Raw genomic sequence first — 57671 nt, 5'->3', positions numbered from 1 at the left:
GCGGCCGGGCCCTGCCCAGGGTGTGCTTCAGGACCACTGTCAGGACCACGGAGCCTGCGGCCGTCACCGCAATGAGCGCGCCGGGCCACAGGCTTCGGGTGCGCCAGGAGAACAGGCCAATGACGCATAACGCCACGATGGCCATGCCCAGGGTGTCGCCCACAATGGTGAAGAACCAGGCGAGGAAGGTCGCCGGCTCGCTCCGGTGCACCGTCGTCCAGTCAAGGACTGGGATGTCCCAGGCATTGGGTACCCCGCCGGCGCGCGCCGAAACCCAGATGCGGCGTGCCAGGGCAAAAAGACCCAGCAAGATGGCAAGGGCAAAGACCAGGATCGACCCGGAACGTTGGCGGTTCTTCCCTGGCCGGCGCGGTGAAGTCATGGATCTCAGCCTAACGTTCCCGCCATGGGCAAGCTTGATGCAGACTGTGCCTTTGCCGTGTGCCGGAGCGCGGCCCTCCGATGCGGGAAGATGGAGGCATGACAATTCGCGTGCTGGCCGTCGGCAAGAAACATGAATCCTGGGTGAGCGAGGGCATCGAACGCTACGAAAAGCGCATGAAGAAGCCCTTCGACATCAAGTGGCAGCTGCTCCCCCATTCGGCACGCGAGGGGGATTCGGCCCGCACCGAGGAATCCGAGCGGATCCTGGCCAAGGTCGATACCCGGGACTTCCTGGTGCTGCTCGACGAGCGCGGCAAGAACATCGATTCCCCCGCCCTGGCCAAGACGCTGCAGCGCCCCTTTGACACCTCGCGGAACATCACCGTGGTGATCGGCGGTGCCTACGGCGTCGATGCTTCGGTCCATGCGCGCGCCGACTTCACCTGGAGCCTGTCCAAGCTGGTCTTCCCGCACCAGCTGGTGCGGCTGATCCTCACCGAGCAGCTCTACCGCGCCCAGGAAATCGCCTCGGGCGGCAAGTACCACCATGTTTAGCCCGGCTCTTGGGCGGTACACCGGCGCCTAATTGACGCGTCGAGCGTTTAGGCTGGGGTCGATGGCTAAGAATGTTGAGGCGGCGCACGTCCTTGAGCGGTTCACCCCCGCGACGCGTGCCTGGTTCGAGGGAGCCTTTGCCGCGCCGACGCCCGCCCAGATAGGTGCGTGGGACGCAATTTCCACCGGACAGCACGCCCTGGTCGTTGCACCCACCGGCTCCGGCAAGACGTTGTCCGCGTTCCTGTGGGCACTGGATTCCTTTGCCCGCACGGCCACCGAGATCCTGTCCCCCGCACTCCCTGGCCTGGAAACCGGGGTCTCCCTCGGAACGCAGGCCACAAAGACCGCCACAAAAACCGCCGCCAAGTCCGGCGGCACCAAGGTGCTCTACATTTCCCCGCTGAAGGCCCTGGGCGTGGACGTGGAACGCAACCTGCGCGCCCCGCTCGTCGGTATCAAGGCCACCGCCGCGCACCTGGGACTCGCGGTGCCGCAGGTGTCCGTCGGCGTGCGCTCCGGCGACACCCCGGCCAACGAACGCCGCAAGCTGGTGACCAACCCTCCGGACATCCTCATCACCACCCCCGAGTCGCTCTACCTGATGCTCACCTCCAGGGCCCGCGAGTCACTGGCCGGCGTGCACACCGTGATCATCGATGAGGTGCATGCGGTGGCGGGCACCAAGCGCGGCGCCCACCTGGCGCTGTCCCTGGAACGCCTCGATGCCCTGCTGCCGTCCGCTGCCCAGCGCATCGGGCTCTCGGCGACCGTCGAGCCGCGCGACGAGGTCGCCCGCTTCCTCGGCGGCACCGCCCCGGTGAGCATCATCGCCCCGCCGATCACCAAGACCTGGGAACTCAGTGTGCGGGTGCCGGTCGAGGATATGACCGACCTGCCCGCCGCCGCGGCAGCCCACGACCTGGGTCCCGGGTCCGGGTTGGCCCCGCAGGCGAGCATCTGGCCGCACGTCGAGGAACAGATCGTCGATCTGATCGAGGCGAACCGCTCCACCATCGTCTTTGCCAATTCGCGCCGGCTGGCCGAGCGGTTGACCGGCCGGCTGAACGAAATCCACGAAGCCCGCACCACGGGAACCGACGCGGCTCCGGGCTTCGCCCCGAACGGGATCGGATCCACCGGCGCCGAGATGACGGCGGGCACCCCCGCGGTGCGGGTGCAGCCGGGCACCGGGATGCCCGCGGCCATGATGGCCCAGGCGGGCACCACCGCCACGAGCACACCGGCAACCGAGGCCGGGGCGGTGGCGCCGCTGGCCCGCGCGCACCACGGCTCGGTGTCCAAGGAGACCCGGGCAAACATCGAGGACGACCTGAAGACCGGGGTGCTGCGCGCCGTGGTCGCCACCAGCTCCCTGGAACTGGGCATCGACATGGGCCTGGTGGACCTGGTCATCCAGGTCGAGTCCCCGCCCTCGGTGGCCTCGGGCCTGCAGCGCGTGGGCCGCGCCGGACACCAGGTCGGCGAGACCTCCACCGGCACCTTCTTCCCCAAGCACCGCGCGGATTTGCTGGCCACCGCCCTGACCGTCTCGCGGATGCGCGAGGGGAAGATCGAGAAGCTGCACATCCCCGCGAACCCGCTGGACGTGCTCGCGCAACAGACCCTGGCTGCCTGCGCGTTGGAGGACCTGGGAGTGGAGGCGTGGTTCGAGACGGTCCGCCGCTCGGCCCCCTATGCCTCGCTGCCGCGCTCCGCGTTCACCGCGACCCTGGAAATGCTGGCGGGCAAGTACCCCTCGGACGAGTTCGCGCAGCTGCGCCCGCGCATCGTCTGGGACCGGGACGCCGGGGTGCTCACGGGCAGGCCCGGCGCCCAGCGCCTGGCGGTCATCAGCGGCGGCACCATCCCGGACCGCGGGCTCTTCGGCGTCTACCTCATCGGTTCCGAGGACAACTCGGGGGCCAAGGGCGGTCGCCGGGTGGGCGAGCTCGACGAGGAAATGGTCTATGAGTCCCGGGTCGGGGACGTCTTCGCCCTCGGGGCCACCAGTTGGAAGATCGAGGACATCACCCACGACCGGGTGCTGGTCTCCCCCGCGTTCGGGCAGCCCGGGAAGCTGCCGTTCTGGAAGGGCGACACCCAGGGCCGGCCGGTCGAACTCGGGGCGGCGCTGGGTGGGTTCACCGCGCGGCTGGCCAATTCCACCGAGGCTGCTGCCCGCGGCGAGTTGGACGCCATCGGCCTGGACGCCTTCGCCGCGGGCAACCTGCTGAACTACCTGGGTGCCCAGCAGCAGGCGACCTCCGTGGTGCCCAGCGACAAGACACTGGTGGTCGAACGCTTCGTGGACGAGCTCGGGGACTGGCGGGTCATCCTGCACTCGCCCTTCGGGCTTCCGGTCCACGCACCGTGGGCCCTGGCCGTGGGGGCGCGGCTGCACGAACGCTTCGGCCTGGACGGATCCGCCATGGCAGCGGACGACGGGATCGTGCTGCGCGTCCCGGCCATGGACGACGAACCTCCGGGGGCCGAGCTCTTTGCCTTTGAACCGGAGGAAATCGAGGATCTGGTCACGGCCCAGGTGGGCAATTCGGCGCTTTTCGCCTCCCGCTTCCGCGAGTGCGCGGCCCGGGCGCTGCTGTTGCCGCGGACCAACCCAGCCAAGCGCACCCCGCTGTGGCAGCAGCGCCAGCGCAGCGCGCAGCTGCTGGACGTGGCCCGCAAGTACCCCGACTTCCCGATCATCCTGGAAACCGTCCGCGAGTGCCTCAACGACGTCTATGACCTGCCCGCGCTGAAGAACCTGCTCGCGGCGGTGGGGTCGCGCGGCATCGCGGTGCGCGAGGTGCAGACCCGTTTGCCCTCCCCCTTCGCCCAGTCGCTGCTCTTTGGCTATGTGGCCCAATTCCTTTACGAGGGCGATTCGCCGCTGGCCGAGCGCCGTGCCGCGGCGCTGTCGCTGGACCCGGCGCTGCTGGGCGAGCTGCTGGGCCGCACCGAGCTGCGCGAGCTGCTCGACGCCAAGGTCATTGCGCGCACGCAGGACGAACTGCAACGTGTGTCCGGGAACCGCAAGCTGGCCGGGATCGAGGGCACAGCTGATTTGCTGCGGATGCTCGGCCCGCTGGACGCGGCGGCGGTGGCGGCCAGGCTGCGCCCCGAAGAGGAAGCGGCGAGCGACACCGATGGAGTGGAAGCCGCTGCCGGGCACCTGGCGGCGCTCGTGCGCTCCAACCGTGCCCTTGCGGTACGCCTGGGCGGCAGGGAATTGTTCGCGGCGATCGAGGATGCCCCGCGGCTGCGCGACGGGCTCGGCGTCCCGCTTCCGCACGGGGTGCCACTGGCCTTCATCGAACCGGTGGCCGACCCGGTGGGCGACCTGGTGTCCCGCTTTGCCCGCACCCACGGGCCCTTCACCGCATCGGACGTCGCCGCCGCACTGGGCCTGGGCGTCGCGGTGGTTCTTTCCGTCCTCGAGCGGCTGGTTGCCGATTCCCGGGTGATGGTCGGGGCGTTCCGGCCCGCCGAAATGCTCCTCGACGCCCCGGTGGCCGGCGGCAGCGCCACCGAGTATTGCGACGCCGGGGTGCTGCGGATGATCCGCACCCGCTCGCTGGCGGCGCTGCGCGCGGAGGTCGAGCCCGTGGACCAGGAGACCTTCGCCAGGTTCCTGCCGGGCTGGCAGGGAATCGGGGCCGGGCTGCGCGGGATCGACGGGGTGCTGGCTGTCATCGAGCAGCTTGCGGGCGTGCCGGTTCCCGCCTCCGCCCTGGAATCCCACGTGCTGCCTGCCCGCGTGCGGGACTACCAGCCATGGATGCTCGACGAGCTCATGAGCGCCGGGGAGGTGCTGGTCTCCGGCGCCGGGGCGCTGGCCGGAACCGACGGCTGGATCGCCCTGCACACGGCCGAGAACGCGCCGCTGAGCCTGCCCCTGCCCGACACCGCGACCCTGGGCCCGCTGGCTACCCGGCTGCTGGCGGTGCTGGGCTCCTCCGGCGCCTACTTCGTCCCGCAGCTGGCCCAATTGCTGGCCAACACTCCCGATCCAAGCGACGTGCCACACGCAGCACCCGGCATCGAGCCTCGGTCCGCCGAGGTGCTCGAGGCGCTGTGGGAGCTGTTTTGGGCCTCGGCGGTCTCACCCGACACCCTGGCCCCGATCCGCCAGCTGCTCTCCGGGGGCAAGGTCGCGCACCGGGTGCCGGCCCTGGCCCCGCGGGCGAGGACCGCCCGGCTGGGGCGCATGGCGATGCTGCGTGCCTCCCGCCAGGATGCCGCCATCGATCTCTCGGGCCGCCGCCAGCTCCCCGATTCGGCCTCCGGCCGCTGGGCGGCCCTGCCGGCGCCGGAGCAGGACACCACCATCCGCGCCCACGCCGCCGCCGAGTTCCTGCTGGAGCGCTACGGGGTGGTGACCCGCGGCTCGGTTGCGGCCGAATCGGTGCCCGGCGGCTTCGGGCAGCTCTACCGGGTGCTCGGCCGGCTCGAGGAGGCAGGGCACACCCGACGCGGCTACTTCGTGGAGCGGCTCGGGGCCGCCCAGTTCTCCACCTCCGCGACCATCGACCGGCTGCGTGCCCTGGTGCGCGAACCCGGGCACGGGGCCCCGCCGGTCGCGCTGGCCCTGGCTGCAACCGACCCGGCCAACCCCTACGGGGCGGCGCTGGGCTGGCCCGAGGCCTCCGGCGGGCACCGCCCCGGGCGCAAGGCGGGAGCTCTGGTGGTGCTGCTGGACGGCCGGCTTGCCCTGTATGTGGAGCGCGGCGGCAAGACCGTGCTGGGCTTCGGTGCCCTGTCCGCGGACGCGGAATCCCCCGACGTCGATCCCGCGGTGCTCGATGCCATCGCGACCGAGCTGGTGGCGGTGCTGCGCCGCGCCGCCATCGCCAAGCTGGGAATCGAGAAAATCAACGGCCGGCCCATCGCCGAAACGCCCGTGGGCGCGGCCCTGCGGCGCGCCGGGTTCTATTCGAGTCCTAGTGGACTGCGTTTTAGGGCCTAGGTATTTGCGCCGTTTCCACCCGTCGTTCACCGACACCGGCTAGGCTGGGTGATCAGGGTCACTTGATAACTTGAGGGCGAGTGCATCCTTCTAGCAGGATAGGTGGTTTTAGCGATGCCCGAAGGGGACACAGTTTTTCGCACGGCCCGTCGATTGGAGGCCGCGCTGGGGGGCAGGGCCTTGAGCCTGAGTGATTTCCGGGTGCCCGCCCACGCAACTTTGTCGTTGGTGGATTGGATGGTCGAGTCGGTGGTTTCGCGCGGGAAGCACCTGCTCATCCGCACCCGCCCGCCGACCAAGGTTTCCGCCCCGGCACTGAGCATCCACTCCCACCTGCTCATGGAGGGGCATTGGGACGTCTATGCGACCGGCGAGCGTTGGCGTTCCCCGGCATTCAAGGCACGCGCGGTGCTGGGCAACACCGCCTTCACGGCCGTGGGCTTCGAGCTCGGGTTCCTGCACGTGCTGCGGACCACCGACGAGGTGGAGGTCATTGGCCACCTGGGCCCCGACCCGCTGGGGCATTCCTGGGATCCGGAGGAGGCCGTGCGCCGCCTGCTTGGCGACCCGTCCAGACCCATTGGCCTGGCGTTGCTTGACCAGCGGCTGATTTGCGGGCTGGGCAACGTGTATCGCTCCGAGCTGCTCTTTGTCACCCGGGTGCATCCGCGCACCCCGGTGGGCGAGGTCGAGGACCTGGGCCACCTGGTGGATATTGCCCACCGCTTGCTGCATGCCAACAAGGACCGCGCCCGGCGGGTGACCACCGGCTCCGACGGGATGAACCCGTACTGGGTCTATGGCCGCGCCGGCCAGGCGTGCCTGCGTTGCGGGGGCACCCTGCAAAAGGAGTCGTTGGCCGAATCCACGCGCAGCGCGGAACGTGACGTGTATTTCTGCGCCTCGTGCCAGGGTTCGTATGTGCCCAGCGGGGAAGGCGCCCGCTAACGGAGCCATCCCTCCGCGCTCCCGCGGCGTCCGGGCCTTGCCGGGTGCTGCGCCTCGTCGCCGCGGAAGCCGTCCGTTGGGTGCGGGCGCACATGACAGACTGGTGTGCATGGCCATGCCCTCTCCCCTTCCCGTGCGCAACGGCGTCAATGCAACCCGTCTGCGCGTGCCCTCCGGGGGCCAATGGGCAACGGTGTGTCAGTACATGCTGCACCGCTTCGGGCACGTCGACGCGACGGGAATCACCCGCCGCTTCGCGCAAGGCGAGGTGGTGGGCATCGACGGGAATCCACTGGATGAGCACACGCCGCTGGGCGCCCACGAATTCATTTGGTACTACCGGAACCTGCCGGTCGAGGAACCGATCCCCTTCACCGAGGCGATCCTGCACCACGACGAAAACCTGTTGGTCATCGACAAGCCGCATTTCCTGCCGACCACCCCCGGTGGCCGCTTCATCCAGGAGTCCGCGCTGGTGCGGCTGCGCAACCGGGTGGGCAACCCGGAGCTGATCCCCATGCACCGACTGGACCGGGCCACGGCCGGGATCCTGCTCTTTTCCACCAACCCCGAGACCCGCGGCGCCTACCAGACCCTCTTTGAGCGCCGCGAGATCTCCAAGACCTATGAGGCCGTTTCTGCGCTCGATTCGGTGGCCGGGCGGCCTGCAGGTGAGGTCCTGGGGACCGGCGGGCTCGGCGGAAGCGCCGAGGAACGCAGCGGAAACGCGGTCGACGGCGCGGCCGGACCGGGAAACCACCTGCTCACGGACGCCGAACTGCGCGTTCGTCTCGATGCGCTGCACCGGGAGCCGCTGGTGTACCGAAACAGGATGAGCAAGATCAAGGGGCAGCTGCGCTCCTTGGTCGAGGAGGGGGAACCGAACGCGGAATCCCTCATTGAGCTGCTGGGCACCGGCCCCTCGGCCGGGCACTTTACCGGGGTGCCGGTGGCCAAATTCAGGCTGAGCCCGCACTCGGGCAAGACCCACCAGCTTCGCGTGCACCTGGCGGCCCTGGGCCTCGGGATCCTAAATGACCCGTTCTACCCAACGCTGCTGGATTTGGCGGCAGATGACTACGCGCGCCCGCTGCAGCTGCTGGCCCGCAGCATTTCCTTCATCGATCCGCTCTCCGGGAAACCGGTGAGCTATTCCTCGGGGCTGGAACTCTCCGAATCCCCCGCCTGAACAGCCCCGACAGGGGCAACCGCCGCGGCGCCGCCCGCTTCCATGGCGCAGCTCACCTGCCCGGGTCGGGCCTTCTGGCGTGGGAATCGGGCATCCCCTCCGGGTTGTTCGGTACGCTGGTAGCCATCCGATGAGCCGGTGCGCCAAGTGCATCGCGGCGATGAAGGAGCTGAATGTGAACAATTCCGATACCAAAACCTCCGCCGCGTCAAACGAATCGCAAAAACCGGCACCCGCACCGTCCACCGACAAGGCGCAGCCGACAAAGGCGCCCAAGGCTGCAGAAGCCATTCCGGATGTCGCAACCCAAACCCCCAAAACCCCCACCAAGGACAACGCCGCATCCTCTCCGCCCGGTCCCACGGACATGGTCCGGGCCGCCGGGGAAACCGGACCCGCTGCACCCCTCGAGGCCAAGGAACAGCTCTCGGAACGCATTGCCCATCCCGTGCCGCACCACTCCGTCCCCGAACCCGACAATGTGGAAGAAGTGCTCAAGAGCCCCACGGGCACGGCACCCGGCGATTCCCCGCTGCGCCACCTGACGGACAAGAAATTGTCCGCGGACCAGAATGCGACGGGCACAGGCTCCAAGGCGGTGTCCGGCGGTTTCACCGGACTCAACAACTGGCTCGATTCCCTGCCCGAGCCCAATTTGGAGCGTCTGGGCGACAGGATCTACGCCGCTCCCGCCACCTTTAAGAGGCGCTGGCACCGGTTGCGCATCGAGCGGGCCAAGGTCGCCGAACTCAAGGAACAAGAGCGCCTTCTCGAGGTCGCCCGGGCCGAGGCGAAGGCGGAAGCCGCCAAGCGCGATGCCGTGCGCCTTGCCCACCAGACCAAGCTGGATGCCGCAGCCCGGCAGGCCGACGAGGCGCGATTGGCCGCCCTGGCGCAGGCCGACGAGGCGCGATTGGCCGCCCTGGCGCAGGCCGAGCTCCGCGCGAGGGCCGCCGAAGAGGAGCGACTGCGCGCCTTGGCCCCGGACCCCGCTGAAATCCCGGCCCCGGACGAATCCCCCATGTACGACGAGCCCGAATTGCATGCCGGGAACCTGGTCTCAGGTCGCGCCGACGATTGGGATCCAGAGGAGCAAGACGCGCCCGGTGAAGCTGTTGTGGCTGCCGGCTCCGGGACCCCGGTCGCCTCCACCCCGGCTCCCCCGATGGATCCGGAGCAGCTGGCTGCCTTGGTCGCCAGCGCCAAGGCGGCAATAGACCACCAACAGGCAATGGCCGAACCGGTCTACGAGGCCCCCTATGTCCTGCCCGAGTCTGGCCCAAACCCGACGGAGGAACCTGCGGACCTGCGCCGCCGGATCCTCGGCAGCGGCGCCGCCCTGGCGGCGGCGGCCGTGTCGCTGGCCAGCCTGGAAACGTTGTCCTCCGGCAAGGTCGAGTCGCTGGGTTCCAACTACTCCCTGCTTTCCCTGGCCCCCTCGGCGCACCTGATCTGGCCGGTCATCTTCATCTGGGCGGTGCTGGGTGCCGCCTACTCGTGGGCGCCTTCGCAGCGCTCTGCTGTGCGCCAACGCGCGGTCGGCAATCGGTTTGCGATTGCCTGCGCGGGCAATGCGCTGTGGATGCTCAGCGCGCTTAACAACTGGCAGTTCCCCGCCTTCGCTTTTGCCGCGGCCAGCTGCTGGTTCATCTACACCGCCGTGCGCGAGCTGAACCTCCAAACGGCCCGCACCCGGCGCGAACGCATGCTCACCGATGCCCCCATCAGCCTGATGGCCGGTTTCAGCCTGGTCATGCTCGCGTCCACGTTGGCCAACATGCTGCAGTCCTGGGGCGCGGGTGGAGCGGGCCTCTGGTTCGCCACGGTCCTGGTGCCTGCCCTGGGCTACGGCGCCGCGACTCTCTCCATGACCGAACGCGGCCGCATCATCCTGGCAATCGGCTTTGGCTGGGGCATGTTCTGGCTGCTCGTGCCGCGGGTACTCGGAACCAACAACTCCATTTGGATTGCCATCCTCGCGGGCATGGCAGGCTTCGTGGTGCTGCTGGCAACCGAGAACCGGCGCTACCAGATCCACCACGCCGAGCACCGCGCCGCCCTCGGCAAGCCGACGGACTTTTCCTAGGCCGCCGTTTCCTGCCGTTGTCCTAACGCCGCAGCGTGATCCAGCGTCCGCGGGTGCGGCGCAGCACCACCAGCTTTTCGCTCAGCGCCACGTTTTCCACCGCCGCGCGCATTGCAGCGGCCGAGGCAATGGCGCGCACATCCGGGTTCCCGTCCTCCTCCACCGTGTAGCGCACGGTGATCCGCGGAACGCCTGCCACGACATCGAGCTGGTTCGCATCCACGTGGTGGCCGACGGCCAGCGAGGCCACGGCGGTGTCCATGACTGCTTCGGGGGCATGCCCGGGCCGAAGCCCTGTGATGTTCAGTTGGGCGCGATAGGAAGGCATGGAAACAAGCCTAGTGCGTGTGCATGCGCACGCTGTCGCAGCGCCCCGGCAAGCACCGGGCCGGCCGAGCGCAGAAGTGGCACACTGTATTCCATGAGTGCACCCACAGAATTCACCCAGTGGCGCCGTATGCGCGACGAAGGCCTGGCCGTCCCGTTCGGGTGGCTATCGCTGAGCAGCTACCAGTGGCTGCCGGAGGACCCCGGGCCGCTGAAGCTGGTTCCCGGCCGATGGAGCGCCAATGCCACGGCGGCGACCGCCACCTTCGACCCAGCGGATTCCGTCACGACCCCGGACGGCGACCCGGTTTACGGGACACTGGTGCAATCCATGCACGAGGACGAATCCATGCATTTCATCCGCCACGGCGACACTCTCGTCGAGTTGGGCGTGCGCGGCGGGCGGTACATGATCCGCACGCGCGAGCGCACACATCCACGACTCAAGGCCTTCACCGGCGTTCCTGTCTTCGACTACGACCCGACCTTGATCGTCCCCGGGCGCTACACCGCCTTCCATGCCCCGAAGGTGGTGCCGATCGACAGCTTCCGCCCCGACACCAGGCTCAAGACCGAGCTGGTAGGCGAGGTCGAATTCGAGCTGGCCGGGAAGCGCGCCGTGCTGGCCGCGTCCCAGAACGCGAATGGGTCACTGACCTTGGACTTCAGGGATGCCACCAACGGGGAGCAGACAGCGGCCTGGCGTTTTGTCACGGTCCCGGCACCCTCTGCGGACGGATCGGTGACCATCGATTTCAACCGCACGCTGAACTACCCCATGGCATTCTCGCCCCATGCGGTGTGCCCCGCCCCGGTGCCGGGCAACCGGCTCGAGGTAAAGGTGCGCGCCGGCGAGCTGCTGCCGCACTAGGGACGTACCCGCGAGGTACGCCTACTTCGGTCCCATGCGAATGGCCCCGTCAAGGCGGATGGTTTCCCCGTTGAGCATCTGGTTGGCCACGATGTGCTCCACCAGGGCCGCGTATTCGGCGGGCTTGCCCAGCCGTGCCGGGTGCGGAACCTGGGCGCCCAGGGAGGCCTGTGCCTCGGCCGAAAGCGAGGCCATCATCGGGGTCTCGAAGATGCCCGGGGCGATGGTCATGACCCGGATGTAGTGGCGGGCCAGTTCACGGGCCAGCGGCAGCGTCATGGCTGCCACCGCACCCTTGGACGCCGCGTAGGCCGGCTGGCCGATCTGCCCGTCGAATGCGGCGACCGAGGCGGTGTTGATGATGACCCCGCGCTCGGGCGTTCCGGTGGCCGGATCGATGGCGGGTTCGGCGGCCGCCATGGCCTCGGCCGCCAGGCGCACCACGTTGAAGGTGCCAGTGAGGTTGATGGCTATGACCTTCTCGAAATTGGCAAGCGGCAGCACGCCCTCGCGACCCAGTACCTTCCCCGGGGTGGCGACCCCGGCGCAGTTGACCACGATGCGCAGCTTCCCCAATTCCCCGGCCACGGCAATGGCGGCCTTGACCTGGGTCTCGTCTGTGACGTCGGCGGCCACGAACCTGGCCCGCTCCCCCAGCGCCGCCGCGGCCTCGTTGCCCTTCGCGGAGGGCAGGTCAACCAGCACCACGTGGGCGCCTGCGTCGTAAAGCACCCGTGCGGTGGCGGCCCCGAGGCCGGAGGCTCCCCCGGTGACAAGGGCGACTGAGTCGGTGATGAGCATGGTTGGATTCCCTTCGTTGGGTTAGTGGCCATTAACTCACTACAGACTAGACCGGGAAGCCCCAAGACAGAAGGGGGGGTACTGCACCTTGCCCGGGGGAACTCGGGACGTAGAATGCAGCCATGGGGCGCTTCATCTTGGTTTCCACGCGGCAACATGACCTGGCGGCATCCGACGAGGTGCGCGGGGTCCTGGACGCCGGCGGGCTGGCGTCCGATGCGCTGCGCGTCACCCGGCTCGACCGCGAACCGCTGGGTCCGATTGCCGCGCTGGGGCTGGAGGATTGCCCGGGCATCATCCTGGGCGGCAGCCCCTTCAACGCCTCGGACCATCCGTCAACCAAGTCCGAGACGCAGCAGCGCTGCGAGGCGGACCTGACCAGGCTGCTTGATGTGCTGGTGGACGAGGACTTCCCGTTCCTGGGCGCCTGCTACGGCGTTGGCACCCTCGGCACCCACCAAGGCGGGAGAATCGATACGCACTATGGCGAGCCGGTGGGCACCTCGCGCATCCGGCTCACCCGGGAAGGACGCGGCGATCCGCTGCTGGCAGGGTTGCCCCAGGAGTTTGACGCCTTCGTGGGACACAAGGAGGCCGTCTCCGTGCTTCCGGAAACGGCGGTTTTGCTGGCGGATTCGGCGGCCTGCCCCGTGCAGATGTTCCGGGTCAAGAGCAACCTCTATGCCACGCAGTTCCACCCCGAGCTCGACCCGATCGGGCTGGCCCAGCGCATCCTGATCTACCGCGATGCCGGCTACTTCCCGCCGCACCAGGCCCAGCGGCTGCACGACGAGGCCCTGGCTTCACTCGTGGAATGGCCCGCGCTGATCCTGCGCAACTTCGTGCAGCGCTACACTCCGAAAAGCTAGAAGATCCCTTGCCCGGCATCGAGCCGGGCAAGGTAGTCGGCGATCTTCTTCCGCCGGGTTTCGACTCCCTTGACTGCATGCAGCCGGTAATAGATTGCGTAGCGTTCCGTGGCACCGAGTGTTTCAAGTTTTTGAAGTGCCAGCGGGTGTCCGGCGAGCGCGTCGAGGAAATCCCCGGGCAGCGTCGCGGCGGCTTGCCCCTCGTAGGCGGCATCCCATCGCCCATCGGCCTTGGCCGCCTCCACCGCCGCGATCCCCGCCGGCTCCATCAACCCCAGTCCGGCGAGCCTTTCAACGTTGGCCACGTTCTTCGCCGACCACTTGCTGCGTGCGGCGCGCGGCGTGAACCGGTTGTAGTGGCTGTGCTCGTCGCGGCGATTGCGCTGGCCGTCGATCCAGCCAAAGCACAGGGCCACGTCCACGGCCTGGGCATAGGTGAGTTCCGTCGTGGTTCCGCCCTTCTTGTGCAGCACCAGGCGCACGCCGGGATGGCCGTCATGGTGTTCACGCAGCCAGGCACGCCACGCACCGGCATCGGGCAGCAACAGTTCGTCCAGGAGGATCGCCATGGACCCCATCATTCCATCACCCGTTCGCGGCAACCAGCAATGATCTTGTGGCAACGGAGGCTATATTGCTAGCATCCGTTGCATGGCACCGGACAGCGAAGAACACAGCGAGAAGATCCAATTCAACGTCTACCTTCCGGCAGCCTTGGTGCGCCGCGTGAAGCATGCCGCCGTCGATGACGGCAGCAGCCTCTCGGCCTTCGCCGAAAAGGCCCTGGCCGAGCACCTGGAGCGGCACTGATGTTGCGTGTCCGGCCCGTGCTGAACACCCCGCACGCCGGGGCCTGGGCCGAGATGCTCCTGTCCCTGGGGCTGGCGGAGTTGGATTACGCCACCGCCGGGGAACGGTGCTTTGCCGCTGACTCGGGACGGGTGGTGGTGCGCACGGCGCCGGCATTCGCCATCGAGCTGGGCTTTGAGGTGCGCGACCTGGACAAGTTCGCGCAATGGACCCGCAGCGACGGCACCGAGGTGCTGCTGCTCCCCGCGGCCGGCACTCCCGGCACCCCGGATGCAGGGTTGGTCGGGCAAATCACCGCCGATGACCAGTTGGTGTTCACTGCCACGCCGGTGGATGCCGGTGTCACGGCCGGATCCGGGCTGGAGGCCGCCCGGGCCCCGCTCGGCGTGCTGGCCGTGTGGAACACCCCGGATCTCCCGGGCGCGGCGCAGACGCTGCGGAACATCGGCGCGAGGGATTCCCCCATAAGCCAGGGAGGTTCCGGCACGCACTTCAGGGCCAAGAACGGCGGATACGTTGACCTGCGCGCCTCCGGCAGCGCCGGGGTCGAGCTGGAATTCGGCATCGACGGTGATCCCGGGGAGTTGGCGGCGCGGTTGGCCGCAGCCGGGCGGCAGCCGCGTTTCGCCGCGGGCGCACACAGCAGGATACTGCTGGTGCCGCACCCCGACGGCGGGGACCTGCCGATCGCCGAACGCCACCACCATGCGGACGGCCGGGCGGCGCGGGAATAGCCCGGTCTGCATCCCGGTTGCCACCGGGCATGAGCAAACTCTTCACACCGGTCCACCTGGCAGCACCCGAGGGACCTGGCCTGACGCTCCGGAACCGCACGGTGCTGGCACCCATGTGCCAGTACTCGGTCACCAAGCTCGACGGAGTGCCCCACGCCTGGCACATGGCCCACCTGGGGGCCCGCGCCGCAGGGGGCTTCGGGCTGGTCTTCACCGAGGCCGCCGCCGTCACACCCGCCGGACGCATCAGCGATGCGGACACAGGCATCTGGAACGACGCCCAGGCCCAGGCATGGGCACCCATTGTCGACTTCATCCGCTCCCAGGGAGCGGCGGCGGGCATCCAGCTGGCGCACGCCGGAGCCAAGGCCTCCACGCACCCGTGGCTGCCCGGTCCCCAGGCCGCCGGCGAAACCGGAAACCTATCGGTGCCGGGTCGCGGCTGGGAAACCACCGGCCCCTCGGAAACCGGGATCTTCGGGCTCGATTCCCCGATCGCCATGACCGGGGAGCAGATCGCCGCATCGATCCTGGACTGGGCCGAGGCCGCGCGGCGTGCCGACGCGGCGGGATTCGATGTCGTCCAGATCCATGCCGCCCACGGCTACCTGATCCACCAGTTCCTCTCCCCGCTGACCAATACCCGAACGGATCAATACGGCGGAAGCTTCGAGAACCGTACCCGGTACGCTCGCGAGGTGATCGCCGCGGTGCGTGCCGCCTGGCCAGCGCACAAGCCGCTGGCCATCCGCTTTTCCGGGGACGACTGGGTCGAGGGCGGGTGGAGGATCGAGGACACCGCACGATTCGCCGCCGAGGCCTTCGAGCTGGGCGTCACCGCCTTCGACCTGTCCAGCGCCGGGATCGGCAAGTACCACGGGCCCAGTGGCCCGGGCTTCCAGGTGCCGCTGGCCACCGCCGTGAAGCAGGCGGTCCCCCATGCCTTCGTGACCGCCGTGGGCATGATCAACGACCCCTCCCAGGCCGAGCAGGTGCTGGTCACCGGCGCCGCCGACGGGGTGTCGATCGGCCGTGCGGCGTTGAAGAACCCGAACTGGCCCGCGGTTGCCGCCGCTGAGCTGGGCGCTGGGCGCGAGCAGGTGCCCTTCGCCGCGCAATACTGGCGCGCCCACTGGTAGGCGCTTCGGCGCAGGCCCTTCAGCCAACTTCGCGATCCAGCGAGGCACACGGCCAAGACCTACGTTGTCCGCCCACGCAAAAGGTGCGGGCCATCGGAAGAGGAATTCCCCCGATGGCCCGCACCTTTTGCGTATATCCCGCCAGCGCCCTTGCGGGGCTCCTAGCCGCGCAGGTCCTTGCCCACGGACTCGGGCATCTTGTAGACGGTGAGCGCGCTGATGAGCAGCAGGACGATGGAGTAGACGGCGAAGACCATGCCGCCGGTGGGGATCCCGAACCAGGCGTTGAACCCGGCCTGCAGGAAGGCGGCGGTGCCGCCGAAGGCCGCCACGGCGATGGCGTAGGGGATGGCCACGCCGATGGTGCGGATGGCGGTGGGGAACAGCTCGGCGTAGACGGCCGGGACAATCGATGCGGAGGCCGCGATGAAGATAAGCATCACCGACATCGCAATGAACAGCTGCCAGGCCTCGCCGCGGACCAGGGAGGACATTGGGAACTGCAGCACCGCGGCACCCAGCGCCGAGATCAGCAGCACCGGCCGGCGGCCGATGCGGTCCGAAAGCTTGCCCCAGAACGGCAGCACGGCCATGAACACCAGGTTGGCGGCGACGCCCGTCCACAGTGCGGTGGCCGGATCCATCTTCAGCGTGGAGATGGCGTAGGCGGGGGTGGAGACGCTCCAGATGTAGTAGACCACGGTCAACCCGACGGTCAGGCCGATGACCTGCAGCGCCTGGCGCCAGTTGGCCATGATCTGCGAGAAGACCGAGGGTCCCTTGTTGCCCGCCGCGGCCTTGGCCGACTTCTGCTCCTCGAACTGCTCGGTTTCCTTCAAGCGCGAGCGCATGATCAGCGTGTACAGACCCATGAGCGCACCGACGGCGAAGGGGATGCGCCAGCCGAAGGCGCCCATCTGTTCCTTGGTCAGAGTGACGGTCAGGATCGCGCCGAGCAGCGTGCCGGCAACGATGCCGGCGGTCCCGGAAAAGTACATCAGCGTGGAGTAGAACCCGCGCTTCGGGGCCGGGGCCACCTCGGCGAGGTAGGTCTGCGCGCTGGGCATCTCTCCGCCGTGCGCCAGGCCCTGCAGCAGCCGGGCCACCAGCAGGATCAGCGAGGCGCCGGCTCCGATGCTGGCGAAGGTCGGGGTGATGGCGATGATCAGCGAACCAACCGAGGCCAGGCCCACGGCCATGGTCATGGCGGCCTTGCGGCCGACCTTGTCACCGATCAGGCCGAAGAAGGCACCGCCGAAGGGGCGGGCGACGAAGCCGACGGCGAAGATCGCCATGGTGGCAAGGAACGCAGAGGTCGGGTCGGCCTTGGAGAAGAGCTGGCCGGAAATGAAGGAGGCGAACGTGGCGTAGATGGCCCAGTCGAACCATTCCACGGCGTTGCCGGCGCCAATACCCAGCAGGGTCTTGAGGGTGGACTGGCCGGGGACGCCGTGCGGGGCCTGTCCGGTGCTCTGGGTGCTGCCGGCCGGGGCCAGCTGTTCCTTGATGCTCATGGGAGTTGGATCCTAGATCTGTGTGGGAGTGGGGCGGGAGTTAGTGTGAAGCCAGGGAAGCGAGCTTGGCGGTGGCCAGCTGCGTGTAGAGCGCGGTACCGCGACCCAACACCGAATCATCAAAACGTGCATACGGGGAGTGGTTGTAGGCGGCGGATGCACCATCCACGCCGGGAGTCAGCGCGGAGAGGAAGACGAAGGCGCCGGGAACCTCGTTCAGTACCCGGGAGAAGTCCTCCGACCCGGCCAGCGGACTGGCCATGGCTGCAAAGGAATCGGGTCCAAAGAGTTCGCGCACCGCATCTGCCGCAAAATGCGTTTCCGCCTCGGCATTGATGGTGGTGGGGTACTCGGTGCGGTATCCAACCTCAACCTCCAGCCCGTGGGCCCGGGCGATGCCTTGGAGCAGTGCGGGGACGGCGGCCTGAAGCTTGTCGTGGTTGGCGTTGCTGAAGGAACGGATGGTCGCCTCGAAGTAGGCGGTTTCCGGGATGATGTTGCGCACCGTTCCTGCGCGCAACACACCAACGGAAATGACCACCGGGTCAAAGATGTCGAATTGGCGGGTGACCATGACCTGTAGGGCTGTCACCATTTCCGCGGCGGCAGTGACCGGGTCCTTGGCGGCGAAGGGTGCCGAGCCGTGCCCGCCGGCGCCGCGCACCGTCACGAACAATCCGTCTGACGCGCTCATCACTGCACCTGGCTTGGCGGTGAAGACGCCGGTGGATCCCATCGAGCTCATCACATGCAGTCCGAAGGCGGCATCCACCTTCTTCCCGCTGGCCTCCAGCACGCCCTCTCGCACCATGTGGCTCGCCCCGTCCCAGCCCTCCTCGCCGGGCTGGAACATCAGCACCACATCCCCTGCAAGCGAGTCGCGGCGTTCGGCCAACAGGGTTGCGGCTCCGGCCAACATCGCGGTGTGCAGGTCGTGCCCGCAGGCATGCATGGTGTCTCCGGTCTGGGAGGCGAAATCGACACCAGACTTTTCCTGCAGCGGCAGTCCGTCCATGTCACCGCGCAGCAGCACCGTGGGGCGCTCGCCGGTAGGCGCATCGGTGGCTCCGCCGCGCAGCACCGCTGTCACGGAGGTGAGGTCGGTTCCCAGGGAAAGCTCGTATCCCAGGGGCTCGAGCCACTGCAGCACACGCTCCTGGGTGCGCGGCAGCTGCAGCCCGATTTCGGGCTCGCGGTGCAGCGCATGGCGCAGGCGGGCGATCTCCGGAAGGAGTTCGCTTGCGTCCTGCAGGATTGCGGTGGTGGCGGTGCTCATGCCGTGTGGTCTCTTCCCGGGGGTCCCGAGCCCACCAATTGGTGAGCTATATCACTATCGAGCGTGGGGCACGGCCGGGACAATGGAGGAAGATTCACGGATAATTGCACAAGGTGGCCTTCAAACCACGATTTTGTGCACACACTGAAAAAGGGGTCCCGATGGAGCTGCCGGTCGAGGACCTGCAATTGGTGCATGCACTGCAAATCGCGCCGCGGGCCAGCTGGGCCGAGCTCGGGTCGATCCTCGGGAGGCACCCCGCGACGCTCTCCGCCCGCTGGAGTCGGTTGCGCGAGGACCGCATGGCCTGGATCCTGGGGCACCTTGGCGGCCACCCCGAACAGCATTGCACCGCCTTCGTCGACGTCGTGGCGGATCCGGCACTGGTCGAGGAAGCGCGCGTTGACCTCTGCGCGATCTCGGAGGTGCTCACGGTGGACGATGCGACCAGCAGTGCCGACTTCCGGCTCACCTGTCTGGCCGCCGACTGGCTCACCATGGCCCGGGAGGTGCTGCCGCGCATCCGCGGGGCCCGCGGCGTCCAACGCACCAAGGTCTCGTTGTGCACCAAGCTCTATGCAACAGGAAACGTCTGGCGCCTGGACGTGCTCTCGCCCGTGCAGCAGGCCCAGCTGCAACGCCTCAACCAGCCACCCCTGGCGCAGCCGACCATCATCCCCGCCACGTTCTGGCCCATGCTGAGGGTGCTGATGCGCGACGGCCGTGCCACCGCCTCGGAGATCGCCCAGGCCACCGGCCAGCACCCCTCCACCACGGGCCGGGCGCTGAGGACCGCGCTGGAGACCGGCATGGTGACGATGCGTTGCGAGCTGGCAAGCCACTACACGGGCTACCCGCTGACGGTGCAATGGTTCGCGAAGGTTCCCGCGGGCACGGCGGACACCGTGGCGGCCTTCCTGATGGAGCATCGGACGCTGCGCCTTTGCGCCTCAACCACGGGGGCGGCGAACATGACGTTCATGATGCAGCTGCGCACCCCGGCGGACATCGCCGACATTGAGGCCAGGCTCGCCGCCCGGGTCCCCGGTGTCGACATCATCGAGGCCTGCGTGGGCGTGCATTCATTCAAGCGCATGGGCTGGATGCTGGATCCCGAAGGGCGTCCCACCGGGGAGGTCGTCACCTGATCGCGCCCGGGAAGGACACCTTAAACGACAATTCCCCTGCCATCCCCGAAAAGGGAAATGGCAGGGGAACCGGGTACGGAAACCGGGCGCCGCGGCGCCGTGATCTTAGTGTGCGTGTTCCTCGGCGGAGGCCGTGGCCGGCTCCTCGGCCTTGGTCAGGAAGAGGGCTATTGCCACCATGCCCACGGCGCAGATCGAGGCCACCAGGAAACCGGCGGAGAAGCCGTTGATCTGTGCCTGGATGGCGTCCGTTCCGGCCGCAGCGCCGGCACCGATCCGCGAGGCCAGCACACCGACGAGCAATGCGGTGCCGGCGGCGCCGCCCAGCTGCTGCAGGGTGGAAAGCACCGCGGAGCCGTGGGAGTGCAGGGAATGCGGCAGGGGGTTCAGTGCGGTGGTGAAGGCCGGGGTGAAGATCAGCGACAGGGCCAGCGACATGGCCAGGTGCAGCCCAATGATCACGCCGATGGCGGTCTCGGCACCCAGCAGGCGCGAGTAGCCAAAGAGCACCAGCACCAGGATCAGGGTTCCCGGGATCATCAGCGGACGCGGGCCCACCTTGTCAAAGATCCGGCCGACGAACGGCGCCAGCAAACCCATGAGCAGACCGCCGGGCAGCAGCATCAGGCCGGTGGCCAGCGTGTCCAGGCCGCGCACGTTCTGCAGGTACATCGGCAGCAGGATGATCACGCCGAAGAGCGCCACCATGGCAAGCACCATCAGGGACAGCGACAGCGTGAACGGGCGGTAGGTGAAGGTGCGCAGGTCAAGCAGCGCGTGGTCCTTCTTTTGCAGGCGCAGCTGCAGCAGCGTGAAGGCCACCAACGCCAGCACGGCAACCACGAGGATGCCCAGCGTCTGCCCGTCCAGCCCATTGGCCGACAGCCGGCTCAGACCGAAGACCAATCCGCCGAAGGCGGGGATGGACAGGATCACCGAGGGGATCGACAGCGGCATGGTGGACGCCTCGGCGACCTTGTTCAGCCGCGGTGCACCAATGAACAGTGCCGCCAAGGCGATGGGCGCGACGATCAGGAACATGAAACGCCAGTTCAGGAACTGCAGGATCAGCCCCGAAACGGTCGGGCCGATGGCCGGGGCCACGGAAATCACGATCGACACGTTGCCCATGATGACCCCGCGCCGATGGGCCGGCACCAGGTCGAGGACCGTGGTCATCAGCAGCGGCATCATGATCGCGGTGCCGGAGGCCTGGATGACCCGGGCAGCCAGGAGCAGGCCGAATCCCGGGGCCGCGGCGGCCAGCAGCGTGCCCATGCTGAACAGGCTCATCGCGAGGATGAACACTCCGCGGGTACTGAAGCGCTGGAGCAGGAAGCCGGTGGCAGGGATGACCACGGCCATGGTGAGCATGAAGATCGTCGCAAGCCACTGGATGGCTTCCTCGCTGACCTGGAACTCGTGCATGAGCACCGGCAGCGCCACGTTCATGATGGTTTCGTTAAGGATCACCACGAACGCGGAAACGATCAGCACCGTGATGGTGGCCAGATCCTTGGGATTGAGTTTGGTGCTGGTCTCGGTCACGGGTAGTGGCCTCTTCCATGAAAAGTGTGGATGGGTGATTCCGAACATTTCATTCTAGCGTCGGGGGCCTCTGGTTGATTCCCGAAAATGAAAAACATGCCGCGAATTACACAACACGGTCCGTGACGTGGCCAGCCGACCCGCAGATGGGCCAAGATGGATGCATGAACGTTCGCACTCCGGATCCCAATCCCGGCTGGCTGTCCGACGAAGACCTCTACGAGGCCCGTGCCCGGCTGCCCATGCTCTACATCGAAGCCATCCCGGTGCGCCTGGATCCGCTCGGCTATGTCATGGAGATCGGCCTGCTGCTGACCGCCGATCCCGAGGGGCGGATGCTGCGCACCTTCGTCTCGGGCCGGGTGATGTACCGGGAGACCATCCGTGCGGCGCTGACCCGCCACATCGAAAAGGACCTGGGGCACATGGCCATGCCGCAGCTGCCGCCGTGCCCCGCCCCCTTCACCGTGGCCGAGTACTTCCCGTCCCCCTCGGAGACCGGGTTGACCGATGAGCGGCAGCACGCGGTGGCGTTGGCCTACATCGTGCCGGTGCGAGGCGAATGCTCGCCGCGCCAGGACGCGCTGGAACTGACTTGGCTGACGCCCGAGGAGGCGCTGAGCCCGAACATCCAAGAGGAGTTCGCCGGAGGTCGGGAGAATCTGGTCCGCCAGGCCCTCGCCCACGTCGGCTACGTCCGCTAGCTGCGCCGGGGAACCCCGCCCGTTCGTGCGGGGTTCAGCGGGCGGTCCTGCCCCGCGGCAGGTCCATACCGTTCATGCCGACATTCTTGCACGGCCCGGCGGCGGCCCTATCCGGCCTCGGGCATCAGCCTGCGCCTGAGCCAGGAGCCGTAGAGCGCACCCAGCAGCACCACCAGCATTCCGACCAGGGCCCCGATGATGGTCTCGAGCATCCGGTCGTAGAGCAGCGTGGTGCTCAGCCCCGTCCCGATGGAGACGCCCACCAGGGCCAGCGGCGTGACGAAGATCTGGGCCAGGAAGTAATTCCGGGCGATGAACATCTCGGCCGCGAACTGCAACAACCCGATCATGGCCAGCAACACCCAGATCGGTGGCGCGAAGGCGATGACCGCGGCCATCAACACCAGACCGGTCAGGGTCCCGAGTATACGGTGGACGCCGCGGCGCACGCGGTGCCGGGTGGTGTGCCCCACCAGCGGGACCACCGCAGCCACCATGGCCCAGTAGCTGTGCCCGGTGGACAGCGCGGGGGCCAGCAGGTTTGCGATGGTGCCGGCCAGACCGGCGGCGAGCACATACATCAACGCCTCGATCCAGATGGCCAGGCGCACACGCTGCGAGAGCGGTGCCGGTTTGAGGTAGGGGCCCCACTTCGCGCCCTTGGCAAAGAGCATCCCGGAAAACCCGAGCGCGATCGCCAGCAGCACCGCTGCCAGCGCGGCGGCCATGGATTCGGCCGGCGGCGGCTGGTGCGGCATCGAGGCGATGGCCGCGAAGGCGAAGATGTGGAAGAGCGAACCGCCGGGACGCAATTGCAGGTAGCCGGTGACCACCGAGCAAATCCCCGAGACCACGGTGGTCAGCCCCACGATCATCCAGGCGCTCGCGGCCCGGTCGTCGTGGTTGACGAGGTAGTGCGAGGCCAGGGCCGCGGCAAGGATGACGACCAGAAACAGGCCCCCGGCCTTGGACTGGGCCACGAGCCTGTTCGCGTAGCCCGGCACCCGGCCGTAGACCCCGGTGAAGGCGCCGAAGATCACGAAGACCATCAGGTCCAGGCGGTCGATGGCCAGCAGGCCAAAGAGCGGGACGAAGATCCCCACGGCCGTGCGCAGCGCGATCCAGTGGTCGTTGGTCGACGGACCCAGGGTCAACAGGCTCCCAAACTTCTTGTCCATGTGTTCCGTGGCTCCTTGGGCGTGGTCGGTGTTTCCTCGCGGCTGCGTCGAGGGCGCGCGTCGCAGCACGTCCCCACGCATATACGCTACGCTCCCATCCCCCCTCGCAACCCGATCCTATGAGCCATCCCACGCGCCGGTTTTGCCGGCTTCAGTGGCGCATGCGGCACACTTGATAGGTGCCCAACGATTTTCTTGATGCCGCAGTTACCCATCCGCGCCAGTCCGCCTTTTCCTTTTCGGTCGGCACCCGCCTGAGCAATCCCGACGGTTCGGTGTCCAACGGCCGCACCGGAGTGATCACCACCCCGCACGGGCAAATCAAGACCCCGGCATTCATTGCCGTGGGCACCAAGGCCACTGTCAAGGCCGTCCTGCCCGAATCCGTGGCACAGCTCGGCGCCCAGGCGGTGCTGGCCAACGCCTACCACCTGTACCTCCAGCCGGGCTCCGACATCCTCGATGCCGCCGGCGGGCTGGGCAGGTTCATGAACTGGTCCGGACCCACCTTTACCGACTCCGGTGGATTCCAGGTGATGAGCCTGGGCTCGGGGTTCAAGAAGGTCATCGACATGAAGTCGGTGGACCAGTCCGGTCCGGACGACGCGGTGGCCCCGGGCAAGGAACGCCTGGCCAATGTGGACGACGACGGCGTCTGGTTCAAGAGCCACATCGACGGCACCCGGCACCGTTTCTCCCCGGAGATCTCCATGAAGGTCCAGCACGAGATCGGGGCGGACATCATGTTCGCCTTCGACGAGCTGACCACCCTGCAGAACTCCCGCGGCTACCAGGTCGAGTCGCTCGAGCGCACCCGGCTGTGGGCGCAGCGTTGCGTGGCCGAGCACTTCAACCTCACCGATTCGCGCGTGGGCAAGGACTACCAGGCCCTCTTCGGAGTGATCCAGGGCGCCCAGTACGAGGACCTGCGCCGTCAGGCCTGCCAGGACCTGGGGGCCATGGCCTTCGACGGCTTCGGCATCGGCGGGGCGCTGGAAAAGGAAAACCTGGGCACCATCGTGGGCTGGTGCGCGGAGGAACTTCCCGAGAACAAGCCGCGGCACCTGCTGGGCATCTCCGAACCCGATGACATCTTCACCGCCATCGAAAACGGGGCCGACACCTTCGATTGCGTCTCCCCCACCCGGGTGGCCCGCAACTCGGCGTTCTATACCCCGCACGGCCGCTTCAATCTCTCGGGCCAGCGCTACAAGAGGGACTTCACACCCTTGTCCGAGGAATGCGACTGCTACACCTGCGAGCACTACACCCGCGCCTACATCCACCACATGTTCAAGGCCAAGGAACTGATCAGCCACACGCTGATCTCCATCCACAACGAGCGCTTCGTGGTGAAGATGGTCGACGACGCCCGACTGGCCATCGAGGACGGCACCTTCCACGAGCTCAAGGAACGGGTCATGTCCCGCTACTACGCCGGGGCTCCCGATCCCCAGGGGTTGGTGACCGTCGCGGTCTGATCGTGGTGGCGGGCCCTAGGCCGCCGTTTCGGGGCGCCTTGGCCGCAGCCTGCGCACGCCGATGAACAGCAGCACGGCCAGGCCAATCGCGGCCACGACCACCAGCACCGGAAGGGCAATGGCCAGCAGGCTCAATCCCAGCGAGGCCCCGTCCTCCGCGGTGCTCACCACCGGGGCGGCAACCCCGGCGGTGCCCAGGTTCAGCAGCGGCCTCGAGCCGGACTTGAGCAGGTGGAAGACCAGCGCGATCGCCGCGCCAATGAGCAGCGGCACCCACTGCGCCGAGCCGAAGGTGTTACCCGGGTCGTCCACGGCAATCGTTTCGGCGCCGACTCCGGAGGCAAAGACGAGCCCACCGGAGGCAGGGCGCACCACCGTTTGCAGCGCGTCGTTGACCGAGTCGACGACCGGAATCTTGTCGGCGACGACCTCGATGAGCAGCAGCACCGCCAGGATGCCCAGGGCCCAGCCGTTGGAGAGCCAGCCCCAGCCATCGGGCAACGCCACCCACGAGGTGAAGCGGTTGAGCAACCCCAGCACCAGCAGGGGGATGTACGCGTTCAGGCCCGCGGCCGAGCTCAGCCCGGCGGCCGTGAGTAGTTCCATGTGCCCAGACTAGGCGCAGCCGTGGCGGGAACACGGCAACGTGCCGGTTCCGTTTTGGTCAGCGGCCAACACCGGGGAAGATCGACGTCGATCCGAACAGCGCATTGGCGATGAAGACGGGCAATGAAAAGGCGGTGTTCCTTCGCCGCGCGGGCGAAGGGCCACCGCCCCCGTATTCGTGTTGCTGTTTGTCTATGCGGCGGTTCCCGGCACCGGGGCCTGCAGCTCGTAGCTGGGCTCGCGGCGTTTGAACCAGCGGATGACCAGCGTGGTCACCGGCACGAAGAGGAACTCCACCGCCGTCTTGTAGACGAACCCGACCACCACGTAGTTGATGAACGTGGGCATGTCGGTGATGCCGATGACGGTGGCGGCGATCGAGCAGAAGATCAGGGTGTCGGCGAATTCGCCCACCCCGGTCGAGCTCATCAGGCGGCCCACCAGGCCGCGTTCGCCGAAGCGTTCCTTCATCTTCACCAGCACCCAGGAGTTCAGGGTCTGCCCGACCACGAAGCCGAGCAGCGAGGCCAGGACGATGAGCCAGACAGGGCCCAGCGTGCGTTCGAGGGCTTCCTGCCCGTCATACCATTCGGCCGCGGGCAGGTGGATCATGATCCAGAAGCACAGGGTCGAGAAGGCCGCCAACGCAAAGGTCGTGACGATGGCCCGGCGGGCGACCTTGAATCCGTAGACCTCGGAAATGACGTCACCGAGGATGTAGGCCAGCGGGAAGAGGAAGAATCCGCCGTCGGTGACGATGGGGCCAAAGGTGACGCCCTTGGCCGCACCGACGTTGGAAAGGATGACCACGACGGCCATCAGGGCAAGCACGGTTGAAAAGTAGGGGCTTCCCGCAGACGCAAAAATGGCGCGCGAAGCCTTCGGACGTTGTGTTGTTGAGGCGGCGTTTTCGCCCATGGTGATTCCCAATCGAAGAAGTGGTTCGCCAAGTCGATCCCGGGGCAACGATTTCCGTCGCGATCGACGTACTTGAGGGAAATCGGGGCCGTGGGGACCACTCGCTGTATTAGCACTTGAGGTTCAAGTATCCCACGCCTTTCTGGCCCCCGTTTTGGCACTTTCTCCCTTGCTGTGGCCCGATCGGGCGATCACGTCCGGCATTTCACCGCCCAGGGCCCGGGAATCATAGTTTTGAACGTGTTCAAAACTGGCTATAATGGACGCTAGCGCAGAGAGTGGAAAGGAGCGCCATGAGGAAGCCGACTGCCAAGAGCATGCAGACCCGCCAGCTGCTGCTGGACACCGCCATGGGGCTCTTCGCCACAAAGGGGTTCGCCGGGACCACAATGCGCTCCATTGCCATGGAATCCGGGCTTTCCCTGGGCAACGCCTACTACTACTTCGAGTCCAAGGACGCCATCGTCCACGAACTTTTCCGGGACCTGCTCGAGAAGCACCGGAGCGCCACGTGGCCGCTGTTGGTGCCGGGGAACAACCTGGAGACGAACCTGCGCCTTGCGCTGGACAAGGCCCTGGAAATCATGACGCCGTTCCGCGAGTTCGGACCTACGTTTATCCGCACGGCCTTTGCCGGTTCCAATGCCGAGCTCGGCAATCTCCAGCGCGCCCTCGAACTCGGATTATGGCGGCAGGTGGTGGCAGCCAGCAGGCCCCTGCCGCCGTTGGCCATCCGCACGGATCTGCCCCAGCTGCTGTGGTTGATCCAACGCGGCATCTTCCTCTTTTGGGCCTATGACGCCTCACCCGGGGCCGCGCGCAGCCACAGGCTCATCAAGAACGTGGCCCCGGTGATCGCCCGCCTGGTCGTGCTCTCGCGCATGCCCGTGGTCCGCAGCATTCTCGATGACGTGATTTCACTGGTGCGCACCGCGTCCTGACCCTCTCCGGACCTCGATTTGGTGCCCTGCCGAACCGGCAATCCCGGATTCGGCCGCTGCAGGCGTAGAGTCGATCGTGAACCTTGCGAGGGGCGCGAAGGCGCAACGGTCGCCACAGATCAGCGCTCATTTTGTGTCCTGAGTCGTTTGCCCGTTGCCCGTCCTTGGAACAGGAGCCACCAGATGCCATTCGAGTCCACAAGCCTTCCACCCTGGGTCCAGTCCTTCGCCCTGATTCGTGACCGTACGTTGGTCCGTGACGAATCGGGCCGGCTGCACAGCCTTGCCGATGACGGAAGCAACTACGAAATCACCTGCAACTGGCCCGCTGCCGACTCACTCCCCGCACTGTTGGCGGATCCCGGCCTTTCCGCGCACCAGGGACAGACCAGATTGACGTTCCTGGGCGCACCCAACGAGGCGGTCGGCCGTGAACTTGCCTCACAGGGCTGGAGCCTGAGCGATCGGCGGGTGCTTCTGGTCGCGCTCGCCAACGACGTGGAGCAGGTGGTTGCGCTGCCGGAAACGGCAACACTTTTCGAGGCCCCCATGAACGACTATGACGTGGTTGAAATCGCCGACTTCGACTCCCCGGCGGGCCGGGGCCGGATCCGCTTTGCCGAGGGCTTCGCGTTGCTGGGCGATCCGAGCATCACAGCCACCTGGAACGTCGAGCAGTTTCGCGCCGCGATCCTGGCAAACCTGGCTGCCGCGGCGGCGCGCCAAGGGCTGCCGTTGCTTTTCATGGTCACCAGCGCGGACACCGCCGCCGGAACACGCGCCGAACGCGCCGCAGGCTGGTCCAATGCGACACAGCTGACCACTTTCACCACTGCCTAGGCTCCGACCCTTTCGCCTCGCGCCTGCCGGTCGGTCCCGGGCGTGTGAGGGTGCGCTGGAAACCGCCCTAAAATGAATGCATGACTTCTGCCTCCACCGGGACCCGTCCCGCAGTTACCCTGACCATCGCCGGCTCCGAAGCAACCGGCGGCGCCGGCGCCCAGGCCGACCTGAAGACCTTCCAGGAACTGGGAACCTACGGGATCGTTGCCTTGACCTGCATCGTGTCCTTCAACCCGAAGGACAACTGGAACCACCGCTTCGTGCCGGTCGAGGCCCAGGTGATCGCCGACCAGCTCGAAGCGGTCCAGACCTGCTATGCAGGCGACCTGAAGACCGTCAAGCTTGGCATGATGGGCTCCCCCGCCACCATCGACACGGTGGCTGCCGCGCTGAAGAACCAGACGTGGGACAACGTCGTGCTGGACCCGGTGCTGATCTGCAAGGGCCAGGAACCGGGCCACGCCCTGGACACCGACGAGGCTCTGAAGGCGAACCTGCTGCCGCTGGCCACGTTCGTCACGCCCAACCACTTTGAGGCCGAGTCCCTGTCCGGGATGGTCATCAACAACGTCGAGGACCTGACCGAGGCCGCAAAGAAGATCCACGCGCTCTCCGGCGCGGCAGTACTGGCCAAGGGGGGAATCCGCCTGGCCGGCAGCGAGGCAGTGGACGTGTTCTACGACGGCGAGACCCTTGAGATCCTCTCCGCTCCGAAGGTAGGCGAGGTCGCAGTGTCGGGCGCCGGATGCTCGCTGGCTGCGGCCATCACCGCCGAGCTGGCCAAGGGCGAGACCCCACTGCAGGCCGCACGCAACGCCAAGGCCTTTGTCACCGAGGGCATCAAGAACCGCGTATCCTCCGCAGCACCCTTCGACGCCTTGTGGCAGGGTGGCACACGCTAGGGTTTCACACCCGGCCCACCCTGGTTCAAGCGCTGGTCCCGTGCACGCACGGGACCAGCGCTTCTTGCGTTTCCCCCCAGAAACGCTTTCGGAACACCGGCACCTTGCCCGCGGGTCGTTGCGTTGGCGTCCTTGCCCGATGCCAACAGCACGTTCCCGAGCGCAGTGCCGGCGCCGCGGGCGGTAAGCCTCCCCAAGAGGTTCACCGACTGACCATAGGCTATCGATCGCCTCCGACACCTTGCCGTCGTGGGCCCGGGGTCTCTTCCCCCGCCCCGCGCCCACGGGCAGGACTGACCGCCCGGCGGCCAGCCGACCTGCCCGATTTTAGGCATTCTCCGTGACATATTTGGAGAAATCTCAAACAACCCCTTGATATGTGCCTCGACTCACATAGGATGTGGCGTGGGACGGGCCCCGACAAGCGGTCATGGGATTCCTCCCGCATCACTCCCACCGGATTCAAGGAGAACCATGTCCAACCCGCGTCGTCAAAGACTTGCGCGGACGATCCTGGCTTCGGCCTCGGGGCTTGCCCTGGCCGTCACCATGTCCGTCCCCTCCCTTGCGGCACCCCCCACGATCGACCCGGCACCGGGTGCGGATTCACCTTCCCTCGGCGGCCTTGATCCCAAGGCACTGAAGAACCTGAAGGTCTCCGGCCCCCTGGCCTTGGCCAAGGGCGAGGTCTCGGTCTATGTGCAGTTCGAGGGTGAAGGTGCCTTCGAGGCCACCCAGCCCGACAGCGCCAAGGCGCCCCGCGGCAAATCGGTCAAGAACCCCGCCAAGGTCAAGGAAATCCGCGCCGGCATCACGGCCAAGGGCGAGGCTGCGGCCAAGGCCGCGAAGGCCGATGTCATCTACACGACCACCAACTCCCTTCCCGGCGTGGCCCTGCGCGGGGACGCCGAGGCCTTGCGCGCCCTGGCCTTGCGCGCCGACGTCAAGAAGATCACCGCGATCGTCCCCAAGACCCAGGAGAACAAGAACGCGGACATTGACACCCGCGCCCTTCAGGCGTGGAACACGCTGCAGGAGACCGGCGAGGGAATCCGCATCGCGGTGCTGGATACCGGCATCGACTACACGCACGCCGGCTTCGGCGGCCCGGGCACGCTCCAGGCCTACTCGGAGGCGCAGTCCTCCACCGACCTGCCCGCCAGTGACTCCGGGCTGTATGACCCGGCCAAGTTCATCGGCGGCTGGGACCTGGTGGGTGATGACTACAACGCCGACCCGAGCGCACCGGACTACCAACCGGTTCCCCACCCCGATTCAAACCCCTTGGACTGCGCCTCGGCCGGCCACGGCACCCACGTCTCCGGCTCGGCCGCCGGGTACGGGGTGAACGCGGACGGAACCACGTTCAGCGGGGACTACACCACGCTCTCGGCCGACGAGGTGTCGGGCATGCGCATCGGCCCTGGCAGCGCCCCGGAAGCCGCACTGGTCGGCATTCGCGTCTTCGGCTGCGGCGGATCCTCCTCTGTGGTCGGCCAGGCCCTGGACTTCGTCCTTGACCCCAACAACGACGGCAACTTCGATGACCGCGCCCAGGTCGTGAACATGTCCCTCGGCTCGGACCACGCACCCGCGGACGACCCGGAAAACGACATCGTCAACGCACTGACGGACCTGGGCATCCTCTCGGTCGTGGCCTCCGGCAACGCCGGGGACGTCACCGACGTCGGCGGCTCGCCGGGCAACGCCCGTTCCTCGCTGACGGTGGCCAACTCCGTGGCCTCCCGGGTCACCCTGGACGGCATCACTGTCAACGCCCCCGCCGAAGCCGCGGGAACGGCTGCCGGCCAGTACTCGGCCAACTTCAACTACACCGCCGCGGACCCGGCAACGCTGACCGGCGACGTCGCCATGGCCCCGGCGGCCAACGCCTTCGGCTGTTCCCCCTTTGAGGCCGGCTCCCTGACCGGCAAGTGGGTTTGGCTGCAGTGGAGCGAAAACCTCGAGTTCCCCTGCGGCTCGGGCACCCGCTTCAACAACGCACAGGCCGCCGGTGCCACCGGCGTCATCCTGGACTCCGAGGTCTCGGTCTTCGAGGCCGGCATCGCCGGCAACGCCACGATCCCCGGGGCGCAGTTCACCAAGGCCTACTCCGACCAGCTGCGTCCCTTCGCCGAGGCCGGCACGCTGAACGTCACCCTGGATCCGGCCCTGGTCGGCACCGCCTCTGCCGAGTCGGGACTCGGGGACACCCTGAATTCCTCCTCCTCGCGCGGCGTGCACGGCTCGGAGGGAATCGTGAAGCCAGACGTCGCAGCCCCCGGCACGCTCATCGGCTCGGTAGGCGTCGGAACGGGCACCGGCCCGGCAGTCATGTCCGGCACTTCGATGGCGACCCCGCACACCGCGGGAATAGCCGCCCTGGTCGCAGGCAGCGGCAACTACACCGCCCTCCAGGTCAAGTCGATCGTGATGAACACCGCGGCCGTGGACATCCTGGCCGCCAACGGCAAGGCCTACGGGCCCAACCGCGTGGGTTCCGGGCGGGTCGTCGCCGATGCCGCGATCAGCACCCCCGCCTACGCCTACGCCACGGCCGATCCGGACCTGACCACCGTGGTCTTCGGCGTCGTCGAGGTGGACCAGACCAAGTACAAGGCCGCCAAGTACATCACCGTGGTCAACAAGTCCGATGCGACCCAGACCTACAACGTGAAGTACGTGCCGGCCACCGAGATCCCGGGCGCGAGCTACAGCCTGGACCGCAGCAAGGTCACGCTCAAGGCCGGGGCCAGCACCCAGGTCAAGGTCACCCTGAACGTCGACGCACGCAAGTACGCCAAGACCATCGATCCGACGATGGACCGTGTGCAGCTTGGCCTGCCGCGCGCCTGGGTCGCCGATGTCTCGGGCCGCGTGGAACTGAGCAGCTCCACCGCCCCGACGCTGCGCGTCCCGGTCCATGCTGCACCGAAGCTGGTCTCCGACATGGAGGCGAAGAGCATCAAGCTCGCCGCCGGCGCCACCTCCGGCACCATCGCGCTGGCCGGCGATGACATCCTGGCCGGATCCGGCGACACCCAGGTGGTCTCGCTGGTGTCCGCCTTCGAGCACGGAGCCTCCTCGGTCCGCCTGCCCGACAGCGCCGACGAGGTTCCCGGGGCGCGGGAGATGGACCTGCAGCACGTCGGTGCCGCATCCACCGCCCCCACCGCAGGCGCGGCCGACGGCCTGCTCAACTTCGGTGTCAGCACCTGGGGCAACTGGGCCCACCTGGCCGGCGCCACCGAGGTCGACATCGAGATCGACACCACGGGCGACGGGGTGCCGGACTTCGTCACCTTCAACACCTACGTCGACGAGCTGGATGCCGACCTGGTGGCCACCTACAGCCTGCAGTCCTTCGAACAGGTCGACCTGCAACTGCTCAACGGCCTGACCGGCGACGTGGACTCCAACACCTTCGACACCAACGTGGCAAGCTTCCCGGTGTCACTGGCGGCCCTGGGCCTGGAGGGGTCCAGCGCCCCGATCTCCTACCGCGTGAGCACGTACTCCTTCTACAACTCCGACGAATCCGGGGCCCTGGCTCCGGTGGATGAGACCGATTGGATCGACTTCAATGCGATCGCCCCGGAATTGTCCTTCGCCGGTGCCGGAACCGTGTTTGCCGACCTGGACAAGAACAAGCTGACCGCCACCGTCGCCTCGGCGACCACGGAGGCCAAGGCACTGTTCCTGCACCTGCACAACGCCTCGGGCAACCGCGCCCAGGTGGTGGATGTGGAGGTGCGCAACTAGCAGGTAAGAACGGGGCCGAGTGAACAATCGGCACCAAAGGCGCGGCCCGGGGTTTGGTCGGTGGAATTCTTTTCACCGTCCACCCCGGGCCGCGCCTTTTCCGGGTGCCGGCGGCCCGCGGGTCTAGGCTCGGACCCATGGATGACGCGTTGGCCTTTGCGGCCCTTCTCCGGCAGCTTCCTGCGGGTTCGGTGGCCGCCTACCGCGGACCCGGGGCCGGGGCGCGGATGCACGTTTCCGGTCCGGCGGAACCGTTGCCGGTCTTCAGCGTGACCAAGATGTTCGTCGCCGCCGGCATCCTGCGTGCCGTCGATGCCGGGCTGCTCACGCTCGCGGACCCCCTGGCTTCGCGCCTGCCCGGCGCCCCCACGGGCTGCACGATTGCCCAGGTGCTCACGCACACCGCGGGACTGGGCAACTACACCGCACACCCTCAATACCTGCAGGCCGTCATGGAGGACCCCGGTGAGCCCTGGGACCTGGAGGCGATTGCCGCCGCCAGCAACCCTGGCATGCCGGGCACCTTTGCCTACAGCAACACCGGATATTGGTACCTTGGCGCCATGCTGGAAGAAGTCACAGCAATGTCCCTGGGCCAGTACCTGCATCGGGAGATCTTCGAGCCCGCCGACATGGCATCGACCCGCTATCCGGAACCCGAAACCTCGATAACGCCCTCCGGATACTCGACCCTGTGGGCCGGGCCCGCCGGGGCGGCGTTCTCCACTCCTGCGGACTTGTTGTGCTTCGGGGACCTCTTCTCGGATTCCAACCCGTTGTTCCCCTCGACGCTCTCGGCCGCCACCCGCGCGGCGTTCATGGACTCGGTTCCCGTGGAGGCGCAGGCACCCTGGCGCGAACCGCGTTACGGCGCCGGGGTCATGATCGACCCCGGGCTGCGCCTCTGGGGCCACGGAGGGGCGGGTCCCGGCTACCGCGGTGCCGTCTTCACGTCGCTGGCCACCGGTGCCGGTGCCGCTGTCATTTGCCCCGGCCAGACGGATTTCAGTCCGGAGTCCGTACTTCTGTCATTGCTGGGCTCCCCCCCGCTGAGGACCCCTGTCCCGGGTCCGGCTTGCCGCTTGCCGCGTCTCTAGCGCCGGTCCTTGACCCGGAGCACGTGCAGTGCAGCGGAGTCGATGATGCTGGCAAAGGCAGGGTCCTTGCTCGCCTTGGCATGCAACGCACTGGCGATGGCCGGCATCTTTCCGGCGTCGACGCATAGCATCATGGTTCCCCCGGCCTCAAAGAAGCGCAGGGCCCGGGTGTCATGGCCCCAGGGTGCAAGCTGCGCGGCGTCGCACAAGTCGTCCGAGACGATGATTCCGTTGAATCCGAGGTCTTCGCGCAGCATTCCGCGCATGATGGTCGAGGAAAACGGGGCAATGTTCTTGGCGTCGATCTTGGAGTAATAGGCGTTCGAGACCATCACCCAGTCGTTGCCCGCGGCGATGCCGTCGCTGAAGGGCTTGAGGTAGGCGTCCTTCCGGGTGGTCTTGGCGTCGGTGACGTTCTTTGCGGTGTCGGTGTTCTTGGTGACGCGTCCGAGTCCCGGGAAATGCTTGATGACCGGGTCAACACCCGCCGTCAGCATTCCGGCGGAAAAGGCCCGGGAAGCCGCCGAGACGGTTTGGGGGTCGTACCCGTATTCCCGTTTCCAGTGGCCGATGGGCCCGTTGGAGGGAGCGAAGGAGGCCGAGGGGACGGTGTCGGCCACCGGGGCCAGGTTGACGTTGATCCCTGCCCTGGCCAGTTCCTTGCCCCAGTCGGCGGCCCTTTCGCGCAGCGTCCCGGCGGCCCAACCGCCCTGGGTCAGGGCTGCCGGCAGGGATGAGAAACCGCTGCCCTTCAGGACCTGGACGGAACCGCCTTCCTGGTCGGTGGCCACGAATGGGTCAACGTCCACGGACAGTGACTTGGAGATGGTTGATTCGACCCGCTCGACCGCTGCCGCCGTGGCCTCGGTCCCGGCGCTGCTTCTGCCCTTGAGGAAAAAGTTCCCCAGCTCGTGGTCAGCCATGACCGACCGGTCGGCCGAGCTGCTGCCGGTGGCCGGGATGCCCACCATGAGGACCTGTCCGATTCTTTCCTTCAGGCTCATGGCAGCCAGCGTCTTTTCGGCGGCGCCTTGAGCCGGTGCGGGAGTGTGTGGGGTTCCAGGCGCCGGCGATGTTGCCTGACTCGTGCTTGAGCTTGGGACCGCCGCTTGTGCCGGGCCGGAAGGGGACGAGGTGCTCCCGGTAGTCGAATTGCCGGGGGTGCTTGTCGGTGTGGGGGCAGGGGTCGGGGCGCAACCAGCCAAAACCAAGGCGGGCAGGAACACCAACGGGAGTATCCTGCGGCGCAGGGAAATTGTTGCTCGTGAATTGCTCATGGTGCGCAGCCTCTTTTCTCCAACATCTTCAGCGTGCCAGAAAAAAGGCAGGACGGGGCATTTGAACTCACAAATCGTGAAGAGACACTCGTCGCCCTCGATGCCGGCGCGCTGAGAGGTCGCAATGCAGATCCGGGCCGGAACTTTTTCATGAAAAGTTCTTTCCATTGTTTGGCGCAGTTTCCTCTGTCCAACGCGAAGGTATCGACGGGCAAGCCTATGCTGGGCACAGGACACTTCGAGGAGGAACCGATGGCACCGAGCACACTCCTAAGAACCACCCACGCCGAGGGCACGCCGCCGGCGGGCGAAGCCCGCCGGCGGTCCCCGCAAGAACCCTTTGATACCGAGCTGGTGCCCGATGTCTGGCAGATGCCTTCCCGCGGCATTGAATGGTGTGATTGCGGGCAGCATCATGACATGGACCGGAAAATTGTGCTCGACTTTGCTGAGGCCGTGGTTGAAGACCGGGAATGGATGACGCACGACGAAGTCGTCGACGCGGCCATGGACCTGTGGAACTACGAGTCTGTTTGCGAGTTCTTCCTCATGGCCATCCGTCGGTCGGCGAGCGCCGTGAACGGTGGGCCCGCACAGAAGTATCGCTTTGAGCGCGGGCTCGAAATCGTGGCGTTCTTTTCCAAGACCTGGCAAGGTTGCCCGGAGGAAGTTTGCTCCTTCGTGCATGACCACCAGGATTAGGCCTTCACCACCGGGATTTCTGCCCAGTCCGTGGTGAATTTGGGCGACGAGTATTCCCTTTTCATTGACCATCCCGGTTCAACCGCCAGTCCCCCGGAGCCAAGTCCAATGGATTTGTTCCCGAATTTTGCCTTGACGGCGCCCAGCACGTCACCGACATGCTTGACGGCGATGTCTTCCTCGAAGATTCCGAAAGCGGCTTGCCCGGGTTCCGGCTGCAACCCGGAGAGCACGACCCCGCCGCGTACGTACGAAGCGCCGGGTCGCATGATTTCACGCATGGCGCCGACGGCCAGTCGGGTGAGCAGGATCGGGTCCTGGGTCGGCGAGGGCAGTTTGAGCGTCACCGAGGGGAACGAGGCTTCCCCTCCGGCGAAGCGACTCGTGCCTGCGGTGACAGTGAGCAGCGTGGCCCAGAGCCCGTCGGACATCAGCCTGGCCGCACCACGCTGGGCGTAGATCGACATGACCTCGACCATGTCCTCAATGGTGGTCACGGGGCTGGAAAAGGACCGCGAATACATGATTTGTTGCTTGTCGGCGCGTTCCTCGTTGTGGGGAATACACGGCGTTCCGTTGAGTTCCAACACGGTGCGTTGAAGGACGACGGAGAACTTCTTGCGGATCTCGGTGACGTCAGCTGCCTTGAGGTCCGCAATGCTGGCGATACCCATCCCGGCCAGTTTCGTACCGGTGCGGGCACCGACTCCCCACAGGTCGGTGACCGGGACGCGTGATTGGATTTGCTCAACCAGGCTCGGGTCCATGGAGTCCATGGAACACACGCCACCCAGGTGCGCATTGTGCTTGGCCACGTGGTTCGCGAACTTCGCCAGGGTCTTGGTCGGTGCCACACCCACGCAGACCGGCACTCCGACACCTCGCCCAACGGCCGTGCGGATGCGTGTGGCAAGCTCTCCGAGCTGGTCCGGATTGCCTTGGACACCGAGGAAGGACTCGTCAATGGAGTAGACCTCTTGCCAGGTGCCGAACCGCGAGAGCACCTCCATGACCCGGGCGCTCATGTCCCCATACAGTTCGTAGTTGCTCGAGCGTACGGCCATGCCATGGCTTTGGATGAACTGCTTGACCTGGAAGAAGGGGGCTCCGGTCGTGATCCCCAGGTCCTTGGCCTCCTGCGAGCGCGCGACAACGCAACCGTCGTTGTTGGAAAGGACGACAACGGGCCTGCCAACGAGTTTCGGGTCGAAGGCACGCTCGCAGGAAACGTAGAAGTTGTTCACGTCCACCAAGGCAATACGGTCACTCACGATGCCCTCCATCGTTGCGTCGGGACGCAGCGCCCGAGCACCGCGGTGCTTGTCGGGTTCTTCATGGGCGTTCCTTCACTCTATGGATGCGGTTGCGCCGGTCCACCATCACCACTGTGCCGACACAGATCGGTTACTGCACTCCTGGCCAAGGTGTCCTCGATTGAGCCCTTCGGGGACCCCGGGTCAGAGCGGGCGCCCATAGGGATAGTCCACCCACGGCCCGATTCCTTCCTCCGGGCATTCCTTCTCGGCGCCGTCGCGCACGCACCACGGGTCGGCGGGGTAGCGCCATCCTTGAAGCACCGCGTCGATCCTGACGCCCTGCTCTTCCCGACCATCGGCGAAACGTGCATCGTGCTGGACGCTCCGGTAGCGGGTCTTGGGCCAGTGGCGCCGCCGCTTCCAGGATGCGCTGGCTCGAACGGCGATGGGCAGTTCGGCGCTATCGTCCCGTTCTTGTTTTGGCTCCATGTGGCGCTCCCCCTGATGTCGATGACCGGAGTCATCCAGTGCGGCATTTTTCGTTCCAGGGTTGGCCGCAGCACTGCAAAATCCTGCATCAGGTGCACTTCCGCGTACTAGACATGGTGCAGGCATCGCGTGACGACACCCCAGATGGAGGTTTCCTCGGCCACGGCTTCGGCCTCCTCGACCGGTTGCTCGTCACTGGCCAGGACCATGGAGCCCCGGTGCTCCACCAGCCGGCGGATGACCAGCTCCCCCTCCTGGATGGCAATGACCACCGACCCGTCACGCGGAGCCAGGGCCCGGTCCACAATGACCTCGTCCCCGTGGCCGATCCCGGACGATGCCATCGAGTTGCCGGAAACACGCATGAGAAAAGTGGAGGTCCGATCGCGAATCAGCAGCCGGTTCAAGTCAATTCCGCCGTTGTAGTAGTCCCTGGCGGGGGACGGGAACCCCATGGCTTCAACAGCACCAACGGGCCCTTGGGAATCAGGAGACGGTGGCTGCGGCAAATCCATTCCGAACACGACCGCCACCTTTCCTAGAACATAGATTCGATGCCAAGCCTACCAGCGGCCGCCGTCGCTGACGGCCCAGCCCCCGAAGTTCCGCGGTTGCCGCCATCACGGCGAGGGCCGTTCCAGCCCACCGGGCGCCCATGGTTCAGCAGGCAGGACCAGAAAGAAACCACCAATGATGTGCGGGGCCCGGCAACCGTCATTTTCGCCGGTTCGCCGGTTCCTCGACCCAGGGAAGCACTTGCCATATTTCATGCGGTGGTCCCACCCTGCTGGAACCGGCCTCCTCGACCCAGCCTGACACTTGGTCGCCCGTCGCCGGGATCGAGGGGAAGGCGGTCGCAGCTACGACGATCCCTGCGTTGGCACAGCTTCCCCCGCCAGTCGGCTGCTGCGCTTGTGCCGCGGAGCCTTGGGCGAGAGCGTGGTCGCCTCGGCGAAGGCGCCGATGCCCAGCAGCTTTTCGTGGTTCATGAAGCCAGGCTTTTCCTTGCCCCAGGGTCAAGGCCAAGGTCAACCATCATGCGCCAAACTATTTGTTTGCCCGGGAGGCAGAGATCTCCGCGTGGATGTGGTCCATGTGCATCGTGGTCGCGTTCCATCCGCGAGAGGATTCCAGGTGCTTGCCCCAGCCGCCGGTTGAATACGGTCCCCACTGGCCGTCCTCGGCCAGCCACAGCTCATCCCGCCAGATCAGGTAGCTGATCCCCAGCCGTTCGTGGTTTTCCACCAGGTACTGGGCAATCCGGTCACCGGCCTCGATGCCGGCGGCCGAGGAATAGTCCTTGATCATGAAGTCCGCGGCCAGCCCCGAGCTGTGCCCGATGGAGCCGGCGCGCGAGCCTCCTACGCTGCTGATGCTTGATCCGAAACGGTCTCGCACGTCCCTGATCATTAACCGGGTCATGGGCCGCAGCTCCTGCGGCGCCCGGTACTCGACGCTGGTGAGCAGCGTGTTCTTGATCCAGCCCGTTCCCTTCGAGGTCTTGACCTGCGACCATCCCTCGGAGGTCTTCAGGAAGGACATTTTTTGGTTCGCGGGGACGACCCCCAGGGTGCTGAAGGAGGTTGAGGGGCCGGTACGGACGTTGGCGGCGTAGGCGGTCCACCGATATGAGGTGGAATTGCTGCTCGGCTCGGTGGTGGCCAGCGACGAAGTGGGGATCCAGCCCTGTCCTGTCGGCGTGTCAATGTAGGACCAGTTTCCGGCGCCCTTGATCAGCCTGACCTTGGTTCCGCCGGTTTGCACCGCAAGGCGGTTGGAGGACAACGAGGCCTTGGCGTAAATCGCCTGGGTGCCGTCCACCCAGCGGTTGGCGCCGGCGACCGGATTGGATTCGGGTGCCTGGCTGGCGGCCTTCGTCAAATAGTTGGAACTCACCCACCCGGTCCGCGAACCGGCCTTCACCTCCCACCAGACACCACTGGCCTTGCCCGTCCTGGCGACAGCTGTGCCTTTCTGGAGAACGGCCAGCGACTTGAAATGGGTGCCGGCGTTCTGCCGCAGGTTCAAGTTCGCATTTGTTCGATGGGTAGCAACCGAGGTGGGCGCGGGCGCGGTGCCACTGGACTTCGTCAAGTAGTTGGAGCTCACCCACCCTGTCCGCGAACCGGCCTTCACCTCCCACCAAACACCGCTGGCCTTGCCTGTCCTACTGACCGCGGTTCCCTTCGCGAGAAGAACCAGCGATTTGTGATGGGTGCCGGGACTCTGCCGCAGGTTCAGATTCACACTCGTTCGATGGGTCGCAACCGTCCGGGGCGCCGGCGCCTTGCCGGCGGCCTTCGCCAGATAGACGGAACTCACCCACCCGGTCCGCGAACCGGCCTTCACCTCCCACCAAACACCGCAGGCCTTGCCGGTCCTGGTGACCGCGGTTCCCTTCGCGAGTACGGCCAGCGACGTGAAATGGGTGCCGGGACTCTGCCGCAGGTTCAAGTTCGCGGTCGTTCGAATGGTCGTGGCGGTTTGCGTTCGCGGGGCAACCTGCTTCTTCGCGACGACAAGATGCACTGGAGGCACAACGGTGGGCATCGGCGCCGCGGTCACCGCGGGGGCAAGTGCCCCCACTGCCATCGAGGCGCCGAACGTCGCCGCCGCGATCCGCAGGGAAAGTAGTGGTTGTGAACTCATGGCGCTTACTCCTTCAACAAAGGAATTGACCCGTGAGACATCAACCCCTTGGATAAGTACTCGTGTGGGTACACCATATGTGGCCAGAGTTGCAGATGTCACGGGTGTGACAGCCGGGATTAAAAGTAATCGGCCGTCCCGGTGACTATTTTCCGGGACGGCCGACCACTGAAAGTCAGTATTCGCGCCGCGGCGCTACGCGTTTTGCCGCAGCACGTTCTTTTGCACCTTGCCCGTGGAGGTCCGCGGCAGATCCTGCGGGAAGTGGATGGTCTTGGGAACCTTGAAACCCGCCAATTGCGTGCGGGCATGGGCCTGCAGCGTTGCCGCGTCGACCTGCGAGCCGCTGGCCCGGATCACGTAGGCCACCGGGGTCTCGCCCCACTTTTCGTGCGGAACGCCGATCACCGCCACGTCAAGGACCTCCGGGTGGCTGGCGAATGCCTGCTCGACCTCGATGGTCGAGATGTTCTCGCCTCCGGAAATGATGATGTCCTTGGCACGGTCCTTGAGCTGGATGTATCCGTCGGGATGCATAACCCCCAGGTCCCCGGTGTGGAACCAGCCGCCGGCGAACGCCGCGGCGGTGGCCTCTTCGTCCCGGTAGTAGCCGATCATCACGTTGTTGCCGCGCAGCACGATCTCGCCCATGGTTTCCCCGTCGGCGGGCACGTCGTCCATCTTCGCATCCACGATGCGTGCCGATTCGGCCTGGACCATGCCCACACCCTGCCGGGAGACCTTCTGCGCCTTGGACTCCTCGTCCAAATCGTCCCAAGCTTCCTGGTACTCGCAGATCGTGTACGGCCCGTAGACCTCGGTGAGGCCGTAGACGTGGACGACCTCGATGCCCAGTTTTTGCAGCTTGCGGATGATCGCCGGCGAGGGCGGGGCCCCGGCGGTGGTGATCTTGATGCCGCGCTCCAGCGCGTGGGCCCGGGTCGAGTCGGCGATGATCGAGCAGACCGTCGGGGCACCGCACAGGTGGGTGACTCCGAGGTCATCAATCGCGTCCCACACCGGTTCGTCGCGCACGCCGCGCAGGCACAGGTGTGTGCCGCCGGCCGCGGTGACCGCCCAGGGGGTGCACCACCCGTTGCAATGGAACATCGGCAGGGTCCACAGGTACCGGGTGTGCGCGTCAAAGCCCTGGTGGAAGGCCTCCCCCATCGAGTTCAGGTAGCTGCCGCGATGCGAATACAGCACGCCCTTGGGCTTGCCCGTGGTCCCCGAGGTGTAGTTCAGCGTGATCGGCGCCCGTTCATCGGCAATCGCGAAGTCAATATCCGCCCCGCTGCCTGCGGCAATGAACCCCGCATAGGTGCCATCCACCTGGACCCCGGGCCTGGTGCCGGTGAATTCGGCGTCCTGGATCTCGATGAGCGCCTCGAGGGTCGGGACCTCGGCGCGCAGCGCCGCCGCGGCGCCGAGGAGCTCCGAGTCGGCAAAGAGCAGCTTCGTGGCCGAGTGCTCCATGATGTAGCCGAGCTCGCGGGCCGAGAGCCGGGTGTTCAGGGCCACGAGCACGCCCCCTGCCAGCGGGACGGCGTAGTGGGCGACCAGCATTTCGGGAATGTTCGGTGCCAATACCGCGACGCGGTCACCGGGCACGATGCGTGCGGCCAGCGCCTTGGCGAATTGTTGCACCTCCGCCCCGAATTGCGCATAGCTGTAGGACCGCGCCCCGTGCACTATGGCTTCCTTTGACGGGTATACCTCCACCGAGCGCTGCAGGAATCGCAGCGGTGTCAGTTCCGAGTGGTTGGCCAGTGGTTGCACGCCCATGTGGTCCTCATTCCGGTCGTCATCGTTTTTCCGGTCGCGGTCACCATGGAAGAGTGTGACGCCGGCTACATTTGCCATACACCAGACTATGGTTACGGAACCAAGTTTCACAATCCGGCACCGAGTGCCACCTTATGTTTCGTCCCTCAGACGCCTTCAATGGGGGCGGGCCGACGCCGTGATTCCTGGAAGGCCTGGAAGTGCAGGTAGCGGATCCGCGGCACCAGCTCGTCGGCAGGACCGTCCACCTGGATGCCCGGCACCACCAGGTTGACGGGCAGCGCGGCCACCGAGCCGGGCGCCACACCCCATTCCCGGTGCCAGGAATCAAGCATGGCCGCCGAGGCGGCATAGACGATGCGTCCCAGCCCGGCCCAGCCGTGGGCGCCGGCGCACATCGGGCAGTGTTCCCCGGAGGTGTACACAGTGGCCGCGGCCCGGCGCTCCGGTTGCAGGTTTCCCAGCGCCCACTGCGCAATGGCCAGCTCGGGATGCGCCGTGGAATCCCCGCCGGCCACGTGGTTCCGGCCCTCGTAAAGCACGACCCCGTCGGCATCGACAAGGATCGAGCCGAAGGGCTCGTCGCCTGCCTCCAGCCCCTCTTCGGCCAGTTCAACACAGCGGGTCAGGCGGTCAATGTCGGAGCGAGTCAGTCCCATGCGCCCATCATGCGACATGTTCGCCGAATTGCCCACCCTGGCATGCCACCGAGGGGTGGAATGCGCGCGACCGGTAATCGGCGTAGGCTCAGTGGGAGGGCGAAAGGTGAATAATGAGCCAATCTGAGTACTTTGAAGAACAGCTGAGCAAGGTGGAGGACGATTCCGTCGCCGAACTCACGGCATTATGTCGCAAGCTGCAGGACCAACAGCCCGGTTCCCGGGTTCCGCTCATCGACCCGGTGCACGACGTAGATGAGGCTCGGGTTATTTCCCTGCAAATCGCGCCGGGCCCCGGAACGTCTTCGGGTTTCCTGTCTTTGCGCAACGACGATCCCACCGCGGCACGGCTTGCTGCAGTCTATGAGGCTGCCGGGCTGGAGCCGCGTTTTGGTATCCCGTGGAATGTCTTCCCGTGGGAATTGCCTGACGGCGGCACCAAGCTGACCCCTGACCAGGTGAAGGCAGGGATCCGCCCGCTCAAGGAGCTCATGCGCATCGCGTACCGCACCTCGGCGATCGTGGCGCACGGGACCGAGGCAAAGCGACTGGTCCAGGCCTGGATCAAGGCCGGCGGCCAGCAGGTCATCAACCAGCGCGGCATCAAGATCTATGAAGTGCGGTCCACCGCGGACCGCGCCTTCCTGGGTTCGGCAGAAAAGCAGCAGGCGTGGTTCGACGAAATGGTTGCGGCCTACGCCGACGCCATGGCTCGAGCCGGATTGCGTCCAGCCGCCAAGTGAAGGTCCTCGTTGTCGGTGCCGGGGATCTCGGCACCGAGGCGGGCCTGCGCTTCCGGGCCGCCGGGCACCACGTCACCGCGTGGCGCCGACGGCCCGAAGTGCTGCCCACGGAATTTGCCACTCACCGGGTAGACCTGTCCGATCCCGCCACAGCACTGCCGGCGATTGATCCCGACACCGATACCGTGGTTTTCACCCCCGCCGCGCCCGAGCGCAGCGAAGAGGCCTACCGCCGCACCTACCTGGATGCCGCACGGCGCGTGTTCGACGCCCTGGCGCGTGACGGCGTTTCTCCCCGGCGCTTCCTGTTGGTCTCCTCGACCGCCGTCTTTGGCGATGCGGCCGGGGGCTGGGTCGACGAGGACACCGAGGTTTCCCCGCGCACCGCAACCGCCAGGATCCTGGCCGAAACCGAGGAGCTGGTGCGCCGCAGTGCCGCAGCACCGGTCATCCTGCGCCTGGCCGGAATCTACGGGCCCGGCCGCAACCACTTGATCAGCCAGGTGCGCGACGGCAACGCCCGCACCCCGGACAAGACAGTGTGGACCAACCGGATCCACCGCGACGATGCGGCTGCCGCGATCGTGCACCTGTGCACCCTGGAACCCGCGCCGGCGCAGCTCTATCTGGGTGTTGACCATGAGCCTGCGGGCCTGGCCGAGGTCCAGGAATTCCTGGCCCAAAGCCTTGGCGTTCCCTTGCCCGTGGCTGGCGAGGCCCCGGTGAACCGCGGCGGCGACAGGCGCCTGTCCAACGCGCTCCTGCTCTCCACCGGCTTCAAGTTCACGTTCCCGACCTACCGCGAAGGCTACGCGAGCGTGCTTGCGGGCCAAGGCGTGCGCCACCCCTGACCGCACCCGCCTCCGCGCGTCGGTGGTTCAGGATGCGTTACCTGGACCAGATGTCGTCCCCGCGCAGGGTGGCGTCGGCACCACCGTCAATGTAAATCGTTTGGCCGGTGACGTGCGTGTTTTCCTCGCTCGCCAGCCAGGCCAGCATGCGGGCAATCACCACGGCCTCCGAATGGTAGTTCAGCGGCATCGGCACGTTGTCATCGGCCAGCTTGCGGCCCTCGTCGGTGGCAAGCATCTCGCGCGTCATGTTGGTGATAACGGTTCCGGGGGCCACCGCATTCAACGGGATGCCGGCACCGGCCCAAGGTCCGGTGATGCATTCGCGGCGCACCCAGCGGGAGATCGCACGCTTGGAGGAAGGGTAGTTCAGGTAGCCGGCCCGCGGGCCCTGGGCTTCCAGCTCGGCACCAATGCGCAGTGCCTCGGTCTCGTCGCCGGCCATCAAGGCCTCGACCAGCGCTTCGGAATTCGCCTGCAGGGAAGCCATGGAGGAAACCACCGCCACGCGCGGTGCGGCGGAAGACGTCAGTGCGGGCAGCAGGCCCTCAAGGAACGCCGTCACACCAAAGAAGTTCACCGAGACCGTGAAGGCCTTGGGTGCGGAGACTCCCTCGGCGGTGATGACAGCGTCGATCCCTCCCTCCCCGGCAGCAAGGGTTTCGGCGACCGCGGCCGCGCGTCCCGCCCCGGTGGAGAGGTCCGCGTTCACCTCGGCGTTGCGCAGCTCAACGCCAATCACCTTGTGGCCGCGCACGCGCAGCAATTCGGCGGTTGCGGCACCAAGGCCGGATGCGGATCCCGTGACGACATACGTTCTCATGGATGCTGGCCTTTCCCGGGAATTCCGTGGCCGGCCGGAGCCGCTTGCCCCGCGCCCGTCCCTGGTGGACCTTCCCTTTCGATCCCCACGTTACGCCCGGATCCAGTGCCCCCGCGGACCCTTTCACCGCTAGCTGGCACCACGGAAAAAACAAAAAACCAGTGCTACGTACGGTATTCAATCGTCCCTTTTACAAGTTGCAACCGGCGCTTGCCCTCCCCACGCACAAGGGACCCCGGTGACCGGTGCGGGTATTTGATCCGCACCGATCACCGGGGTCCCAGTGGTTTTGGCAACGAGGGGCCTAGAAGCCCTTGCGCAACGGGTTGAAGTGGCGTGCCACGGCAGGCTTGTCCTTGCCGAGGATTCCGGCGGCGAGCAGCTTGCCGGTCAGCGGGCCCAGGGCAACGCCCCACATGCCGTGTCCGCCGCCAACGTGCACGCGCGGGGAGCGGGTGGCGCCGACCAGCGGCAGTCCGTCTGCGGTGCAGGGACGCCCGCCAACCCACTCTTCCTTGCGGTCTTCCCAGTTGATGCCCTTGTAGACCGGGGCGGCCGCGGCCACGATGGCCTCGATGCGCTTGGGCTCCAACGGGTGGTTGACGTCGCGGAACTCCATGGTTCCGGCGATGCGGAAGCGGTCCCCGAGCGGGGTGCAGGCCACACGCTGGGACGGGAAGTAGATCGGGTGCGTCGGCATGACCTCGGGCTGGACAGTGAAGGAGTAGCCGCGGCCCGCCTGGACGACGACATTCACGCCGAACTTCTTGGTCAGGTCGTTCATCCAGGCACCGGTCGCCATCACCACGTGGTCGGCGGTGATCGAGCGGCCCTCGGAACCAATGACGGTGACCGAGCTGCCGTTGTCGCGGACGTCGGTGACGTTGTAGGAACCAATGATGTCCCCGCCACGGGCGATCACGGATTCGGCCAGCGATTCCATGTACTTCGGCGGGTTCAGGAAGCGCTGGTTCTTGATGGCCACGCCCGCTGCCACCTCGTCGGACAGGGTCGGCTCGATGGCGCGCAGCTCGTCGCCGGTGAGCAGGTCGAACTCGACATTGCCACCGGTCTTGCGGATCATGTCGAATTCGTGAAGAAGTCCGTCGCGGTCCTTGAGGGACTTGAACCCGGTCAGGAACGGGGTGGCGGGCTTGGTCTTCTCGAGAACGCCCGGACCGGCGTTGGTGCCTTCGGCAATCTCATCGAAGGCGTCCAGGCCCGTGGTGCCGATCTCGGAATAGATCCGCATGGCTTGCTGCCACTTTTTCGGGGTGCTGTGCCAGGCAAAGCCCACCAGGAAGCGAAGCAGCTTGGCATCGGCCTTGAGCGGAACGTACAGCGGGGAAGCCGGATCCATCATCATCTTCAGGCCGTTGGTGAAGATGGAAGGCTCGGCGATCGGCAGCGTCAGTGCCGGGGTCAGCCAGCCGGCGTTGCCCCACGAGGCACCCGAGGCCACCCCGCCCCGATCCACGACTGTGACCTTGACGCCTTCCTCCTGCAGGTACCAGGCCGCGGACAGGCCGACGAACCCTGCACCGACGATTACAACATGCTCAGGCGTCGCTTCGCTGGCCATGGTTCACACTCCGTTCAAGAAATTCCAACACTTGATCTCAACTTTGGCGGTGAAAGCCACGCGAAGCAACGGGACTTCACTTTTCATCGGTGACGCAGGCCACTGCATCGCGTACCCTGCATTAAATGTGGCTGATTAGCAAATATTCTATTTTTTCTGCGTTGCCCCGTAAAGAGTTCGGGTTTCTGACCCGTCATCCGGGGTTTGTCCTGCTCTCATACTCGATCGAATCAATCATTCGGGCAAGCACCAGGGCAGACACGGGAGCGAAATCGTGGACATCCACTCCGACATTGAGGCCCCGGCCCGTCGCCAGGAAGGCGCCGTGGACGTGCCCGTGGAGCAGCCATTGCCCCTCGTCGCGCAGGCGAAATTGCGAGTAACGGTCTCCGCCGCGGGAACCCCCCAGATAGGGAAAATGACTCAACAGCACCTTGCGCCCCGGCACGTTCTTGATGGTGGCCGGAAGCTTCACCCGGGCGAATGCGCCCACGCTCGCAAAGCCCGCGTCAAGGAAGCCTTTCAGGTGCTTTTCCGCCCCGATCCTCCCTGGCCAGCAGGCGTCGTGGTTCCCGGCCACGAGGTGTTTGGTGCCGTGGAGCTCCGAAACGATTTCAAGTCCGCGGACCTTGTCGCCCAACGCCCAATCCCCCAGCACCCAGACGGTGTCCGCCGAGGCCACCGCGAGGTTCCACCGCCGGATGATTTCGGCATCCATCTCGGCGCTGTCGGCAAAGGGCCTGCTGCAGGTCTCGATGATGCGGCCATGCCCGAAGTGGGTGTCCGCCGTAAACCAGGTGTTTCCCACTTTTCTCCCTGTCCTCCTCGCCTGCCCAATGCATGGCATGGAACGTCCCGCACAGGCACCGATCTCCGTTTTCAGCCGACGGTTGCACTGCGGCTGTTTTGGCTCCGACGCATGGGCGATCCCCTTTAGACTATTTCCATGCCTCCCATTGCTCCAGTGCTTTCATCGACCACCCTGATTCGGGAGCTCGTCGGCGCACTCAGCCTTGACCGCGGTGCGGCCTATGCAAGCCAGGGCAGGGTGCTGGACGTCAATTGGGTGGCACCCATGAGCATCGTGCGCGCCAGCGTCCTGGGATCGGGCGGAATGGTCTACCGCACCGCGGTCCACTCCCAGGTCCAGCATGGTTTTCTCGTGCCCCAGCACGGGATTTGCACCTGCCCCGTGGGTGCGAATTGCAAGCATGCCGCCGCGGCGCTGTTGGCCTACATGTGGGACGAAACGAACTACGAGGAACCCGATCCCCGGGCCCCGTGGGAGCGGATGCTGGATTCCCTGATCGGCGATGGCCGTCCCGAGAACGCGGAAACCGAGGAACGCACCCTGGGTGTCCAGTTCGAGCTCCGGCCACGGACCCTCCAGCGCTACCAGGCCGCGGCAATGCAGAAGATCAAGAGCGGGGACATTCCGCACACCTCCAAGCTCGAACTGGTGCTGCGCCCGGTCCAGCTCAACGAGAAGGGCCGCTGGGTCTCCGGCAATCTCGCCTGGCAGCACTTTCGCTATACCCGCACCGGCGGCGTGCCCGTGCTGCCCTTCGACTTCATCTACGATCCGGACCAGGTGGAGTGGTTCTGCACCCTGCTGCAGCTGAACTCCTTTGCCGCATGGAACGGGACCCATCTGTCGGCCGGGGACTTCCTCAGCTCCATGGTGTGGAACCACCTGGCCCAGGCCCCGGGACTGGGGATCGAGTTGCGCGGCCCGTCCGCAAAATCCGCGGTGAAAGTTCACGACGCCGTCAGCATCCGCACCGATGTCGCCTCCGAGGGCAGGAAATTGCGGATCCGGCCCTCCCTCGACGTCCTGCCCGCGGATTTCAACACCGACTTCGTCGGCGCCGTCTCCGACCACGGCGTGTTCTGGTGGGACGCCAGCGAAGGAATGAAGCACCTCAACCTGCACCTGGCACCGACGCGCGCGAAGATCCCCGCGCTGATCACCGGCCTGCTCGGCACCGACAAAAAGGTCGTCATCCCGGCCAACGGACGGGAAAGCTTCGAACAGGAATACCTGCCCAAGCTCGCCAAGGCCACGGAGCTCTCCTCCCTCGACCACTCCATCGAGGTGCCGACCTCGCTGGCACCGAAGATGCTCCTGCGCATCAAGCACATCGTGCGGAAGCCGGACCCCGCACGCAAGCGCAAGGACGAGACGGCCGGCGCCCCCGGCTTCGAGTTGCATTGGGGATTCTCCTACGGCGGCACCAAGGTTCCTCTGGGGGCAACACCTGGCATCGGCGTCGAGCGCGATTCCAAGGCAGAGCTTGCCCTGCAGCGCGAGGCCAGTGCGGCCATGGCCGATTTCCCCGGAGCCTTCACCGCGGTGTTCAGCAACATTCAGCACCAGGTACGGGCCAACGACAGCTCCATCGTCATCACCGGAGTCCATGCCGCCCGCTTCACCGCCTCGGCGCTGCCGGCACTGCAGGCGATGGAAAACCTGGAGGTGAGCATCGAGGGCGAGGCACTGGACTACGAGGAGCTCACCGCCGACCCGCTGATCACCATCTCGGCCGAAAACACCGAAACCAACGACTGGTTCGACCTGGGAGTGGAGGTGCGGATCGATGGCAAGAACGTCCCGTTCACCGAACTCTTCCAGGCCCTGGCCCACGGCGATGAGTACCTCATGCTCCCCGACGGCAAATACTTCGCGCTCGACCGCCCGGAATACGAGCAACTGCGCCGGCTCATCGAGGAAGCCCGCTCCCTCTCGGACTCCACCACGGATGGCACCATCCGGATTTCCAAGCACCAGGCCTCGCTCTGGGAAGACCTCAAGGACATTGCCACCAATGTCGAGGCCTCTGAGGCGTGGAAAGCCTCCTCGGAGGGGCTGAGCAACATCCTCACGGTTGCCCACGCCCCGCTGCCCGACGGCATCGATGCAACCCTGCGCCCCTATCAGCGCGAGGGCTTCGAATGGCTCTCCTTCCTTTACGACAACGGACTGGGCGGCGTGCTCGCCGACGACATGGGACTGGGCAAGACGCTGCAGACCCTGGCCCTGATCCAGCACGCCAAGGACAACCACGATCCGGCCGCGGGCAAGATGCCGCCGTTCCTGGTGGTGGCCCCGACCTCCGTGGTTTCCAACTGGGAGGCCGAAGCCAAACGCTTCGCCCCGAACCTGCACAGCGTCTACATCACCGAGACGGTGCGACGCGGCGGGGTCCCTGCCCACGAGATCGCCGCCGAGGTAGACATCGTCATCACCTCCTACGGCCTGTTCCGCATCGACCAGGACGAGTACGCGGCCACCAAATTCTCGGGGCTGATCCTGGACGAGGCGCAGTTCGTGAAGAACCCTGCAACGCAGGCGTCCAAACAGGCCCGCGACTTCCCGACGCCCTTCAAGCTGGCCATCACCGGCACGCCCATGGAGAACAACCTCTCCGAGCTCTGGTCGATGTTCGCCATTGCCGCACCCGGGCTCTTCCCCTCGCTCAAGCGCTTCGACGAGGCCTACCGCAAGCCCATCGAGAAGGACGGCGACAACGAGGCGCTGAAGCGCCTGAGGCGCCGGATCCGTCCGCTGATGCTGCGCCGCACCAAGGAACTTGTGGCCACCGACCTGCCTGAGAAGCAGGAACAGATCCTCGAGCTGGAACTGAACCCCAAGCACCGGGTCATCTACCAGCGCCACCTGCAGCGCGAGCGCCAGAAGGTGCTGGGCATGCTCGAGGACATGGACAAGAACCGCTTTGCGGTGTTCTCCTCCCTCACCAAGCTGCGCCAACTGTCCCTGGATGCCTCGCTCATCGACGACGAGTACGCCTCGGTGCCCAGCAGCAAGCTCGATGCCTTGCTCGAACAGCTCGAGGACCTCACCGCCGAGGGCCACAACGCGCTGGTCTTCAGCCAGTTCACCTCGTTCCTGTCCAAGGCCAGCGAACGGCTCACCGAGGCGGGGATCGAGCACGCCTACCTGGATGGCTCGACGACCAAGCGCGCCAAGGTCATCGAATCCTTCACCTCCGGCAAGGTCCAGGTGTTCCTGATTTCGCTGAAGGCCGGCGGGTTCGGACTGAATCTCACCCAGGCCGACTACTGCTTCCTGATGGACCCGTGGTGGAACCCCGCCTCGGAGAACCAGGCCGTCGACCGCGCGCACCGCATCGGCCAAAAGCGCAACGTCATGGTCTACCGGATGGTTTCCAAGAACACCATCGAGGAAAAGGTCATGGCGCTGAAGGACAAGAAGGCCAAGCTCTTCACCGCAGTGCTCGACGACGATGCGGCGTTCGCCTCGGCCATCAGCGCCGACGATGTTCGCTCGCTCTTCGCCGACTGAGCATCCAAAGCAGCACCATTCCAGGGTTTCCAAGCACCAGAGGGAGACGACAGAGACATGTCGAAATCAAAGTCCGCCAAGAACAAGCCGCGCACCGGGCATCCCGCGCGCAACCCCGGCGCCGGGGCATCGAAATTTGAGGACCAGGTCCGCGGGGCCATGCTGCCCTACATGGCCCAGCTGCGCGCCTACTTCAACCAGCGCCATGCCCCTGCCGATACGGAGGCCGGCCTCGAGGGCCTGGTTACCTTGTTGACGGTTCACGCACGGCTGCGCGAGAAGGTTGCGGTGTCCGAGCTCGACCACGACGCTCTGGCCATCCAGTTCAAGGACCTGCGCTCGATCGGCGACGAGGTCGCCGTCACCTGTGCGAGCATGCTGCGTGAATTCGTGCTCTTCCTTGCCGAGAGTGGCCATTGGAGTGGCTCCGTGGAGGAGTTCAAGGCGGTCTTCGACCTGATCGCCGCCCAGGGCGGCGAGTCCCCCGTGCTGGTTCCCGAGCTTGACGAAGCCAGCGCCGACGCCCGCTGGGCAAAGTTGCCGATGGTGGACACCGCGCGGGCATTGCTGGGCTGGGTCGGCGAGGGCCGTGAGGTCCAGCAGGATGGATCGCTCCTTGAGGCGGACGTGGCAGCCGCAGCGGCGGCCATTGGCCTGGATGTCCGCCAGGATGCTGCGGCCGGTGACACTCCGGCGGCTTGGGTGCCGGAGGCAGGGACCGCCGTGGCAACCATCGCGCAGCTTCCCAAGCTGGGCGCCTATTGGGATGCGTTGCTGCGTGCGGGCCTGCTGACCAAGCAGTCCGACAAGGCAGTGCCCACCCCGGTGGTCTCCGACGCGCTGAACTCCGACTCGGGATTCAGCGCCCGCGGCGTCAAGGATCTTCTGGCGGAGGGTCTCTACGCACACATGCTGCTCAGCGGCGTGGGCCACGAACACGGACACATGGTCACGCAGATGTCAGCCGCCCTGCTGGGAAAGGCAGGGTCGGCCAATCCCCCACGGACCGAAGCAGCATTCTCGGTTCCCGCGCCCGGAGAATTGGAGCCAGAGCAGGAACACCTGCAGCCGCTTTTTGAGCAAACCGTGCCGGCCGCGGAAACATTGCTGCGCGCCGCCGAGTCCGAGGGCCTGGTCCGCATCGGCAAGCACATCCGTGTACCGCGTGTACTGCGGGCGCCCCTGGAACGCGCTCTGACTCGCGTGGCCGAGGAGATCCTGGGCTAGATTTTCCTTCTTAACGCCGTGGGGCGGTGGATGCGCGAAAACGCGTCCACCGCCCCACGGTCTTTTGGTCCGGGTCGGAAAACCTAGATGCTGTTGGTTGCCATATCGATGTCGAGGCGCGGCAGGCGGTCGAACCAGGGGTTCTCGCCAGGGGTGCCCACGTTGACGATCAGGAAGGCGCGGTTGGCGCTATCCGCATTGATGACGGTGTCCACGCCGGCGGCGTTGAAACCGCCCATGGGCCCGGCATGCAGCCCGGCGGCGCGGACGGCCATGATGAAGTAGCCGGCCTGCATCCAGGCGTTGTTCTTGGCGACTTCGGCGCGCATGGCGACATCCTCGTCAAACATGGCCTTGCGCTCGGCTGCGTGGGGGGAAGAAGACGGGGAACTGCTCGTGCCAGTCGGCGTCGTAGCTCAACACGGCCAGCGCGGGTGCGGACAGGGACTTGGGCCGGTTCATTTCCATCATCTGGGCAACAACTGCCTCGCGGGCTTCGGTACTCTTGACCCAGGTGATGCGCAACGGCTGGTTGTTCATCATCGTCGGACCCATTTTGGTGAGCTCGTAGATGGCTTCCAGGGTCTGGTCGGAAACGGCCTCGTCGGAGAAGGTGTTGGCAGTTCGCGCTTCAAGGAAAAGCTTGTCAGCGGTATCTGCATCGATCGACAGCTGCTCGTACACGGTCGCGGCGGTTTCAACGCTCATGTGGGGGTGCGCTCCTTGCGGCTCAATGGTGGTTTCCTATTAGAACAGAACCACCACGGCCGACGGCCACATTCCCCCCGGTGCCGTGATCCGCGTCACCCACGGCAGCCCGGAGACCGAAAACGGGGCATATCCGGGTTTAAACATCAGCACGCCCGACGACGCCGATGGTGGCTACTCTTGGGGTAGTAGCGACCGCGGAACCTTGGTTATCAAATGCTCCTTGGGGGAAAGCATTTGACGCGGTTCCTGATGCTGACCAACTTGGGGGCTTGGTCTGCGGGGCTGGCGTCGTCTGGCGTGCTGGAAATGAGTCCTTGTAACGCCACTCGCAAAACGCTCCGCGAACTCATCAATCGGCTATACGGCCGATGTACTACCTACTCTATCCACGAGAGCGAGTGCTCCACATTAGACCTTTGACCATACTTGGTGAGGTAACCTCACTAATGATCAGAAGTCTCGGAAACTTCCTCGAGCGACCTGCTGCCAAGATCAATAATGTCGGCCGGCAACTCGGCGCGCACCACCCAGTCGCCACGGACGCGCTTGGCCGAGAGGGTTCCGCCGAAGGCCGCCATGCGGTCGGACATGCCCACGATCCCTGAGCTGAGCCCACCGCTATCAAACCCTTGGTCCATGACGCGGCGGGGCAGCGTATTGGCGATTTCCAGCCACACCCTGTCGCCCACAACGAGGGCCTCAATGCGGCACGGAGCATCCCGCTCGGCATGCTTGACGATGTTCGTCGTGGATTCCTGCAGCACCCGGTACAGGGCGGCCTGGGCGGACTGGGGCAGGCCTGAAAGCTTCGGGTCGGCCATGATCTTGGTCGGATGGCCGAGATCAACCAATCTTTCGGCGAAGATCTCAACACCTATGAGAATTTCCAGGCTGCTGGCCGCATTCCCGGCAGAGTCGACGAGTGAGCCGTCCACGCGTGTCGCCGGACCGTCCGAACGCAAGACGTTGAGCATGACGCGCAAGTCCTGGAGGGCTTCCTTCGACGTGGCGCCGATGACCTTGAGCGCTGCCTGGGCAACTGCCGGATCGCCGGAAAAACCCGCGGCCTTGGCCTGCATGGAAATCACGGTGATGTCGTGGGCGACGATATCGTGCAGGTCCCTGGCAATGGCCTTGCGCTCAGCTTCAACGGCCTCTTGTTGTTTGCGGCGCAGTTCTTCGATGCGCTTTCTGTCGGCCTCGCGCTGTTCTTGAAAATTTCGCGCAAATACGGCTACGAAGTAAGCGGCCGCGACCAACGGAATGATGATGATCAAGAAGCCCACGTCGTAGGATCTGACAACAACGATCAGGATTGGCCACAGACCCGTGACGCATAGGTAGCGGAAAGAAAACTTACGGGTCTCCGTCAGGGTAACTATGCCAACCAGGAGGGGAACAATTAGGAGCGCGAACATATAGGCGCCCGTGAAAGCCGTCAATGTCATGGCCGCAATGGAAACTACGACCGCATAGCGGGTACGAACCCACAATAGTCCGAGCGCGAGAGCAAAAGCCGCATTGACGATACCGTCGGTCGCTTGAACTCGAAACCTGTCGGAGCCGGCTTCACTGACCAGAGTCACAATGTCGGTAACCAGCAGCAAAGCGACAACACCGGTTGCCACCAGGAGAATCTTCCTCCCCAGAGTGGAGGAAGATTGCTCACTAGTGGCATCGGGGGAAGAAACGAATCGGTTCACCGCTCCATTCTCACCCAAAAGAGGACTCATTCCTATGAGCCCTCTTTTCTACTTACCGCATGATGCACCGAAGTATCGGCACAGCCAGTCATTAAATGCATCAGAAGCACCAGCAGGCGAAGCAACTGGCAGCGAGCTGCCCTTGGAGAGCGAACCGGGAACCGCGGCAGCCTGGGCAGGAATGGCGGCCGGTAGCAACAAGGCAACGGACATGGTTACAGCAGCGAGGATACGAGTTTTACGAGTCATGTTGCCTATTCTTGCATCCATTTCACTAAGTCAACAGGTATTTTTAGATGAATTTTTTATACTTGGCCAGTCACAACGTCGTTAAGTCCGAAGTTCACTAGACTCGGAACCGTGACCGACATCCAAGTTCTTGTGGTTGATAATGAACCCCTCATGCGCCAAGCCCTCAAAATCATTCTGGAAGCTGCACCGGGGTTCCAGTGGCTTGGAGAAGCGACAAACGGTATCGAAGCCGTGAACTTTTGTGCGGGCAACAGCCCGGACGTCATCCTCATGGACATGCAGATGCCTCGCATGGACGGGGTTGAAGCAACAGAGATCATCACGACGAATTACCCGGACATTGGCGTGCTCGCCATAACCGCATTCTCCTCGGAGGAATACCTGGTCCCGGCTCTACGGGCCGGGGCTGCGGGTTACCTGGTCAAGGATGCCGAGCCCACGGAAATCCTCGCCGCCATTCAGGCGGTTCACGACGGAAGTGCCGCTATTTCGGCGTCAGTGTCACAGGATCTCATCCGCGCCGTCCGAAATGGCTACGACGTCAAGCCGAGCAGCACCAGCCGGCAAAGCCCCATGCCCTTGTCCGAGCGAGAATTGGAAGTCCTGCAACTGCTCGCTCGCGGGCGCAACAATCCGGAAATTGCTGCCGAGTTGCATGTTTCCGAAGCCACAGTCAAGGCTCACCTGAGCCGCGTCATGGCCAAATTTGGCGTCCGGGACAGGGTCCAGACCTTGATCCGGGCCGCGCAGTACGGCCTTGTCGAACTACACATGGATTAATCCTTGGGGCCAGAACTCCATCCGATGCGGCCACTTGCACGCAAAACCGCCGGCACTGCTGACTCTGGCCAATACCAAATCTTCCCCGGAACTCTGTCACGCGGCTGAACGGTGCGTTGACGCGCAGGAAGGGCATGCCCGCTACCGGTCCGCCCTTGCTACAGATGTCGGGCACTGAATATCGCGCAGAAGATTGTAGGTTTTACTAAATTCATATCAATTTCATGGATCGACAATAATTTGCAAATTAGGTGGGAATAACCACCTTTCTTGCCAGTTGGCCCCATCTATCGCTTAAGCTCGGAAAATGACAACTGAACTGAGGAAGGCGAGCGCAACACCCCGCGTTCACCGATGGGTTTTCTGGCCCGCGGCCATCATCATCATTGTTTTTGCTACATTTGCGATGACCATGCCAACCACCGCCGAGGCGTTATTCGCTTCCATCCAGTCGAAAATCATCGGCTACTTCAATTGGTACTACGTCCTCATCGCCACGGGTTTCGTGGTGTTCAGCCTATGGCTGGGATTTGGAAAATTTGGCGAGATTAAGCTCGGCAAGGATGACGATGAACCGGAGTTCTCCCTCGGTTCCTGGTTCTCGCTGCTCTTTGCCGCCGGAATGGGCATCGGCTTGGTTTTTTATGGTGTCTCCGAGCCACTGAGCCATTTCGCTTCCCCCAAACCTGGCGCCTCGGGTACTCCTGCCGAGCTTGCCCAACAGGCCCAGGCCCAGACCTTCCTGCACTGGGGCGTACATGCATGGTCTATCTACGTAGTTATCGGGTTGGCCCTCGCATACGCAATTCACCGACGTGGTCGGCCAATCTCGATCCGATGGACCCTCGAACCATTGTTGGGCCGCAAGGTCCATGGCGGACTCGGAAACCTCATTGACGTCGTTGCCTTGGTCGGCACGATTTTCGGTGTGGCAACCTCGCTGGGATTGGGTGTCCTGCAGATCAGTGCGGGACTGGAAAGTGCCGGACTGATACAGGCATCCCAGTTCGTCGACCTCATCATCATTGCAGTGGTTACCGTTATGGTGCTTTTCTCAGTGCTATCTGGTGTTGGCAAGGGCATGAAGTGGCTGTCCAACACCAACCTGCTGTTGGCCGGCGTGTTCGTCGCCTTCCTTCTCATAGTTGGGCCCACGCAATTCCTGCTGAGAAATTTCGTGCAGTCGGTCGGCAATTACCTGCAGAACTTCCTCGCCATGTCCTTCAACGTCAGCGCCTTTACGGGAACTGAGGGTGAGATCTGGCAGGGCACGTGGACCACCTTCTACTGGGGTTGGTGGATTTCTTGGGCCCCGTTCGTCGGCATCTTCATCGCAAGGATTTCCAAGGGCCGAACAGTGCGCCAATTCGTTGCGGGTGTCATCTTGGTTCCAACCGTAGTCACGATGCTGTGGTTCGCAGTCCTCGGCGGAACCGCCATCTACGGCCAGCTACAGGGCACGGGTAATCTTGTTGCCCCTGACCGCTCGATAGACACCGAGGGCGCACTGTTCGCCATGCTCGATCAATTGCCTGCCGGTGCCGTTCTGACGGTGGGTGCCATCATCATGATTGTCATCTTCTTCGTCACCTCTGCCGACTCGGGTGCCTTGGTCATGGGCATGATTGCCACTGGCGGGGAAGTGGAGCCAAAGAACTGGATCCGCATCTTCTTTACTCTGGCTACTTCCCTCCTTGCTGCCTCGCTGTTGCTCTCCGGAGGCCTCGAGGCGCTCAAGACGGCGGCGATCATCATTGCCCTGCCGTTCAGCATCGTCCTGATCCTGATCTGCTGGGCGACATATCTGGCATTCTCACGGGAAGTGAAGGTATACGAAAAGGCCCGGCGGATGGCCTTCGTCGACCACATCGGCGATTTCTACGGCCTGGAAGTCGAGGCACCGAACCAGGATTCGCAGCTGATCAATCTGCGGAACTTCACTGCGCGGCTGCGGCGGGCGGTTCCGGCCGCACACCGAGTCGATACCCCGGTTTCTGCAGGCCGGGTACGCACGGAAGCGGCCCCTGACGCTGATGGGCCAGGAACCGATGGCGGCGAACCAGACCAGCCGCCGAGGGCCAGCAGCTAGCCGGCTCGGCCTTGCAAATTCGAGGTGTTGGGTTCCCATCCTTGGTGGTTAACCCAACACCTCGAATTTGCAAGGCCGAGCCGGCTAGCTGCTGGCCCTCGGCGGCTGGTCTGGTTCGCCGCCATCGGTTCCTGGCCCATCAGCGTCAGGGGCCGCTTCCGTGCGTACC

General features: G+C 65.7%; 50 protein-coding genes (1 of these 50 running past the window's edge). 25 read left to right on the top strand and 25 right to left on the bottom strand.

All coding sequences use genetic code 11. The features are described 5' to 3' along the window. On the bottom strand, nt 1–382 hold the 5' portion of the coding sequence (locus tag ACLQ7E_RS21770; RefSeq protein ID WP_411734673.1) for a phosphatase PAP2 family protein. It extends 323 nt beyond the left edge of the window; only the first 382 of its 705 coding nucleotides appear in the window; its start codon is at nt 380–382; the stop codon falls past the left edge of the window. A 98-nt stretch (nt 383–480) separates the two neighbouring features. Between ACLQ7E_RS21770 and rlmH the strand changes: the two genes are divergently transcribed. From rlmH to ACLQ7E_RS21745, 5 genes are all read left to right on the top strand, one after another. Continuing rightward, nucleotides 481–939, top strand: a complete 459-nt coding sequence (gene rlmH, locus ACLQ7E_RS21765; protein ID WP_411734672.1) for a 23S rRNA (pseudouridine(1915)-N(3))-methyltransferase RlmH — start codon at nt 481–483, stop codon at nt 937–939. Nucleotides 940–1000: 61 nt separating this feature from the next. After that, a complete protein-coding gene (locus ACLQ7E_RS21760) occupies nt 1001–5908 on the top strand; it encodes an ATP-dependent helicase (protein WP_411734671.1) in 4908 nt (1635 codons plus the stop codon). 237 nt (nt 5909–6145) lie between these two features. Further along, on the top strand, nt 6146–6856 hold the full coding sequence (locus ACLQ7E_RS21755; RefSeq protein WP_411734670.1) for an Fpg/Nei family DNA glycosylase: 711 nt from the start codon (nt 6146–6148) through the stop codon (nt 6854–6856). A 115-nt stretch (nt 6857–6971) separates the two neighbouring features. Next, a complete protein-coding gene (locus ACLQ7E_RS21750; protein ID WP_411734685.1) occupies nt 6972–8045 on the top strand; it encodes a pseudouridine synthase in 1074 nt (357 codons plus the stop codon). 175 nt (nt 8046–8220) lie between these two features. Continuing rightward, nucleotides 8221–10131, top strand: a complete 1911-nt coding sequence (locus ACLQ7E_RS21745; protein ID WP_411734669.1) for a hypothetical protein — start codon at nt 8221–8223, stop codon at nt 10129–10131. Between the two features lie 22 nt (nt 10132–10153). Here the strand turns inward: ACLQ7E_RS21745 and ACLQ7E_RS21740 are convergent, their stop codons facing one another. Continuing rightward, nucleotides 10154–10459, bottom strand: a complete 306-nt coding sequence (locus ACLQ7E_RS21740; RefSeq protein WP_411734668.1) for a hypothetical protein — start codon at nt 10457–10459, stop codon at nt 10154–10156. A gap of 93 nt (nt 10460–10552) precedes the next feature. Here ACLQ7E_RS21740 and ACLQ7E_RS21735 point away from each other — a divergent pair, with 93 nt between their 5' ends. Further along, the gene (locus ACLQ7E_RS21735) at nt 10553–11329 is read left to right on the top strand and encodes a DUF1684 domain-containing protein (protein ID WP_411734667.1); all 777 of its coding nucleotides are present in this window, start codon (nt 10553–10555) and stop codon (nt 11327–11329) included. 21 nt (nt 11330–11350) lie between these two features. Here ACLQ7E_RS21735 and ACLQ7E_RS21730 read toward each other — a convergent pair whose 3' ends face one another. Next, complete coding sequence (locus ACLQ7E_RS21730; RefSeq protein WP_411734666.1) at nt 11351–12130, bottom strand: SDR family NAD(P)-dependent oxidoreductase; 780 nt, start codon at nt 12128–12130, stop codon at nt 11351–11353. A gap of 122 nt (nt 12131–12252) precedes the next feature. Here ACLQ7E_RS21730 and ACLQ7E_RS21725 point away from each other — a divergent pair, with 122 nt between their 5' ends. Continuing rightward, a complete protein-coding gene (locus tag ACLQ7E_RS21725; protein WP_411734665.1) occupies nt 12253–12999 on the top strand; it encodes a glutamine amidotransferase in 747 nt (248 codons plus the stop codon). Here the strand turns inward: ACLQ7E_RS21725 and ACLQ7E_RS21720 are convergent. Beyond that, on the bottom strand, nt 12996–13568 hold the full coding sequence (locus ACLQ7E_RS21720) for a YdeI/OmpD-associated family protein (RefSeq protein ID WP_411734664.1): 573 nt from the start codon (nt 13566–13568) through the stop codon (nt 12996–12998). The two genes, ACLQ7E_RS21725 and ACLQ7E_RS21720, sit on opposite strands and share 4 nt — an antisense overlap. An 82-nt stretch (nt 13569–13650) precedes the next feature. Between ACLQ7E_RS21720 and ACLQ7E_RS21715 the strand changes: the two genes are divergently transcribed. Genes ACLQ7E_RS21715 through ACLQ7E_RS21705 form a run of 3 tightly spaced genes read left to right on the top strand, consistent with a single transcriptional unit; the run spans nt 13651 to nt 15682 of the window. Then, entirely contained in the window at nt 13651–13809 is a 159-nt protein-coding gene (locus tag ACLQ7E_RS21715; RefSeq protein ID WP_411734663.1) for a CopG family transcriptional regulator, read from the top strand. Next, complete coding sequence (locus tag ACLQ7E_RS21710; RefSeq protein WP_411734662.1) at nt 13809–14543, top strand: hypothetical protein; 735 nt, start codon at nt 13809–13811, stop codon at nt 14541–14543. The genes ACLQ7E_RS21715 and ACLQ7E_RS21710 overlap by 1 nt, the downstream gene beginning before the upstream one ends. Nucleotides 14544–14572: 29 nt before the next feature. Continuing rightward, nucleotides 14573–15682, top strand: a complete 1110-nt coding sequence (locus ACLQ7E_RS21705) for an NADH:flavin oxidoreductase/NADH oxidase (protein ID WP_411734661.1) — start codon at nt 14573–14575, stop codon at nt 15680–15682. 161 nt (nt 15683–15843) lie between these two features. Here the strand turns inward: ACLQ7E_RS21705 and ACLQ7E_RS21700 are convergent, their stop codons facing one another. Both ACLQ7E_RS21700 and ACLQ7E_RS21695 read right to left on the bottom strand, forming a co-directional pair. After that, entirely contained in the window at nt 15844–17196 is a 1353-nt protein-coding gene (locus ACLQ7E_RS21700) for an MFS transporter (protein ID WP_411734660.1), read from the bottom strand. A 40-nt stretch (nt 17197–17236) separates the two neighbouring features. Next, complete coding sequence (locus ACLQ7E_RS21695) at nt 17237–18472, bottom strand: M20 metallopeptidase family protein (RefSeq protein WP_411734659.1); 1236 nt, start codon at nt 18470–18472, stop codon at nt 17237–17239. A 161-nt stretch (nt 18473–18633) separates the two neighbouring features. Here ACLQ7E_RS21695 and ACLQ7E_RS21690 point away from each other — a divergent pair, with 161 nt between their 5' ends. Further along, entirely contained in the window at nt 18634–19620 is a 987-nt protein-coding gene (locus tag ACLQ7E_RS21690) for an AsnC family transcriptional regulator (protein WP_411734658.1), read from the top strand. Nucleotides 19621–19725: 105 nt separating this feature from the next. Here ACLQ7E_RS21690 and ACLQ7E_RS21685 read toward each other — a convergent pair whose 3' ends face one another. Then, on the bottom strand, nt 19726–21168 hold the full coding sequence (locus tag ACLQ7E_RS21685) for a DHA2 family efflux MFS transporter permease subunit (RefSeq protein ID WP_411734657.1): 1443 nt from the start codon (nt 21166–21168) through the stop codon (nt 19726–19728). Nucleotides 21169–21332: 164 nt separating this feature from the next. On the opposite strand from ACLQ7E_RS21685, the gene ACLQ7E_RS21680 reads away from it, so the two are divergent. Beyond that, nucleotides 21333–21872 carry an NUDIX hydrolase family protein gene (locus tag ACLQ7E_RS21680; protein WP_411734656.1) on the top strand — a complete coding sequence of 180 codons (540 nt, stop codon included), beginning with the start codon at nt 21333–21335 and terminating at the stop codon, nt 21870–21872. A 107-nt stretch (nt 21873–21979) separates the two neighbouring features. On the opposite strand, the gene ACLQ7E_RS21675 is transcribed toward ACLQ7E_RS21680, so the two are convergent. Then, the gene (locus ACLQ7E_RS21675) at nt 21980–23050 is read right to left on the bottom strand and encodes an FUSC family protein (protein WP_411734655.1); all 1071 of its coding nucleotides are present in this window, start codon (nt 23048–23050) and stop codon (nt 21980–21982) included. 179 nt (nt 23051–23229) lie between these two features. On the opposite strand from ACLQ7E_RS21675, the gene tgt reads away from it, so the two are divergent. Next, entirely contained in the window at nt 23230–24531 is a 1302-nt protein-coding gene (gene tgt, locus ACLQ7E_RS21670) for a tRNA guanosine(34) transglycosylase Tgt (RefSeq protein ID WP_411734654.1), read from the top strand. A 15-nt stretch (nt 24532–24546) separates the two neighbouring features. On the opposite strand, the gene ACLQ7E_RS21665 is transcribed toward tgt, so the two are convergent. Both ACLQ7E_RS21665 and ACLQ7E_RS21660 read right to left on the bottom strand, forming a co-directional pair. Continuing rightward, nucleotides 24547–25137 carry a DUF4126 domain-containing protein gene (locus ACLQ7E_RS21665; RefSeq protein WP_411734653.1) on the bottom strand — a complete coding sequence of 197 codons (591 nt, stop codon included), beginning with the start codon at nt 25135–25137 and terminating at the stop codon, nt 24547–24549. A 192-nt stretch (nt 25138–25329) separates the two neighbouring features. Next, nucleotides 25330–26055, bottom strand: coding sequence for a queuosine precursor transporter (locus tag ACLQ7E_RS21660; RefSeq protein ID WP_411734652.1), 726 nt, complete (start codon nt 26053–26055; stop codon nt 25330–25332). A gap of 293 nt (nt 26056–26348) precedes the next feature. Between ACLQ7E_RS21660 and ACLQ7E_RS21655 the strand changes: the two genes are divergently transcribed. The 5 genes from ACLQ7E_RS21655 (at nt 26349) to ACLQ7E_RS21635 (ending at nt 33600) form a co-directional block, all read left to right on the top strand. After that, entirely contained in the window at nt 26349–26996 is a 648-nt protein-coding gene (locus ACLQ7E_RS21655; protein ID WP_411734651.1) for a TetR/AcrR family transcriptional regulator, read from the top strand. 183 nt (nt 26997–27179) lie between these two features. Further along, a complete protein-coding gene (locus ACLQ7E_RS21650) occupies nt 27180–27836 on the top strand; it encodes a hypothetical protein (RefSeq protein WP_411734650.1) in 657 nt (218 codons plus the stop codon). A gap of 80 nt (nt 27837–27916) precedes the next feature. After that, nucleotides 27917–28741 carry a bifunctional hydroxymethylpyrimidine kinase/phosphomethylpyrimidine kinase gene (gene thiD, locus ACLQ7E_RS21645; protein WP_411734649.1) on the top strand — a complete coding sequence of 275 codons (825 nt, stop codon included), beginning with the start codon at nt 27917–27919 and terminating at the stop codon, nt 28739–28741. 474 nt (nt 28742–29215) lie between these two features. Further along, nucleotides 29216–32503, top strand: coding sequence for a S8 family serine peptidase (locus tag ACLQ7E_RS21640; protein WP_411734648.1), 3288 nt, complete (start codon nt 29216–29218; stop codon nt 32501–32503). 137 nt (nt 32504–32640) lie between these two features. Further along, nucleotides 32641–33600 (top strand): serine hydrolase domain-containing protein, encoded by a 960-nt coding sequence (locus ACLQ7E_RS21635; RefSeq protein ID WP_411734647.1) that lies wholly within the window; start codon nt 32641–32643, stop codon nt 33598–33600. On the opposite strand, the gene ACLQ7E_RS21630 is transcribed toward ACLQ7E_RS21635, so the two are convergent. Next, a complete protein-coding gene (locus tag ACLQ7E_RS21630) occupies nt 33597–34604 on the bottom strand; it encodes a glycoside hydrolase family 3 N-terminal domain-containing protein (protein WP_411734646.1) in 1008 nt (335 codons plus the stop codon). The genes ACLQ7E_RS21635 and ACLQ7E_RS21630 overlap by 4 nt on opposite strands. Before the next feature lie 306 nt (nt 34605–34910). Here ACLQ7E_RS21630 and ACLQ7E_RS21625 point away from each other — a divergent pair, with 306 nt between their 5' ends. Continuing rightward, a complete protein-coding gene (locus ACLQ7E_RS21625; protein ID WP_411734645.1) occupies nt 34911–35579 on the top strand; it encodes a hypothetical protein in 669 nt (222 codons plus the stop codon). Here the strand turns inward: ACLQ7E_RS21625 and ACLQ7E_RS21620 are convergent. From ACLQ7E_RS21620 to ACLQ7E_RS21590, 7 genes are all read right to left on the bottom strand, one after another. Beyond that, entirely contained in the window at nt 35576–36850 is a 1275-nt protein-coding gene (locus tag ACLQ7E_RS21620; RefSeq protein ID WP_411734644.1) for a Y-family DNA polymerase, read from the bottom strand. The two genes, ACLQ7E_RS21625 and ACLQ7E_RS21620, sit on opposite strands and share 4 nt — an antisense overlap. A gap of 186 nt (nt 36851–37036) precedes the next feature. Beyond that, a complete protein-coding gene (locus tag ACLQ7E_RS21615) occupies nt 37037–37324 on the bottom strand; it encodes a hypothetical protein (protein WP_411734643.1) in 288 nt (95 codons plus the stop codon). Nucleotides 37325–37431: 107 nt separating this feature from the next. Further along, complete coding sequence (locus ACLQ7E_RS21610) at nt 37432–37839, bottom strand: LexA family protein (RefSeq protein ID WP_411734684.1); 408 nt, start codon at nt 37837–37839, stop codon at nt 37432–37434. A gap of 345 nt (nt 37840–38184) precedes the next feature. Further along, nucleotides 38185–38313, bottom strand: coding sequence for a hypothetical protein (locus ACLQ7E_RS21605; RefSeq protein ID WP_411734642.1), 129 nt, complete (start codon nt 38311–38313; stop codon nt 38185–38187). 58 nt (nt 38314–38371) lie between these two features. Next, nucleotides 38372–39973, bottom strand: coding sequence for an SH3 domain-containing protein (locus ACLQ7E_RS21600; RefSeq protein ID WP_411734641.1), 1602 nt, complete (start codon nt 39971–39973; stop codon nt 38372–38374). 195 nt (nt 39974–40168) lie between these two features. Beyond that, nucleotides 40169–41758, bottom strand: a complete 1590-nt coding sequence (locus tag ACLQ7E_RS21595) for an AMP-binding protein (RefSeq protein WP_411734640.1) — start codon at nt 41756–41758, stop codon at nt 40169–40171. Between the two features lie 146 nt (nt 41759–41904). Further along, a complete protein-coding gene (locus ACLQ7E_RS21590; RefSeq protein WP_411734639.1) occupies nt 41905–42417 on the bottom strand; it encodes a nucleoside deaminase in 513 nt (170 codons plus the stop codon). 113 nt (nt 42418–42530) lie between these two features. On the opposite strand from ACLQ7E_RS21590, the gene ACLQ7E_RS21585 reads away from it, so the two are divergent. After that, a complete protein-coding gene (locus ACLQ7E_RS21585; RefSeq protein ID WP_411734638.1) occupies nt 42531–43160 on the top strand; it encodes a uracil-DNA glycosylase in 630 nt (209 codons plus the stop codon). Next, entirely contained in the window at nt 43157–44011 is an 855-nt protein-coding gene (locus tag ACLQ7E_RS21580) for an NAD-dependent epimerase/dehydratase family protein (RefSeq protein WP_411734637.1), read from the top strand. Before ACLQ7E_RS21585 ends, ACLQ7E_RS21580 begins: the two co-directional genes overlap by 4 nt. 37 nt (nt 44012–44048) lie before the next feature. Here ACLQ7E_RS21580 and ACLQ7E_RS21575 read toward each other — a convergent pair whose 3' ends face one another. From ACLQ7E_RS21575 to ACLQ7E_RS21565, 3 genes are all read right to left on the bottom strand, one after another. Further along, the gene (locus ACLQ7E_RS21575) at nt 44049–44834 is read right to left on the bottom strand and encodes an SDR family oxidoreductase (protein WP_411734636.1); all 786 of its coding nucleotides are present in this window, start codon (nt 44832–44834) and stop codon (nt 44049–44051) included. 304 nt (nt 44835–45138) lie between these two features. After that, entirely contained in the window at nt 45139–46416 is a 1278-nt protein-coding gene (locus ACLQ7E_RS21570) for an NAD(P)/FAD-dependent oxidoreductase (protein WP_411734635.1), read from the bottom strand. A gap of 193 nt (nt 46417–46609) precedes the next feature. Continuing rightward, complete coding sequence (locus ACLQ7E_RS21565) at nt 46610–47224, bottom strand: metallophosphoesterase (RefSeq protein ID WP_411734634.1); 615 nt, start codon at nt 47222–47224, stop codon at nt 46610–46612. Between the two features lie 138 nt (nt 47225–47362). On the opposite strand from ACLQ7E_RS21565, the gene ACLQ7E_RS21560 reads away from it, so the two are divergent. Together ACLQ7E_RS21560 and ACLQ7E_RS21555 are read left to right on the top strand one after the other, a co-directional pair. Continuing rightward, nucleotides 47363–50740, top strand: coding sequence for an SNF2-related protein (locus ACLQ7E_RS21560; RefSeq protein ID WP_411734633.1), 3378 nt, complete (start codon nt 47363–47365; stop codon nt 50738–50740). Nucleotides 50741–50797: 57 nt separating this feature from the next. Continuing rightward, nucleotides 50798–51967, top strand: coding sequence for a hypothetical protein (locus ACLQ7E_RS21555; protein WP_411734632.1), 1170 nt, complete (start codon nt 50798–50800; stop codon nt 51965–51967). 83 nt (nt 51968–52050) lie between these two features. On the opposite strand, the gene ACLQ7E_RS21550 is transcribed toward ACLQ7E_RS21555, so the two are convergent. The 4 genes from ACLQ7E_RS21550 to ACLQ7E_RS21535 form a co-directional block, all read right to left on the bottom strand. Next, a complete protein-coding gene (locus ACLQ7E_RS21550; RefSeq protein WP_411734631.1) occupies nt 52051–52296 on the bottom strand; it encodes a nitroreductase family protein in 246 nt (81 codons plus the stop codon). Nucleotides 52297–52309: 13 nt separating this feature from the next. Continuing rightward, nucleotides 52310–52675, bottom strand: coding sequence for a nitroreductase family protein (locus ACLQ7E_RS21545; RefSeq protein WP_411734630.1), 366 nt, complete (start codon nt 52673–52675; stop codon nt 52310–52312). A gap of 446 nt (nt 52676–53121) precedes the next feature. Then, nucleotides 53122–54306, bottom strand: coding sequence for a sensor histidine kinase (locus ACLQ7E_RS21540; RefSeq protein ID WP_411734629.1), 1185 nt, complete (start codon nt 54304–54306; stop codon nt 53122–53124). Between the two features lie 123 nt (nt 54307–54429). Next, complete coding sequence (locus tag ACLQ7E_RS21535) at nt 54430–54630, bottom strand: hypothetical protein (protein ID WP_411734628.1); 201 nt, start codon at nt 54628–54630, stop codon at nt 54430–54432. Nucleotides 54631–54741: 111 nt separating this feature from the next. Between ACLQ7E_RS21535 and ACLQ7E_RS21530 the strand changes: the two genes are divergently transcribed. Both ACLQ7E_RS21530 and ACLQ7E_RS21525 read left to right on the top strand, forming a co-directional pair. After that, entirely contained in the window at nt 54742–55413 is a 672-nt protein-coding gene (locus ACLQ7E_RS21530; RefSeq protein WP_411734627.1) for a response regulator, read from the top strand. Between the two features lie 307 nt (nt 55414–55720). Next, on the top strand, nt 55721–57502 hold the full coding sequence (locus ACLQ7E_RS21525; protein WP_411734626.1) for a BCCT family transporter: 1782 nt from the start codon (nt 55721–55723) through the stop codon (nt 57500–57502). The last annotated feature ends 169 nt before the right edge of the window (nt 57503–57671 follow it).

It is taken from the genome of Paeniglutamicibacter sp. (assembly GCF_046714615.1).
Lineage (GTDB): Bacteria > Actinomycetota > Actinomycetes > Actinomycetales > Micrococcaceae > Paeniglutamicibacter.
This window is presented reverse-complemented; position numbering and strand designations above follow the sequence as displayed.

Coding starts and splice junctions, on each gene's coding strand:
- rlmH (WP_411734672.1), top strand. CDS start 481: ATGACAATTCGCGTGCTGGCCGTCGGCAAGAAACATGAATCCTGGGTG.
- ACLQ7E_RS21760 (WP_411734671.1), top strand. CDS start 1,001: ATGGCTAAGAATGTTGAGGCGGCGCACGTCCTTGAGCGGTTCACCCCC.
- ACLQ7E_RS21755 (WP_411734670.1), top strand. CDS start 6,146: ATGGTCGAGTCGGTGGTTTCGCGCGGGAAGCACCTGCTCATCCGCACC.
- ACLQ7E_RS21750 (WP_411734685.1), top strand. CDS start 6,972: ATGCCCTCTCCCCTTCCCGTGCGCAACGGCGTCAATGCAACCCGTCTG.
- ACLQ7E_RS21740 (WP_411734668.1), bottom strand. CDS start 10,459: ATGCCTTCCTATCGCGCCCAACTGAACATCACAGGGCTTCGGCCCGGG.
- ACLQ7E_RS21735 (WP_411734667.1), top strand. CDS start 10,553: ATGAGTGCACCCACAGAATTCACCCAGTGGCGCCGTATGCGCGACGAA.
- ACLQ7E_RS21730 (WP_411734666.1), bottom strand. CDS start 12,130: ATGCTCATCACCGACTCAGTCGCCCTTGTCACCGGGGGAGCCTCCGGC.
- ACLQ7E_RS21725 (WP_411734665.1), top strand. CDS start 12,253: ATGGGGCGCTTCATCTTGGTTTCCACGCGGCAACATGACCTGGCGGCA.
- ACLQ7E_RS21720 (WP_411734664.1), bottom strand. CDS start 13,568: ATGGCGATCCTCCTGGACGAACTGTTGCTGCCCGATGCCGGTGCGTGG.
- ACLQ7E_RS21715 (WP_411734663.1), top strand. CDS start 13,651: ATGGCACCGGACAGCGAAGAACACAGCGAGAAGATCCAATTCAACGTC.
- ACLQ7E_RS21710 (WP_411734662.1), top strand. CDS start 13,809: ATGTTGCGTGTCCGGCCCGTGCTGAACACCCCGCACGCCGGGGCCTGG.
- ACLQ7E_RS21705 (WP_411734661.1), top strand. CDS start 14,573: ATGAGCAAACTCTTCACACCGGTCCACCTGGCAGCACCCGAGGGACCT.
- ACLQ7E_RS21700 (WP_411734660.1), bottom strand. CDS start 17,196: ATGAGCATCAAGGAACAGCTGGCCCCGGCCGGCAGCACCCAGAGCACC.
- ACLQ7E_RS21695 (WP_411734659.1), bottom strand. CDS start 18,472: ATGAGCACCGCCACCACCGCAATCCTGCAGGACGCAAGCGAACTCCTT.
- ACLQ7E_RS21690 (WP_411734658.1), top strand. CDS start 18,634: ATGGAGCTGCCGGTCGAGGACCTGCAATTGGTGCATGCACTGCAAATC.
- ACLQ7E_RS21680 (WP_411734656.1), top strand. CDS start 21,333: ATGAACGTTCGCACTCCGGATCCCAATCCCGGCTGGCTGTCCGACGAA.
- ACLQ7E_RS21675 (WP_411734655.1), bottom strand. CDS start 23,050: ATGGACAAGAAGTTTGGGAGCCTGTTGACCCTGGGTCCGTCGACCAAC.
- ACLQ7E_RS21665 (WP_411734653.1), bottom strand. CDS start 25,137: ATGGAACTACTCACGGCCGCCGGGCTGAGCTCGGCCGCGGGCCTGAAC.
- ACLQ7E_RS21660 (WP_411734652.1), bottom strand. CDS start 26,055: ATGGGCGAAAACGCCGCCTCAACAACACAACGTCCGAAGGCTTCGCGC.
- ACLQ7E_RS21655 (WP_411734651.1), top strand. CDS start 26,349: ATGAGGAAGCCGACTGCCAAGAGCATGCAGACCCGCCAGCTGCTGCTG.
- ACLQ7E_RS21650 (WP_411734650.1), top strand. CDS start 27,180: ATGCCATTCGAGTCCACAAGCCTTCCACCCTGGGTCCAGTCCTTCGCC.
- thiD (WP_411734649.1), top strand. CDS start 27,917: ATGACTTCTGCCTCCACCGGGACCCGTCCCGCAGTTACCCTGACCATC.
- ACLQ7E_RS21640 (WP_411734648.1), top strand. CDS start 29,216: ATGTCCAACCCGCGTCGTCAAAGACTTGCGCGGACGATCCTGGCTTCG.
- ACLQ7E_RS21635 (WP_411734647.1), top strand. CDS start 32,641: ATGGATGACGCGTTGGCCTTTGCGGCCCTTCTCCGGCAGCTTCCTGCG.
- ACLQ7E_RS21630 (WP_411734646.1), bottom strand. CDS start 34,604: ATGAGCCTGAAGGAAAGAATCGGACAGGTCCTCATGGTGGGCATCCCG.
- ACLQ7E_RS21615 (WP_411734643.1), bottom strand. CDS start 37,324: ATGGAGCCAAAACAAGAACGGGACGATAGCGCCGAACTGCCCATCGCC.
- ACLQ7E_RS21610 (WP_411734684.1), bottom strand. CDS start 37,839: ATGGATTTGCCGCAGCCACCGTCTCCTGATTCCCAAGGGCCCGTTGGT.
- ACLQ7E_RS21605 (WP_411734642.1), bottom strand. CDS start 38,313: ATGAACCACGAAAAGCTGCTGGGCATCGGCGCCTTCGCCGAGGCGACC.
- ACLQ7E_RS21600 (WP_411734641.1), bottom strand. CDS start 39,973: ATGAGTTCACAACCACTACTTTCCCTGCGGATCGCGGCGGCGACGTTC.
- ACLQ7E_RS21595 (WP_411734640.1), bottom strand. CDS start 41,758: ATGGGCGTGCAACCACTGGCCAACCACTCGGAACTGACACCGCTGCGA.
- ACLQ7E_RS21590 (WP_411734639.1), bottom strand. CDS start 42,417: ATGGGACTGACTCGCTCCGACATTGACCGCCTGACCCGCTGTGTTGAA.
- ACLQ7E_RS21585 (WP_411734638.1), top strand. CDS start 42,531: ATGAGCCAATCTGAGTACTTTGAAGAACAGCTGAGCAAGGTGGAGGAC.
- ACLQ7E_RS21575 (WP_411734636.1), bottom strand. CDS start 44,834: ATGAGAACGTATGTCGTCACGGGATCCGCATCCGGCCTTGGTGCCGCA.
- ACLQ7E_RS21570 (WP_411734635.1), bottom strand. CDS start 46,416: ATGGCCAGCGAAGCGACGCCTGAGCATGTTGTAATCGTCGGTGCAGGG.
- ACLQ7E_RS21560 (WP_411734633.1), top strand. CDS start 47,363: ATGCCTCCCATTGCTCCAGTGCTTTCATCGACCACCCTGATTCGGGAG.
- ACLQ7E_RS21555 (WP_411734632.1), top strand. CDS start 50,798: ATGTCGAAATCAAAGTCCGCCAAGAACAAGCCGCGCACCGGGCATCCC.
- ACLQ7E_RS21550 (WP_411734631.1), bottom strand. CDS start 52,296: ATGCGCGCCGAAGTCGCCAAGAACAACGCCTGGATGCAGGCCGGCTAC.
- ACLQ7E_RS21545 (WP_411734630.1), bottom strand. CDS start 52,675: ATGAGCGTTGAAACCGCCGCGACCGTGTACGAGCAGCTGTCGATCGAT.
- ACLQ7E_RS21535 (WP_411734628.1), bottom strand. CDS start 54,630: ATGACTCGTAAAACTCGTATCCTCGCTGCTGTAACCATGTCCGTTGCC.
- ACLQ7E_RS21525 (WP_411734626.1), top strand. CDS start 55,721: ATGACAACTGAACTGAGGAAGGCGAGCGCAACACCCCGCGTTCACCGA.